Genomic DNA, 57671 nt, shown 5'->3' with positions numbered 1-57671 from the left:
AATGTTTTATTTGTTTACCTGTATTATTTGTTTGAGTCAATTATACTAACAGCATTTTATCTACTCGATAATATCTATCATTTTATTTTGATATAGGTCATAGTTGTATGATGATTTCGAAATACGGGCAGTGCTAGGTAAAACGCGTCTCGTAAATCAATGAAATATGCTTTTAGCAATAGATTTCACTCATCCTGTTCGGAAATCGTTATGACAGAGTTAAAAAAACCTAAAATCTTGAATATTCAAGATGTTGCTCAATCAAAATTATTCAGCATTCAATCAGTTGACCTCGAATTTAGTAATGGTGAAAAACGAGTCTATGAAAGAATGCGGCCCGCAAAACGCGAAGCGGTTCTTATTGTTCCTATCATGGGTGATAACCTCATCCTCATTCGCGAATACGCTGTCGGGATTGAAAGCTATGAATTAGGCTTTCCCAAAGGTGCTATCGACCCCGGTGAAATTGCCATTGAAGCAGCCCAGCGTGAACTCAAAGAAGAAATTGGTTATGGCGCTAATCACATGGTTCAGCTCGCCAAACTGACGATGTCGCCATCATACTTTTCAAGTAAAATGAATATTCTTATCGCTCAAGACTTATACAGGGAAAAACTCAAAGGAGATGAGCCTGAACCTCTACAACAAGAGCTATGGCCAATATCTCGAATGATGGAATTACTGGAACACCCTGATTTCAACGAAGCTCGGAATATTAGCGCACTTTTCTATCTAGAACGTTACCTAAAAAGTGTTAGGTAATAACACTTAACATTACATCTGCTGTATGTTATTTCTATAACTAATCATTAATATAGGTATATAACCTACTGATATATTAAACGTCTCTATAGAAAACACCCCATGTTTTAAACCAACAATGGGGTGCTAATTATAGGTATTTAACCAACAATAATTTTAAAATAGCTCTTGGCTGGCCCCGCCTTCCGTAGAAATTGTCGTACCTACCTCTTGTACCGCATGTTCTTTCGGTTCAGTTCCTTCAATAAAATACTCACGACGGGAGGAACCTAATTTACCTGTTCTGCTATCAATGGAGACCGAAATAACACCTTTAGGCGGTTTCATTGTTTTCACTGGTACCCCTGCCAAAATAGACTTCATAAAGTCGTTCCACATGGGTTGTGCACTTTTAGCCCCGGCTTCACCACGACCTAATGTTCGCCTATTATCATCGAAACCAATCCATGCAGAAGCAACAACATCTGGGCCATAGCCAGAGAACCAAGCATCCTTAGAGCTGTTAGTTGTCCCTGTTTTCCCACCAATATCACGGCGACCACCTAAGTCTCTCGCTGCACGCCAACCTGTACCTGACCAACCAGGCTCGCCATAAATATTGGTCATCATCGCATCCCTAATTAAGAATGCAAGTGGGGTATTAATTACATGAGGTGCATATTGGTCACCAGAGTTCCCGTCTAAGTTAGCTGCCGTCGTTAATTCCATTGTTGGCTCTTTTATGACGGTATTATCGCCTGATTGTGTCACTTCTTCGGTAGACTCATCATCAATACCGTTGCTCACAATAGTGCGTTCCGTATCACCATAAATTACCGGAATATTCGTGCAATCAGGGCATGCTATTTTAGGGTTGGCTTCGAAAATAACCTCATTATTATGATTTTCGATCTTCGAAATGTAGTATGGGTCAATCAAATACCCACCATTGGACATGACAGCATATCCACGAACCATTTGCATTGGTGTAAATGATGGAGCACCTAACGCTAATGCTTCAGTACGGTTAATATTTTCCGCTGGAAAACCAAAGCGAGTCAGATAATCAGCCGCATAATCCACCCCCATGGCTCTCATCGCACGAACCATCACAACGTTTTTTGATTGGCCTAAACCTTGACGTAAACGAATAGGCCCATCATAGCGAGGAGGTGAATTCTTAGGACGCCAATCAGAACCTGCACCTGCATCCCAACGGCTAATTGGTACATCATTAAGTAATGATGATAATGTCAGGCCTTTATCCATTGCCGCTGTATATAGGAAAGGTTTAATATTCGAACCAACTTGGCGTAATGATTGGGTGACTCGGTTAAACTCACTCATATTGAAGTCAAACCCACCAACTAGCGCAATAATCGCCCCATCATTTGGATTTAAAGCAACAAATGCCGCATTCGCATCAGGTACTTGCCCTAACCACCAGTTATCTTTAACTTTTCGAACCCAAATTTGCTCACCCACTTGCATGACTGCATTTACAGCTCTTGGCGCGGCACCTTGTTGAGTATCTGAAATAAATTTACGCGCCCAACGCACACCGGTCATTGTAATAGGAATTTGCGAACCATCAGCTAACATCACTTGCGCTTCTGAAGCTGTTGCAGATGTCACAACTGCAGGCATTAAAGGCCCATAAACCGGCATTTTTTTCAATTTTTCGACTATCTGCTCTGCTGTCCAAGCCGTTTCATTCTGTTTCCATAAAACCTCGGCAGGACCGCGATAACCGTGGCGAGTATCGTAGTCGATCAAATTATTACGGACTGCGGTTGTTGCAGCTTCCTGATCTTTACGGATCACCGTAGTGTAGACTTTATACCCATCGGTATACGCATCTTCACCATATTTATCAAACAAGGTTTGACGCGCCATTTCGGCTAAATACGGCGCAGAAAAATCAATTTTCGGCGCATGATACGAAGCAACTATTTTTTCATTTTTTGCTTGTTCATACTGGTCTTGAGTAATGTATTTCTCCTCAAACATGCGAGAAAGAACCACATTACGACGACTTACCGCACGGTCATAAGAGTACAGAGGGTTAAATGTAGAAGGTGCTTTTGGTAAACCTGCAATCATCGCAATTTCACTAAGCGTCAACTCATCCACTGTCTTACCAAAATAAACGTACGCAGCTGCTCCGACGCCATAAGCACGGTTACCTAAATAAATTTTATTCAGGTACAACTCCATAATTTCATCTTTAGTAAAAAGCTGCTCAATGCGAATAGCCAAAAATGCCTCTTTAGCTTTACGCATGAGGGTTTTTTCAGGGCTTAAATAAAAATTTCTCGCGAGCTGCTGAGTGATTGTACTGGCCCCTTGAGATGCATGGCCAGAAGACGCCATTACGGTAACCGCACGGAAAATACCAATAGGGTCAATCCCATGGTGCTCATAAAAACGGCTATCTTCAGTGGCGATAAACGCTTTGATCATTAAAGGAGGAATTTCTGCCAGAGGTAAAGGAATACGACGCTTTTCCCCATATTGGGCAATCAATTCGTTATCCGCACTGTATACCTGCATTGGAATTTGCAGACGAATGTCTTTCATTGTTGCTACATCAGGTAACTCACCTTCCACATATTTATACATGCCATAAATCGAGGCGGTTCCCAAAAAAATGCAACAGAAAACAAGAATAAAAAAATATTTTACGAACTTCACCGGAAAATTCCCATGCTCGGCTAACAAGAGGGTTTAGATATCACTAACACACAGTATAAAGCTTATACAGCACAATAGAAATCGTAATTTATTTGTTAATGATAAGGAAATTAACTATGTATACATCAAAATGGAACATTGGGATCGACCTCTATCGAGATAGAATACAGCTAGTCGCTGCAAAGCGGCGCAGACAATACTGGCATTTATGTGAATGTTGGCAACAACAATTACCATTCGAGCTAACTGATAATTCTAGCCATGAACAATATCAAATTTTACTGAATATTTTATTACAATGGCGTCAGAAATTACCTAAAAAGTGTTCCGTATCCTTCGCATTACCCGCTGTCCGTACAATAAAACAACAAATTTCATTACCCAGTGAAAGCAAATTGCCACAACCAGAATTAGGGTGGTATTTACAATCTCAAGCTGAAAAACGTTTTTCTATGCACGCCCAAGAGCTGGTTATCGACTATCGCGTCATCAAACAACAGGTTTATTTTAATGGGGCCCGCCAGTCAGATATTACTTTTTGGCAAAATCTATTTACAGAAAGCGGGTTCAATCTGCTTGCTATTGATGTCGCCCCCATAGCTTTACGTTATGTGGCAAGAAACGCGGGTTTACCCGATGAATGCTGGGTTATTCATTATCGACAAGGTGAATGGCTTTGGTCAGGGCCAATTAGCCAACCAGCTAATTATAACCATTTACAAGATACCGATATACCGACACTTTCCCACTTGCTGCCCTTTATTGATCAAGAAAAAGCCTCACCTATTTACCTCATTACAGATCATGAACAGATTTCTCGTACTGATGAGGTAGCTCACCACTGGGAATTACGCCAAGCTTTTCAACAGCATAATATTAAATTACCACAGTTACTGGGGGATTTTGTGATTGCTGCCGGTCTTGCTTTACGTCATGGAGATATTTAATTGATGGAAATATACCAAGTTAACTTTCTCCCTTGGCGCCAACAGCAAATAAAAAAGAAGATACGAGAGTTTTTACTCTTTTGTTCTGTGGTTTGCTGCTCAGTGATTATAGCGTGTGTTTTTTTATTTATTTTTCAACAAATTGAAATGAAAGACCTAAAAAATAGAAAGCACAATAACCAACTACAATATGAACAGATACAACAATTAGTATTGCAAATCGCGACTCAACAAACACAGATTAATAGCTTAATGAGCAAAAAAAGAAAGATAGATAGCATCATAGTAAATAACCAATTTTTACTTAAGTTACTACAAAACCTTCCAACTCTAACTCCACCCAAAAGTTGGCTAACAAATCTACAGTTAATGAATAACAAAATAGAGATCAAAGCTAACAGTTATGATTTTCAAGATATCAATTCGCTTGGCTTACAACTTAAAAATCACCCAGGTTTGAGTGATATTCAATTGAAAAAAATCAGCCGAGTGAATCAATTAAACCGTTTACACCTCACAGCCAAATATCAAGGAGTGCTCGATGAATGAGTCCATACATTCTTTTTGGTATCGCCCATTTTGGCAACAAACCCTACCTGTTTGGTTCTTAATTGTGCTTTGTATCACTGCGGGGTATTTTTTATACTGGAAAAAAAATCAAAATCAGATCATGGAATTAACCATTGAGAACCTGAATTTAATTGAAGCAATTACAAGAGAAAAGAAAGCTCTCTATCACTCACCTTCGTTACAACAACTTGAAAAACAAGCTCAATCACTAAAGCAATCCGTTGATATTAAAGAAGCGCCTCTTGAATTACTGACACAGTTAAATACCTTGCTCTCACATTCATCTGTGACACTTAATCAATTGCAACCAACAGATACCAATACCTATTTTATGGAGTTCCAAGGTCACTTCATTCCTATTTATCACGTTATAGAACAGCTTCTTACCCTTCCTCAAACCCAGAGATGGCATTTTCATGACATAAAAATATATTTAAAACAAGGAATTATCATCACCTCCATCTCATTTTCATTGTTCAACGACACTCTCGCTATCAAGGATGAAAACCGCAATGAATAGCTCACGAACTAACATCCTCATGCTGATTGCTGGGGGACTCTTCTTTTTATCTTCATTTTTAATCTCTGCCGAAGAGGTTAGAGATCCTTTTGCACCACTGATACCTCCCTTAGTAATAGAAAACCAGCCTACTCCGGAAACAGCAGTAGCGCAGGTAACGCCAAGTAAAACATCATTAACCCAAAAAATATTTAAATTAATCTCAACCAATGTCCAAGAGGTTCGTCATCTATTAGAACATCCAGATACTTCGTTATTATCAAAAAATGCCTCTATCCATCACGATATCACGACAAACAGCCTCATTATTAAAGAGGATCCAGATCGATTAGCACTGATTGATGAATGGATAAAACATCAAGATAAGCCAAATAAACAAGTACAGATCACTGCACATATCATTAGTAGCAGCCGAACTGCATTACAGGAGTTGGGCTTAGAATGGGGAATGATGGCAGGTGGAAATCTAAACGCTAATCACTTATATCGCTACAATCGTTACTCTTCAATATCAGGACAATTTGCCTTCAATGTTCTTAGTCTTGGTGATGGTTTACTTGAAATGAAACTGAAAGCATTAGAAAAAGAAAATCTGCTTTCTATTATTGCGAGTCCTCGTTTAGTTGCTTCGCATCAACAACCCGCAAGTATTCAGCAAGGTACAGAGATCCCCTATGTCACCAGTAATGACAAGAAAACACACGTACAATTTAAAGATGCCGTTCTGGGTATGGATGTTACCCCCTCGATTGTGCGTGATGAAAAAATTGAGTTAAACCTTAAAATTAGTCATAACTCACCCGATACTGCACTCACTAGCAGCCAACATCATCACTTAGCCATCAATAAACAAGAAATCGCAACTAACGTAACCATCAAAAATAATGAAACCCTTATCCTTGGGGGAATTTTTCAGCAAAAACAAGAAAAAACAGAGATGGGCTTACCCTTTTTATCTCATATCCCTTTTCTAGGTACATTATTCACAAATACGGCAAAGCATACAGATAAGCGTGTCCTTATTGTTTTTATAACACCAAAACTTATCAATATTTAACATGGAAAAAATAACGCATATACTTCAAATAGTTGAATACACAATAAGTCAAAGATGACAAAAAAAAATATTTTTTATGGCATAAACCTACCGGATAAATTTGACGCTGGCGTCGTTTTAGCATACAAGGTTATCCATTGAGTGTTCTAACTATCCGTAGATTAAAGAACAAGCTGTCAGTCGCTTATAAAACAGCCACAATTAATGTTGCTCTATTCTTAACAGAAATAACTTGCTGATACCAATAGCTAGAAACTGTTAAAAAGCATGATAAACAAGGCATTAGACAACATAGACGGCTCAAGTATCGAAACCTGTAATTTTAAATATGGCACTTTGCTTGCTTAGTGCCATATTTATATAGTTGCAATTCAGGTTGATGTATTGAGATAATTTTCTTATCTGATCTCACATCATCACTTATGAGGTTTCAGTTTAGGTCCCGCCGCTAATCTGATTGGCGGGGCGGGTAATCATTAACGAATAATCGTAGTAATACCAAAAAACATGGCAGAGAAACGCAATATCTTTCTGGTTGGACCAATGGGTGCTGGCAAAAGTACTATTGGCCGTCAGTTGGCTCAACAGCTTAATATGGAGTTTTTCGACTCTGATCACGAGATAGAAAAACGCACTGGCGCAGATGTAGGCTGGGTATTCGACCTTGAAGGTGAAGAAGGCTTTCGCGATCGCGAAGAAAAAATCATCAATGAGCTTACAGAGAAACAAGGCATTGTATTAGCAACAGGTGGTGGCTCTGTTAAGTCTAAAGAGACCCGTAATCGCCTATCCGCTCGCGGTGTCGTTGTTTATCTTGAGACCACCATTGAGAAACAATTATCTCGTACACAACGTGACAAAAAACGTCCACTGCTACAAGTTGACGAACCCGCACGTGAGGTTCTTGAGAAACTGGCTGACGAACGTAATCCTATGTATGAAGAAATTGCTGATATTACCATTCATACTGATGAGCAAAGTGCAAAAGTTGTTGCCAACCAAATCATTGAACTATTAGAAAAAAACTAATTGTTCATGGTGTTATTTTCAAAAATGAACTCAAGGTAAAGCAAGATGGAAAAAGTCACCGTCACTCTAGGCGAACGTAGCTATCCAATCAATATTGCACCCGGCTTATATCAACAAACCGGGGCATTTGAGCCATTAACTGCGGGTCAACGAGCAATGATCGTGACAAATGAAACTCTTGCCCCTATTTATCTCGATAAGATAAAGAATGCCCTTGAAACTTCAGGCGTAAAAGTTGATACCATCATTCTACCGGATGGTGAACAATACAAATCATTATTCATTATGAATGATGTATTTACCGCATTACTTGAAAAACACCATAACCGTGACACCACCCTCATCGCTCTTGGTGGGGGCGTCATTGGTGACCTAACAGGTTTCGCAGCAGCAAGCTATCAGCGTGGAGTACGTTTTATTCAAGTACCTACGACCTTATTATCTCAAGTGGACTCTTCTGTCGGTGGTAAAACCGCCGTCAATCACCCACTAGGGAAAAATATGATCGGCGCATTTTATCAGCCCGCTTCTGTTGTGGTTGATCTCAACTGCTTAAAAACTCTCCCACCAAGAGAACTTGCCTCCGGCTTAGCAGAAGTCATTAAATATGGCATTATCCTCGATAGTGAATTTTTTAGCTGGCTAGAAGAGAATATTGATGCCCTCGTCTCTCTTGATGACCAAGCGATGGCTTACTGTATTCGCCGTTGTTGTGAACTAAAAGCACAAGTGGTTGCTGCGGATGAAAAAGAAACCAGTGGGTTACGTGCATTATTGAACTTAGGCCATACCTTTGGTCATGCTATCGAAGCGCATATGGGCTATGGCGTCTGGTTACATGGTGAAGCTGTCGCGGCTGGCATGGTTATGGCAGCAAAAACAGCAGAATTACTTGGTCAATTTACTCCTGAACAAACTCAGCGGGTGGTCACACTTTTAGAGCGTGCATCACTTCCCGTCAAAGGCCCTTCACAAATGAAGCCCGATGATTATCTCCCACATATGATGCGAGATAAAAAAGTGATGGGTGGAAAACTGCATTTAATTTTGCCTACCACTATCGGCCATTCGGAAATGCGTTCAGATGTTGATACGCAGACTGTCATTGCGGCAATATCATCCTGTATGTCATAAAACGAAGAAAAAGCTGAATTTTTACTGGCGTTTTAAAATGTTACTGGTAGATGTTCACTAAAGTCGTTAAATTATACGGTATGCCTACGCCTATATACGAAACTCTGAAAAAGCGTATTATCAATACCACTTTGGCTAGCGTGGTATTACGAAAGGATATATGCTTTAAATAAGCAGCGATGTCCTGCTTGGTCGTTAGAGGTTGTACTGATAAGAGACATTTTATCTCTACTATAGGCAAATTTTATTCGGGAGAGGAAAATGGACGAATTTAAACCAGATAACCAGTCTCAAGGTCAAAATGATCTTAGGCCTGATACATCAGATAGACCGACAGGGCGCTCACGCCAATCATCATCTGCTGCAAAACCTAAAATTGCACTTTCACGTCAACATATTATGATTGGTGTGGGTGTACTGGTCTTATTGCTGCTCATTATTGCTATCAGCTCAGCGCTGAAAGCCCCTACAGAGCATGAAAAGCAACAAACAACGGGTGCCAATAATTCACAGAATATCGATTTATCGGGTTCCTCATCGTTGACAAATTCACAAGGTCAAACGCTATCAGGGCAACCGCAAGAAATCACTGGTTCACAAATTACGCCAACGCCAACCCAAGGCGAACCTCAAACTCAACCAAATGGTCTGGGTGAGCGAATCGAAATACCTGGCGATGTAGTTGATGCCTTAAACCAAGGCCAAGTTTCTGTGCCAGGCACTAGCCAGCCACAAAATACGACACCGTTAACGCCACCAACCGTTAAACCTGTGGAACAACAACCCGTAGTCAAACCAGTAACGCCAGAAAAAACACCTGTAAAACCCGTTGAGCCAAAACACCCTGTGCAAACTAAACAGCCAGCAAAATCAACGGCAAGTAGCCAAGGTAGCAATATCATGTCTGCACCAGCAGGTAGCTACACATTGCAACTCAGCAGTGCAAGCCGCTCTGATACACTGGAAGCTTTCGCAAAAGAAAACAAATTGGCCAATTACAAAGTTTATAAAACCATACGTAATGGGCAAACTTGGTATGTTCTTATTCACGGAAATTATAATTCAGTGACCGACGCAAAAAATGCAATAGGGACGTTACCTGCTGCAGTACAAGCGAAAAAACCGTGGGTTAGAAATATGAAACAAGTCAAACAGGATCAAAAATAACAACGTTTTTCCCCGGGCGCATTATGTTGTCCTGACAGAGTATAAATGCAGTTACTCTAAACGATTGTAATAATAAGACGGCATGAAAAAAAAACGCGCTTTTTTAAAATGGGCTGGGGGTAAATACCCCCTTGTGGAAGAAATCAAAAAACACCTTCCACAAGGTGATTGCTTAATTGAGCCTTTTGTTGGTGCTGGGTCAGTGTTTTTAAACACCAGTTATGATTCATACATACTGGCAGATATCAACAGTGACCTCATCAACCTCTACAATACGGTTAAAGACCGCGCTGATGCTTTTATCGAAGAAGCCCAGCAAATCTTCACACCTGAATATAATACTTCCGAACAATATTATTTAATGCGTGAAGCTTTTAACCAATCGACCGATACTGAGAAACGCAGTGTCCTTTTTTTATACTTAAACCGCCACTGCTATAATGGGTTATGCCGTTATAATTCTCGTGGTGAATTTAATGTTCCTTTTGGACGCTATAAAAAACCCTATTTTCCTAAAGAAGAATTACTGTGGTTTGCTGAAAAATCACAAAATGCCACGTTTATGACTCAGCATTATGGTGAAACTCTGCTCAATGCAAAAGAGGGGTCTGTTGTCTACTGTGACCCACCATATGCACCTTTATCAGATACAGCGAACTTCACGGCGTATCACACGAATGCATTTAATTCGCTCGAACAACAAAACTTAGCTATTTTGGCTCAAAAGTTATCAACAGAAAGTAAAATTCCTGTCTTGATCTCAAATCATGATACCCCGATGACGAGAGAGTGGTATTATCAAGCTCAATTGCATATTGTAAAAGTACGTCGCACCATTAGTAGAAATATATTAAACCGGACAAAAGTCAATGAGTTACTGGCATTATATCCGGGTATACCTAATAGCCTTTCTCCTAGAAAAACGGATAAGAAAAAAACGCAGCGCCTTGTACCTAGCGATGAATGGCTCTCAGATAACGATTAATAATCGGAGACAATAATGAAAAACTTTCTCATTGCCCCATCTATTTTATCTGCTGACTTTGCACGTTTAGGCGAAGATACCGCCAATGTTCTTGCAGCTGGTGCCGATATCGTGCATTTTGACGTTATGGATAACCACTACGTACCCAACTTAACGTTTGGCGCACCTATATGTAAAGCACTGCGAGACTACGGAATTACTGCACCTATCGATGTTCATTTAATGGTGAAGCCAGTTGACCGCATTATCCCAGATTTTGCTAAGGCCGGTGCAACTCATATTAGTTTCCATCCTGAAGCCAGCGAACATGTTGACCGCTCATTGCAGTTAATTCGCGAACATGGCTGTACCGCGGGGTTAGTATTTAACCCAGCAACGCCACTTAGCTACCTTGATTACGTCATGGATAAAGTCGATATGATCCTGCTCATGTCTGTGAACCCAGGTTTTGGAGGCCAATCCTTTATCCCACAAACGCTCAATAAATTGCGCCAAGTCCGTAAATTAATTGATGAAAGTGGCTATGATATTCGTTTGGAAGTCGACGGCGGTGTCAAAGTGAATAATATCGCAGAGATTGCAGCGGCAGGTGCCGATACCTTCGTTGCGGGTTCTGCTATTTTCGACCAACCGGACTATAAAACCGTCATCGACGCGATGCGTAACGAATTACAAAAGGTATCTCAATGACTGAAGTGGTATTAGAGAATATCAAAGCGATCGCTTTCGATTTAGACGGCACACTCGTAGACAGTGCAGCTGGCTTAGCTGAAGCCATCGACAACATGCTCAAAGAATTTAATTTTGCCCCTGCAGGTAAAGAACGCGTTTCTATTTGGGTAGGCAATGGTGTTGATGTGTTAGTTGAACGCGCACTTTCATGGGCGGGTGCCGAAATCACACATGAGCTACAAAAAAAAGCTCGGGCCAGTTTTGATAAATTCTATGCAACGTCCGTCACAACAGGCAGCCAACTGTTTCCTGAAGTAAAAGATACTTTAGAGCAATTAGCAAAACATGGCCTACCTATGGGAATTGTTACTAATAAAGCGACCCCATTTATTGCGCCATTATTGAAGAAACTAGGTATTGAACACTACTTTTCTCTAGTCTTGGGTAGCGATGACGTCAAAGCTTTAAAACCGCATCCTGCTCCCCTCTACCTAACGATGGGAACATTCGGTTTACGTAAAGAAGAATTGCTTTTTGTCGGCGATTCTCGTAATGATATTATTGCAGCGAAAAGCGCTGAATGCCCGTGTGTCGGTCTGACCTACGGTTATAACTATGGTGAATCTATTGCACTGAGTGAACCGAACTGTGTATTAACACATTTTTCTGATTTATTACCTGCAATCGGGTTATCTGAAATAAAATAAGCAAGGACATAACTAAATGAGCACTCCCACTGAAAAATTAAAGCAACCCCAAAAACCAATCGTATTCAGCGGCGCACAGCCTTCCGGTGAATTAACCATCGGTAACTACATGGGTGCATTACGTCAGTGGGTACAAATGCAAGATGACTACGACTGCATTTACTGTATCGTTGACCAGCACGCCATCACCGTTCGCCAAGACCCTGTTGAACTGCGTAAAAGAACCCTCGATACACTTGCGCTCTATTTAGCATGTGGTATTGACCCGAAAAAAAGCACCATTTTTGTGCAGTCACATGTACCACAACACGCTCAACTGAGCTGGGCGCTTAACTGCTACACCTATTTCGGTGAGTTGAGCCGTATGACTCAGTTTAAAGATAAATCTGCCCGTCACGCAGAAAATATCAATGCGGGACTCTTTGATTACCCAGTACTAATGGCAGCAGATATTTTGATTTATCAAACGAATCAAGTACCTGTTGGTATTGACCAGAAACAACACCTTGAATTGAGCCGTGATATTGCTCAACGCTTCAATGCCATTTATGGTGATATTTTCACTGTACCCGATCCATTCATTCCGACTGGTGGTGGTGCCCGTGTTATGGCTCTGCAAGATCCAACCAAGAAAATGTCTAAGTCCGATGATAACCGTAACAACGTTATCGCCTTATTAGAAGACCCGAAATCTGTCGTGAAAAAAATCAAACGCGCAATGACTGACTCCGAAGAGCCACCGCGTATTCGTTATGATTTAGAAAACAAACCAGGGGTTTCTAACTTATTAGATATCATGTCGGGTGTGACAGGTAAGAAAATCGCAGAACTTGAGACCGAATTTGAAGGGCAAATGTACGGTCATCTTAAAGGAGCTGTGGCAGAAGCCGTTTCCGGTATGTTAACCACACTTCAAACTCGTTATCATGAATTCCGTAATAACGAAGCGCTACTCAACCAAATAATGGATGAAGGCGCAACCAAAGCCGCTGCTCGCGCACAAGAAACTCTAGATAAAGTTTACGAAGCAATTGGTTTTGTTAAACGCCCACAACGCTAGCCAATTAAAAAGCGCTTACTCATCAATGGGTGAGCGCGTCCATTAATACATAATCAATTTTTTTCACAAACTCCTTCTGTTTTTCTATCTGGAGTCCACCCATCTTTATCTATTAAATACCTTATCTATTGATTTTAAATTATTTAACTAATAATAAGGTCACTCTATGTTATTCAAAAGTAAACATGCTATTGTCCAAGGCGGCTCGCGCGGTATTGGTGCTGCTATTGTAAAAAAACTTGCCAAAGAGGGTGCAAATGTTACTTTCACCTATGCCTCATCAGATCAAAATGCAAAATTATTGATCACTGAAACAGCCCAGTATCCTGGTACAGTTATGGCTATAAAAGCCAATAGTGCAAATGAATATGAAATTACAGCAGCAATCAAACAGTCATTTGATAGATTTGGTTCTGTTGATATTTTAATTAACAGTATTGGTATTCTTGAATTTGGCTCAGTAGAAACTCTCCCTCTAGAATCATTTGATCGCTCGTATTCCCTAAATGTACGCAGCTTATTTATTGCTAGCCAATCAGCACTAGCTGTTATGAATGATAATGGACGAATAATTCACATTGGTAGTGTCAACTCAGAACGGGTTCCATTCGAAGGTGGGGCTGCCTATGCGATGAGCAAATCAGCTATCATTGGCTTAACAAAAGGCATGGCTAGAGATGTAGCAGTAAGGGGGATAACGGTCAATAACGTTCAGCCGGGCCCCGTAAATACAGATATGAACCCAGAACAAGGCGAGTTTGCAGAAAGTTTGAAACAAATAATGGCCTTAAAACGCTATGCTAATGCTGATGAAATTGCTGATTTTGTATTGTACTTAGCTAGCCCAGCAGCTGCTTATATAACGGGAGCAAATTTAAATATTGATGGTGGATTTACAGCTTAGATATTGGTTTATTTATGGATAAAAAAACGGGAAATTTTTCCCGTTTTTAATTAACCAATGAGTGTAACTTTAATTATTGAAAATCTTTGTCGGTATACAGCTTCGTCGCTTTAACACCTTCAATATTTTTCGCACCACCTAGCATCATATTGATAGATAGTTCTTTATTCAGCTGTTGAATCACTGAGTTCACCCCTTCTGCCCCACCTAAATTCAACCCGTAGAGAATAGGACGGCCAACAGCTACAACATCCGCACCGCTTGCTAAGGCTTTAAATACATGTGAACCACGGCGTACACCACTGTCAAAGACAATTGGAACACGTTTATTCACAACTTTAGCAATTGACGGTAATACATCAAAAGACGCAGGACCACTGTCTAACTGGCGACCACCGTGATTAGATACCCAAATGGCATCGGCTCCGGCTTTGATCACAACATCAGCATCTTCAGGCGATTGAATACCTTTAACTATTACCGGTAATCCTGATAATTTTTTCACATATTGAATATCTGCAGGTGTAAAGGCTTGTTTTGCTTGTGCATAAATTTCACTGATCCCTGCACCTTTACCTGTTTTCGAACCATCACTATTTTGCTTAGCAAATAGCTCTAAGTTGGCAAAGCCTAGTGGGAATTGAAAGCTATTACGAATATCATCTTCACGATACCCACCAACAGGGGAGTCAACGGTTAAAATAATCGCTTTAGCACCACTTTCTTTAGCTCGCTTTAACGTAAATTCGTTAAAAGCATCATTTTTACTCATATAAAGCTGGAAAAAAAACGGGTTTTCCCCTGAAACTTCAGCCACCTCTTCAATCGTTTTATTCCCATAAGTGCTTAACGAGAAAATAGAACCCGCTTTAGCCATACCTTTTGCTGTCGCAATTTCCCCGTCTTTATGTGCTAATCCTTGAGCCGCCATCGGAGCTTGAATAATAGGGGTTTTTAGTTTAATTCCTAAAAAATCAGTTGAAAGGTCGATATCTGAAATTTCAATTCCCTGCATCACTCTTGGCATAATATATTTATTATCAAAGTGTTGCGTATTTTTCTTCAGGTTTAATTCATCTTCAGCACCACCGCGAATATAACCAAAAGCACCTTTATCCATACTTTTGGCAACCTGGCTTTCTAATTCATCCAAGTTCACAATTTTAATTGGGCCTTCTTTATCGCTCGCTTTATATTCAGCAGCTTGAGCCGTCCCTAATGTTAAAGCAACAGCTAATAGTGTTGATGTCACAACGGTATTTTTTTTGAAATTCAACATGATTAATCCTTTACTTTCTTGTACTTATTACCACAAATTATTGTTTAATGGCTTCTGCCTGGATCTTGATAGTAACATTCTGAGTCATACCATCTTTCACTAAGAAATCGACACCCCACTGTGTACGATCAATAGTTGCTTCAAAATCACCACCACAAACATCCGCTTTAAAAATTGGGCTGAAGTAACAACCAAACTTTGTTGCTTTTAATTGAATAGGGTGTGACTTGCCTTTCATTGTCAGTACACCGTCAATAGAAACAGGCTTGTTATCAACGAAATTCCATTTAGACGACTTAAATTCAATCGTTGGGTACTTGGCAACATCTAACATATCTGCACTTTTGATATGATTATCGAATGCAGGTAAACCAGTATTTAATGTTTCCGCAGGGATGATAACATTCACACTACCTGTTTGTTTTTCCGGAGAATAAGTCATATCCCCAGTGATATTGTGAAAACCACCGCTATTGGTTGAAGTATTAAAATGGTCAATATAGAACACCGCTTTCGTATGCGTTGGGTCTAATTTATAGTCAGCCGCCTGAGCGGTTCCAAAAACAAATAAAGATGCCAATAAAGGTAAAGCTAACTTTTTCATGTACGTTCCTTAAAATTTAAGTGCAAATAAACTGCCCTTATTCGTGATAAAGGCAGCCTTATTTCATTTCGTGAGTTAAATATCGTGAGTATTTCTTTAATTAGCGCTCTGAATCTAATTGTTCATTATTTTTCAGAACATCTTGTGCTTTGCTGTAACTTTCAATTAATAATTGATAGGCAGGGAAAATTTGCGTGTAAGCCATTGCCCACTCCGCCGCATCTTCGCGGTTCCAAGTCCCTTGCAATTCTGAAGCAACAGCAGCAGTATCCATTGGAACGACACCCGCTTGAACGACACGCGCTAAGGTAATTTCTTGTGCCATTTTGCTGTAAGTACCTGAAGCGTCAATCACCACAAATACTTGGTAGCCATCCATCACCGCACTAATTGCAGGAAATGCCATACAAACACTGGTAATAGTTCCGGCAATAATCAGTTGCTTTTTACCTGTTGCTTTCACGGCCGCCACAAACTCTGGGTTATCCCATGCATTAATTTCACCGCGACGTGCAATATATTGTGCATGAGGTGCGTTTTGATGAATTTCTGGGATCAACGGACCATTTGGACCTTGAGGTACAGAAGCCGTTGTTATTACTGGAATTTTAGCTAGTGAAGCCATTTTAGCTAGAACAGCGGCACGAGCACGCAATTCCGTCATTGGCATGTCACCTACGGTTTGGAATAAGCCACTCTGGTGATCGATTAATAACATCACCGCATCTTCTGGGTTAATAGCAGGACGTTGACCATTAAAATTAGCTGGACTACTCATGATGAAACCTCTCAATCGATAAAATATGAAATCTTTTTTGATTTAAAAATAGAACGATATCCGCTCCGTTTTCGTGTTATTTAGATTAATTCATCGGTTTAAAGCTGAGTAGTCCAGTTTTTGATAAACACTGTTCTATAAATAGAATAATTAGACTTTATTTTATTGTTCTATCACTGCAACAATGAAACCTATTTTTGCCACTACTGCCAAATGATTTGCTCCTTTATTATTCAGTCATCAAAACAATTTTAGGAGCAAAACCATGAAAAAAATTATTGGTATCTATCAATCTCCTCGCAGCCATTGGGTAGGAGACGGCTTCCCTGTCCGTTCAATGTTTAGCTATAACGATCATGGAAAATACCTCAACCCATTCCTTTTGCTCGACAGAGCGGGGCCTTTTGATTTCCCAAGCTCAAATTCAGCAAACAGAGGCGTTGGCGAGCATCCACACCGTGGGTTTGAAACAGTCACGATAGTGTATGATGGCGAAGTAGCCCACCATGACTCTACGGGGGAAGGCGGTGTGATAGGCCCAGGTGATGTTCAGTGGATGACTGCAGCATCGGGTATTTTGCATCAAGAGTATCAGTCTGACGCCTTCATGAAACAAGGTGGCACACTTGATATGGTGCAATTGTGGGTTAATTTGCCAGCAAAAGACAAATCAGCGGCTCCCGGCTACCAACTGTTAGAAAGCCAAAGCATGCCAAAAGTCGCATTACCCAATGATGCAGGTACATTGCGAGTGATTGCCGGTGACTATTTGGGCAATAAAGGTGCAGCACAAACTTTTAGTCCATTGGATGTATGGGATTTACAGCTTAACAAAGGTAAAACTGTGGGTATCCCAACTAAAGCGGGACGCCATGTCGGCTTAATCATGCTACGTGGTTCAATATTTGTTGATGGCCGTTCCGCTTTAAACGAAGGGGAGTTGATGATCCTCGACGATACAGACAGCAATATTCTGTTAGAAGCCACAGAAGATGCCTTAGTTCTATTGCTCAGTGGTGATCCCATTAACGAGCCGGTTGTTGGCTACGGCCCCTTTGTGATGAATACTGTGCAAGAAATCAATGAAGCCATAAATGATTTCAACAGTGGGAAATTTGGCCGCATTCCTGAAACACAATAAATGACGAATATTTCCCTGATAGCCTAATGCGCTATCGGGGAAATTTATTTCACTGACGGCGAAATATTATCTGCTAAATGATTCAATAATAATTGGATTGACGGCAACAACCCTTTGCGTGATGGATATACTGCATGAATGATATCTTCAGGAAACTGCCATTGCGGTAATACCTCTATCAAATTCCCTGATTCAATGTCTTTTTCTACCACACCATAAGGTAGCCTTGCGATTCCAGCACCTTTTAGTGCCGCATGGTATAGCGTTAAGGTATCTGTTGTGGCTAACTTAGGGGTAAAATGCTGCGTAAAGCTAAGGTCGTCACTATTTTTGAGGGTTAACGTGTAATTTTGTGAATGCTCCGTATTCGCTAACATAGGGTAATCCACCAGCTTTTCTGGTTCTGTAAGTTCACCCTGTTCTGCGAATAATCGTGGGCTAGCCACTAATATACGCCGTGAATACCCTAGCACTTTCATCATTAAGCCTGAATCATCTAAGGGCAATGAACGTACACGAATAGCTAAATCTAACCCTTCACTAATGACATCAACAGGGCGGTTAACCGCTAAGATTTGGATATCAATATCAGGGTACTTTATCATAAAATCTACAAGTAGTTCATTGAGATATACTTGTAATAGTGCAACTGGACACGATAGTTTGATCGTTCCTTTCGGGTGTGACTGAACGGAACAAATCAATTCGTGAGCAACTTCAGCTTCATCAACTACGTTTTTACACTGCTGATAAAAAACTTGTCCCACTTCCGTGACATGAAACTGGCGAGTAGAACGGTAAATCAATGAAACATTAAGATTTTTTTCTAAGTCTGCAATACGTCGGCTCAATTTAGATTTAGGGATACCCAGAGCCAAACCCGCTTGTGAAAACCCACCATATTCGACAACTTTCACAAAATAGTAGAGATCATTTAAATCATATTGCATCTCATTCCCCCAATATTCCCAATCGTAATATCACATCTTACTAAAAACCCTAAAAAAGCGCTTTAAAAATGAATACTTCCACTTAAGGCCTGCAAACAAAACAAATAGTCTGGCGAGCAAAACAACTAATTCACGATAACAAAACAAAATAAATTAAAGTGATAGATTCGCTATTGGAGGTTTCGCATGTACCGCGCACTCTGGGAATTACTTCGCCCCTATCGTTTCACATTATTATTTGCACTTATTTTACAAGCTATTGCAGGCCTCTGTTCACTCATTCCATTAATAGCAATTAGCCAAGTTGCAGTTACTCCCGTTCATCAATATTATGAGTGGGTTGTTATTGCTTCCATCGGTGGTGTGAGTTGGTTAATTTGCCAAACTCTTGCTCTGTATTTAACACATCAAACAGATAACCATCTCTGCCATCAAGTTAGACTACAACTTCTGGATAAAGTAGAGAAACTTCCATTAAATCACTTTGCCCAACACGGTAGAGACGGCTTTTTGCAAATTGCAGATCGCGATGTGCGAGGATTACATCAATTAACCGCTCATGCCCCTGCTGATATTACAAAATTGATTATCGTCCCCACAGCAGCAACTCTCATTCTATTATGGCAAAATGCCCTACTCACCATTTTTAGCTTAATACCGTTAATTGCCTCTGTTTTTTTATTTAGACAAATGCGTTCTGTGCGCTATCAGGCGCTATACACCGCACGTAACCAAGCAATGGGATCTCTATATCAACAATACGCCGAACTCGCAGATAACCCGCTGCAAGCGAGGCAATATCCCAATCAATCAATTCAAAAGAAAGCATCACAAGCTCTATATCAATTTGAAATCACCTTTAAGCGATGGGTAAGCAAAATAGGTGCCTTGAGCTCACTGACCCAAGTCGGTATCAGCAGCACATTGCTGTCATTATGGGTTATTTTTGGGGTTTCATTGCTGCCAGAGCCCGCGCCTCTCGATCAAGTCATTTTGTTCATTCTATTAATCAGCAGTATCGCAGCGCCGGTTGCTGCAATGGGGCATGGCGCAGACGCCTTAAACCTTGCCGTCAGCGCATCAGAACGTATTCGCCAGTTTCTAACTGAACCAGACATGCACTACGGAGAAAAGAACGTTATCCCATCCCAAGGTGAGCTCAAACTTGTCCAAGTTGACGTTAAAATAGGTGATAATCCAATATTATCAAATATTAATATCACCATAGAGCCTAACGAATTTATCGCTATTGTCGGGGCATCTGGTGCAGGGAAAAGTACTTTATTACAGCTTATGGCGCGCTATTTAGACCCAACTGAAGGAAATGTGCTCTTTAACTCAGCGCCATTACCATCTCTATCATTGACAAGTTTGAACCGTACAGTTTCCATCGTCATGCAAAACTCCCCTCCTTTGCCTTGTTCTATCCGTGAAAATCTACAGCTATTTGCCCCCAACACCACTGAAGATAATATGTACCGTTATCTTAATGAACTCAACTTATCATCGATTGTAAAACAACAGCCTAAAGGGCTAGATGCCGTAATAGAGCAAGATATGGTGTTATCCGGTGGAGAAGCTCAACGCCTCGCAATTGCGCGTGCACTCCTATCGTCAGCGCCTTTATTGCTGCTTGATGAACCAACATCAGCACTTGACCCACAAAATGCACAACGGGTTCTCAATTTATTACACTCCGAGCCGCGAACCTGTGTATTAATTACCCATGACTTAAGCAGTTTGAATCTAGCAGACCGCATATTATTGTTAGACAACGGAAAATTAATCGCACAAGGCTCGCATCAATACCTTTCAATACATTCAGAACCCTATCAGCAACTTTTACGTGCCTTGGAGGATAACTGTGCTTAAACGCTTATTGTACACCGTACGTAATGCTATATTTTGGATGACGCTAAGCGCTGTTTTAGAGGGAATTAGCGGGTTATTTTTATTTGTTGTTATTTTAGATTGGCACCTTGATACCACAATGCCATTAACATTATTCGCTCTTTCTAGTTTAACGACATTAGCCGTAACATTTATAGCCACTCAAAAAGGCTATTTTGCTGGGGGGTTAGTGATGCGCTATCTTGCTACAGCACTTATTCGCCATCTGCCTCTTTCATTACAACCCATATCAAACAGCAGCCAACTAATTTCAGGGCCGGTATCACAGGTTATGTCTGTACCTGCACATTTGTTGCATTCTATTATTAGTGGGTTAATAACACCTTGTACTATCGTGATCGGGGTTTTAATCTATCAAAGTACATTTGGCGCTATTTTACTGTTTATACTCTTTTTGTTATTAATTTCTTTACGCTTGTCTGCCAGCAAAATTGCTTTTTTCGAACGAGCAGCTCATGAGTCAGAACAACAAGCAATGAGTGCACTCAACCAATATGCTCTCCACCAGCCATTGATTCGTCGTTCAAGTACTCACTATGAGCACCTGCATCCTAAACTTGCCTTAGCATCCCAATATCAAACTCAGAGACAACTACAACGAAGAAGCTTGCCATTTCACTTATTATTTTCATTAATGGTACAAACCGCGTTTATTACGCTCTTTGGATTCGGAATTTATTTAGTTGATCATGCAAAGATGCCACTAAACATGTGGCTAGCCGGGTTAGTTTTATTAGCTCGTTTAATTGAGCCTATGTGGTTACTTTCTCATTTAGACCAATCAATTAGGCAAATGAAAAAAGCAATTCAACAAATCGAAAAAGCCTTGAAGGCCCCCGTGTTGAACTTTCCTTATCGTTCATTAACACCCACTATCGATAGCGTTAGCTGTGAACAGTTATCATTTTACAGTGATAATAAAAAACGCATTTTACAAAATATAAACCTTAACTTTAAAGAACATACAATTACCGTCATTGTAGGTCCATCAGGAGCAGGAAAAAGTACATTATTAGGCTTACTCGCCCGCTTACAAGACCCAACACATGGCAGTGTGAACTACGGTAATAAAAATATTAAAAACCTATCACAAGAGGTGTTGTGTGCTCGCCGGGGAGTCTTACTGCAAGATAGCCGTTTATTTAGCGGTAGCGTACGCCAAAATTTGGTACTTGATGATGATAATATTGATGACCGGGCAATCAGTGCATTACTGATACAACTTAATTTCACTGCCAATCATACGTTCTTAGAAAAAGAGGTAGGTGCCGGTGGTATGTTACTTTCTGGAGGACAAAGACAACGGCTGTGTATTGCAAGGCTGATTCTACAGCATCCTAATATCATTTTAATGGATGAACCAACGGCAAGCCTTGATAATATCAATACAGCCTCCGTGATTGACCTTATTACTCAAGCAAAACAACAAACACGTATCATCGTCACCCACCAGCCTAATCTCGCTCGCCAAGCAGACCATGTTGTTTATATGGAGAAAGGAAAAATTATTGCTCAGGGAACACATCTCGAATTAATGGCGAATATACCGCGGTACCAACAGTTTATACAACAAATGCCTAAGACTTAGGCGTTATATTGCTAGCAAGTGCTTATGGCCAAATACTCTCTTTGCCATAAGCACATCGCTTTATATTAACGCTTACCAAACAACCGGTGCTTAAACTCTTCAATCCGGTGGTTATCTAAACGGTTCTGCATGGTTAAGCTCCAACTTGCGGATAGCCCTGCAGCACTTAAAAGCCGCTGATACAGCTCTTCATCATAAGGGGCGTGAAATGCAATCATAATGGCTTCTTGTACTGAAATATCACTATTGCGGCTTAATAAGGTTAATGGCGTATTTTCACTAACATTGCCTGTTTTAATGACACGGTACAACCAACCACAGCGCCCATTGTCTTGCATCATTTGTGCAAAATTTTCAATTCCCGTTAACCCATTGAGCTTATAACAAGGGGAACGAGGCTGAGTGACCTGAATACGCGCATCACCCCATGCAAAAATATCCCCAATAAATACGTTTTCTTCACTCATACCCAATGTTGATATATTTTCCCCAAATGCAGAGGCAACAAATAAATCGGCTAAATCAGGATACGCATTTACCCAGAAATCATAATGTTCACGAGGATAATGGCAAAGTGCTCTATCAGGCCCGCCATGGAAGCGTTTTTCAGCTTGTTCATCGCCATCAAGTCCCAATTGCCCTAACATCAATAACCCGTCGGCAGCTTGCTTGTGAATAGCGCTGTGCCCACAAAACTGGGTTGCTTGGACTTTACCGATAAAAACTTGGGGAGATACTTTCATGCAAGATCACACCTTAATACTCACATAGGATGAAATAACTGTTACTGTGTTCAAGTTACCATAACCCATGGTTAATAACCTCACTAATTTTTAGCAGGGCTCCTATCAATGTCAGCTCTAAAATAATATATATCAATAGCCCCCAAGTGAGCGTAATCCACCAAGAATTAAACCACTTTAAAAATATCCATGGAAACCCAAGAATACGCGATACGGTTATCCCTGGTAACCTCAATTTTGGTATCCCTTTTGTCTTTGGTACTATTTGCCAGATGATCATTAACAAGAACATACCGCTAAACATGATAGTTCCCACCTGATTATCACCACCTTTAATTGTAATATTCACTACGTCAGCAATGACAGACATAATGAATACATATATCCCTGTTAGCACCATTATCGAAAATAGAAAATCTACCAATAAAAATATAGCGCCAAAAGTGTCTTTATTTTTATTTAAAAAGAAAAATAATAACGCATCGCTAAGATATAAATAGAAAATAAAAATCATCGCAACTGCGATAATAACCCGGTTATCGATATCCGGAGACGGCGCCGCAATACAAAATATACTTCCCCAAAACATAAGAAGAAATAAATGAGAAAGAGAAAAACATACTCTAGGTTGACTGAAAAAAGCGGCCACTGCTGGATTAACTCGATCTGCAAGCTCTGGGTAATTTTGTATCAACTGCTGATATTGCTTCATCAACAAATCCAGCACCCCAGGTACTAACCGCATCCACCCAGTCACTTCTGCCTGCTTTCCAATTAAAAATTGCATTGTAAATGCTGAGATCGAGTACTTATGTGATGCTTCAATTTCGCAATCTCGCCATGCACGTTCAACAGCAGTTTTACGTAATTGATTTTGAATACCTTCTTGAATAAACATTGGAACCACACTGTCTGAATTATAATCATTTAACTGCCAATTCAATAATTCAGAAGCACAATCTACGGTCGATTCCATTAAGCCCTGCTGTTGTGATAATGCTTTGGCAAAATCCTTATGAAACTGAGCAAAAATGTGTAAATTGCCTTTTTCCATCACATGAGCCCAAAGAAAAGATAGCGCGGCCTTCCCTTTGCTTTCATTCTCCACAATCAGGCTCGCGACAGTATCAATTTCATCTTGAGTATAAACAGCTTCAGCCACAGTGATAGCTGGTAAAGGTTCATCCACTACAAATGTGTTTGATAGCCAATCAGAAAAATAAATATCTTGATACCTGGTGTGTTCATTTAATAATACGGCTTCACCATAACTTTCGTCTTCAGAAGCAACTTCAGGCTGAGAACTCACTTGATAAGAGGATACGTTTTTTGCATTTTCAAATGCTTCTCTTAGCTGCTGATACTCTTTTGGATGAGTATCGGGTCGATATTTTTTGAGTTGCTTTGCATAAGCCCTACGGATTTCTTTTTCATCATGAGTGAACGGAATTCCCAATATTTGCCACATATCCATTAATGCAAATCCCTTTCATATCGTTTCAAAAATTGAACAACTTGCTGGCGAAATGTTGCGATCAAGCGTAAATCTTGGCTATTTAACGCTATCTCAAACTCAGTTGTTATCTTATCGACCCAAAGTCTGTCATCACCGAGCAAGAATTCATATAATTGAGAACAACGGGCTAACAATTCTCTATTTTCAGGCATATTCCTTGGATGCTGCTTTAACCCTGCAATTTTTGCCAAGCTGGCTGAAATTTGAGCCTCACTCATTTGACCCGGTACCTTTTCAATCAATAACCGATAAACCTTAGGGCTACCTTGATAATGACACTCAACTTCAAGTAAACCATCAACCGTGTAAGTAAACCTAACTTCAATCGTCACTTCCCCGGCTGGTCGTGGAGGAATATCTATCTTTAATTCCCCAAGGAAAACATTATCTTTGACTAGGCGAGCTTCACCTTGATATACCTTGAGTAAAATATGCTCTTGGTTATCTACAATTGTACTTAGCTCCTGCATCTTACTGATAGGCAAGAAATTATTGCGTTCAATAATAGGAAGATAGTAACCAAATTCAAAACGCTCACCATGCTGTTTCGTGGTATCAACCCCCAATGAAAATGGCATGACATCGGTTAAAACGATATCATCCAAAGCGCAATCTGCCATTACCATACCTGCTTGGACACCAGCCCCTAAAGCAACTGCCTCATCAGGATTTAAATCATGCCGTGGAAATCGCCCGAAAAGACGAGCTACGGTTTGTCTAACGAGAGGCATACGTGTCGCCCCTCCCACTAGCAATATATCGTCAAGATCATTAAGCGAAAAACGGGAGTCATGCAATGCCTGTAAAATAGGTTGTTGAAGACGAGCTAATAAAGGCTGACAACAAGTAGCTAGCTCTTGTTCTGTCATTTTCCATTCAAAATCTGACTCATTCCAATGCATAGAAACATAGCATTCTGGTGCTTGACTCAAGACTAACTTGAGATGTTCCGCCAATTTCAATAATTCAGGCCGTATCAGAAACTTATCTTTGTGTAATTCGGGGTACTTTTTCAACATCCATTGATAAATCACTTCACGAAAATCATCACCGCCTAAGCGTACATCACCACTACTAGCACAAACTTCGATAACGCCTTCAAACATATCGATGATCGATACGTCAAACGTGCCCCCTCCTAGGTCAAATGTGAGGTATTTATGTTCTTTATTTTCGAGTAACCCAAAAGCAAGTGAAGCGGCTGTTGGCTCATTTAATAACCTTACAACATTCAATCCAGCAAGCTGCCCCGCTGTTTTAACTGCGCGGCGCTGGACGTCATTAAAATAAGCAGGAACTGTAATTATGGCGTCTTTGACGGCATAACCTAACCATGCTTCAACATCATCTTTAAGTTGACGTAACAACAAAGCGGAGACTTCTTCAGCACGAAATACAAGCTTACCTAGTGTTATAGTGGCATCGGTTCCCATATAACGTTTGAAACTCGCTTTAGTTATATTAGGATGACTTTGTAAACGTTCATGAGCAGCTTGTCCTACGATAATCTGGCCTTCATCATCTAAACCAACCACAGAAGGTGTTAGAACGTTTCCTTGTAGATTAGGAATTAGGACTGATTTGCCATCTAACCACAAACTTACCGCACTGTTACTTGTCCCAAGGTCAATCCCCATGACTAAGTGTGTTGCTAAACGATCCATTTTTATTTATTCCTTATTTATCAACAAACTAAATCCATATCATTATTGAAATAAATTAATAACCAATATTTTAAATGATAATGAGTTTTATTTAACAATAAAAAGTAAAGTTTTGGAATCGATATCAAATTGTAGGCATAAAAAAAGCGCAGCATTAACGCTGCGCTTATAGCAAATTACGTTATCTTATAAGATTATTTAGCTTTCGCTGCAAAACGTGCCGCTGCTTCATCCCAGTTCACAACTGACCAGAATGCTTTAATATAATCAGGACGGCGGTTTTGGAATTTCAGATAATAAGCGTGTTCCCATACGTCTAAACCGATGATTGGGTAACCAGATGCGCCTGAAATAGCCTCACCCATTAATGGGTTGTCTTGGTTTGCTGTTGAAACTACAGCTAATTTACCGTCATCTTTCAGAACCAGCCACGCCCAACCAGAACCGAAACGGGTTGCAGCTGCTTTTTCAAACAGTTCTTTGAATGCATCAACGCTACCGAAATCACGCTCAATCGCAGCTTTTAATTCGCCTTTTAATTCAGTACCTAATTTCAAACCTTTCCAGAACAGACTATGGTTTGAGTGGCCACCTGCGTTGTTACGAACAAACGTACGTTGATCAGCAGGAATTTGGTCTAATTTTTGAATCAGAACATCGATATCTAAACCTGCTAATTCAGGTAGTTTTTCTAACGCTGTATTGGTGTTAGTCACATAGGTTTGATGGTGCTTAGTATGGTGGATTTCCATGGTTTGCTTGTCAAAATGTGGTTCCAACGCATCATAAGCATAAGGTAAAGCAGGTAATGTATAACTCATATTATTGTCTCCAGTGACGTAAATACCACTATGTTTCTCATTTTTACCACAAGGCTCATAGGGTAAACACTTGCGTAACTTCGCACCTTGTGAATAACTATCTATTATAGTTATTTTACTGTTAATGAAAATCATTATCAAACCCATGAGAAATGTATGGATATTTATATTCGCTATGAGAACTTGTTTATTCAGTAACTAATACCAACAACCCCGCCATTTATTTTTCTTTAAACCCACCTTTTATTATATTTTTAGATTTATATGTCAATTTGACATTTAGCATCAAATGATAATCCTGCAAATCTCATTACAATTAATACGTGATCTTCCGCGCAAAAGAAAAACAAATTTAAAAACCGTGCTTTAGTTAACCATTTTTTGACATAGTATTAACATCTGCAAGGAGATAATAATATGACTCAAATAACTAAACATCCCGTTCCTGCTGAAATTGCAAAAAATGCCCTGATAAACGAACAACAGTATAACGATGAGTACCAACGCTCGATTCAAGACCCTGAAGGATTTTGGGGCGAAAAAGGAAAAATCGTTGATTGGATTAAACCGTACACTCGTGTTAAAAACACCTCTTTTGACCCCGGGCACATCTATATCCGCTGGTTTGAAGACGGTACATTAAATTTAAGTGCTAACTGTTTGGATCGCCATCTGGCTGAAAAAGGCGACCAAACTGCGATTATTTGGGAAGGCGATGACCCTTCATCGTCAAAAAATGTCACTTACCGCGAACTGCACCATGATGTTTGTCAGTTTGCGAATGTCCTAAAACAACAAGGGATCCGTAAAGGTGATGTCGTCGCCATTTACATGCCGATGGTTGTCGAAGCTGCTGTCGCGATGCTAGCTTGTGCTCGTATTGGTGCTATACATACGGTCATTTTTGCTGGTTTCTCCCCTGAGGCGGTCTCTGGTCGCGTTATCGACTGTAAAGCGAAGCTTATCATCACTGCGGATGAAGGCTTACGTGCTGGCCGTGCAATTCCATTAAAGAAAAATGTAGATGACGCACTCGCCAACCCACAAGTCACAACGGTTTCTAATGTGATTGTTTACCAACGCACAGGCAACGCGCCGAGCTGGATAGAAGGCCGTGATCTCTGGTGGCACGACGTCATCAAAGGCGTCAGTGCAGATTGCCCTCCAGAAGAAATCAACGCAGAAGACCCGCTGTTCATCCTATATACCTCAGGCTCTACAGGTAAACCGAAAGGCGTTCTGCATACCACTGGCGGTTATTTAGTCTATGCCACACTGACATTTAAATACACCTTCGACTACCATCCAGGTGAAGTCTATTGGTGTACTGCAGATGTAGGCTGGGTAACAGGCCATAGCTATTTGTTATATGGGCCATTATCCAATGGCGCTAAAACATTAATGTTCGAAGGGGTACCTAATTACCCAGCAGTTAACCGAATGAGCCAAGTGGTTGATAAACACCAAGTCAATATCCTTTATACTGCCCCAACAGCTATCCGCGCATTAATGGCCGAAGGTGATAAAGCCATTGAAGGTACAGATCGCAGCTCATTACGGATTCTCGGCTCCGTGGGGGAACCCATTAACCCTGAAGCTTGGGAATGGTTCTATAAAAAAATTGGTAACAGCCGCTGCCCTGTTGTCGATACATGGTGGCAAACCGAAACAGGTGGTTTCATGATCACACCACTTCCGGGGGCAACCATGTTAAAGCCAGGGTCTGCAACATTGCCATTCTTTGGTGTTCGCCCTGCATTAGTCGATAACCTTGGTGAACCTATCGAAGGCGCCACAGAAGGTAACTTAGTGATTGTTGATTCATGGCCGGGCCAAGCCCGTACCTTATTCGGCGATCACGAACGCTTCGAGCAAACCTATTTCTCAACCTTTAAAGGCATGTACTTTAGTGGTGATGGTGCTCGTCGTGATGAAGATGGTTATTACTGGATCACTGGCCGTGTTGACGATGTACTGAATATTTCGGGCCACCGTTTAGGTACCGCAGAAATAGAATCAGCGCTCGTTGCACATCCGAAAGTGGCAGAAGCTGCCGTGGTCGGTATTCCTCATAATATTAAAGGCCAAGCAATCTATGCTTATGTCACATTAATATCTGGGGTTGAGCCATCACCAGAGCTATACACCGAAGTTCGCAACTGGGTTCGTAAGGAAATCGGCCCTATTGCCACCCCGGATGTACTCCACTGGACGGATTCACTGCCCAAAACCCGTTCCGGTAAAATCATGCGTCGCATCCTACGAAAAATTGCATCAGGAGACACCAGTAATTTCGGAGATACCTCCACTCTGGCTGATCCAGGTGTTGTCGAAAAACTACTCGAAGAAAAACAGTCTATGAGTATGTCATAACGCCAAAAGGCCAACTCATAGAGGCGGCCTTACATACATCCCAACAAGATGGTTTACTCTAAATAATTCGAGGTGCAGCTAGGCGACAAGCGAACGAAACACGAGGAGCATACATAAGTATGTGACTCGTGTGAGTGAGTGCAGTCAACAAAGCTGCAACTTGAAGTATGACGAGTATAACAGAGGAGAACTCTGATGAATGCTACTGCTTACGAAAAGGTAGAGGATAACCCTCGCTTTCAAGAACTGGTTAGGAAACGTAGTCGCTTTTCATGGTTGTTATCTGCAATAACGCTCGTGCTGTATGTGGGTTTTATTTTTCTTATCGCTTTTGACCCAAGCTGGCTTGGAACACCAATATCCGAAGGTTCATACATAACAAGAGGGATCCCTGTTGGTGTAGGGCTAATCGTCATTTCGTTTGTACTCACTGGGCTTTACGTCATCCGAGCCAACGGTGAATATGACCGCTTAACGGCAGAAATTTTAAAAGAGGTAGAAAAATGAAAATATTGCTCTCACTCATTCTCTTTTTTACCTCATCAATGGCGTTTTCTGATGCATTGACAGGGGATGTTGAACGCCAGCCTGTAAATATTCAGGCGATTGTGATGTTCTTACTGTTTGTCGGCTTCACTTTGTATATTACTTACTGGGCGTCAAAAAGAACGCGTTCTCGCTCTGATTACTACACTGCGGGCGGGAAAATTACCGGTTTCCAAAACGGGATGGCTATCGCGGGTGACTTTATGTCTGCTGCCTCCTTCTTAGGGATCTCTGCTCTGGTTTATACCTCTGGCTATGATGGCTTAATCTACTCGATTGGCTTCTTAATTGGCTGGCCGATCATTCTATTCTTAATTGCCGAGCGCTTACGTAATTTAGGTCGCTATACCTTCGCTGATGTTGCTTCTTATCGATTAAAACAAAGACCAATTCGTATTCTATCTGCGGTTGGCTCTCTGGTTGTTGTTGCACTGTATCTTATTGCTCAAATGGTTGGTGCGGGTAAATTAATTGAATTGTTATTTGGTCTCAATTACCACGTCGCTGTTGTCATTGTGGGTATATTGATGGTGCTATATGTCTTATTTGGTGGAATGTTAGCCACAACTTGGGTGCAAATTATTAAAGCCATCTTGTTATTAGCGGGTGCAACATTCATGGCCGTTATGGTTATGAAGCATGTTGGCTTTAACTTTAATACCTTATTTAAAGAAGCCGTTGAAGTTCATAAAAATGGTATTGCTATTATGAGCCCAGGAGGACTGGTTTCCGACCCAATATCCGCCTTATCCCTTGGTCTTGCATTGATGTTTGGTACCGCTGGCCTCCCTCACATTATTATGCGATTCTTCACCGTTAGTGACGCTAAAGAAGCTCGTAAAAGTGTGTTCTATGCCACTGGATTTATCGGTTACTTTTACATCTTAACCTTTATTATTGGTTTTGGTGCCATCGTTCTAGTCAGTTCCAATCCTGCATTTAAAGATGCTACTGGAGCACTTATCGGTGGAACAAACATGGCTGCTGTTCACCTTGCAGATGCCGTCGGTGGCAATTTCTTCTTAGGCTTTATTTCTGCGGTTGCATTCGCCACTATCCTTGCTGTTGTTGCTGGTTTAACCTTAGCAGGCGCCTCCGCGGTTTCTCATGACCTATATGCGATGGCAATGAAAAATGGTAAAGCGGATGAAAAAGATGAATTACGTGTCTCTAAAATTACCGTTGTTATCTTAGGTTTTGTTGCAATTGGCCTCGGTATTTTGTTTGAAAAACAAAACATTGCCTTCATGGTCGGCTTAGCATTCTCTATTGCGGCTAGTTGTAACTTCCCAATCATTTTACTGTCGATGTACTGGCGTAAGCTGACAACTCGCGGTGCATTGGCTGGCGGTTGGTTAGGGCTAATTACTGCTGTTGTTTTAATGATTTTAGGACCAACCATCTGGGTCAGTATTCTTCACCATGAAAAACCAATCTATCCATATGAGTACCCAGCCTTCTTCTCCATGATTGTTGCATTTGTTGCTTCATGGCTATTCTCTGTAACAGATAATTCACAACAAGGAAAAATGGAGAGGGAACGTTTCAAAGAACAGTTTATTCGTTCACAAATTGGGCTTGGTATTGAGCAGGGTAAATCACATTAACGTCTATCTCTCATAATTATATAGAATAAAAAACGGCTATTTATGCCGTTTTTTATTCTATTAATAATTTAAATGTCAAATAACAATAATCACATCTATTTATAATAAATTCAATTATCATCACTAAAATATAAATATTAAAATCATTACGATGGAAAATTAACTTAAAATAAATAACCATCTATATCATGCAAATACTAAAAATTGGTAGGTTTATATTTTATTTATCCTTGACCTTACTAGAATTTATATCTATTAATTAAAAAGCTAATAATCCTTTTTCTATCTAAACAAGGAAAATTTATGTTTTACAATCCCGATATAAAAAACTCGAGAAGATAAAAAATTTAAAAATAAGCACATCTACAATTATTGACATTCTAGATGGATTAACATCAGGTAGTGTTTTATCTCATGAACTACATCCTCTTAATATGAACGATTTTTATATCGTCGGACATGCATATACCGTTCAATGGAAATTAATTAAAAAAGGAAAATGTATCATAGAGAAACAATCATCAACATGGGAACAAGTCCAACAGTTTCTCGTACCTGAATTACATAACGCAAGTGGACTTATTTATGTTGCTGGCTATGGTGATTTAATGAAACATGCTGCTCTAGCCGGAGGAATGAGTTGCACCTATTTTCAGCAACTCGGCTTCAACGGTATTATTTTAGGTGGCGCCGTTAGGGACATTCAAGAATTACGAGATCTGAATATCCCTGTCATCGCGAGTAATATAATTCCATCAGACACTCAAGGTGCTTACTATGTCAGTGAGACAGGCACTTCATGCAGAATTGAAGACAATATCATCCAGACTGGCGATCTCATCATTTCAGACGCAAACGGGAGTGTCGTTGTTCCATTAGATATGATTGATAAAGTCTTTGAAGAAGCTGTAAAAATTAATAACACTGAAAATACAATGCTAGCTCAAATTAAATCAGGGAGAAGACTCCCTGATTTAATAAACGAAACAGGAAGAATATAATCTATATGAGGTATTGCCATGTTTACTATCCATACATTAGGCCCTAAAGGAACAAATTGCGAGAAAGCTGCACATTATTATTTAGAAAAAAATGACTTAGATGGAAATGTTATATTACACGAAACACTTGAAATCGCTGTAGAAAAAATAAAAAAGGATAATAACTGCATATTACTCGGTTGTATTGTTTATCCTTATTTACACAACATAGTCTTTCAAAACTTAACTTTTTTAAAGTTGACTGATTGTTTTGTATTGGATACTCATAACATGTTATTTGCAAGTCGCTATACTGACCTGAATAAAATAAAAAAAATAGGTTCACATCCTGCACCTAAAGATTTATTTTCAGAGGTTAATGGCTTAAATAAACCAATTGAGTCTTTATTGTTTAATTCCAATAGTGAAGCGGCTTTACAATGCGCCAATGGAACTGTTGATGCATGTATCACTACGCTAAAAGCAGCTAAAAACCATAACCTCAATATATTACATGACTTTGGTCCCGTTCCTATGGGGTTCTCAATCCACTCAAAGATTAATTAATCATTTAATAAATACTCTATTTAATATTCCCCTATTTTTATATAAGGTAACAATATGAGCCTCTTTTTATCTAAAGAAATGATCTCCTATGATATGGACCTAAACCGTAATGAAGGAGAGGAAAGCAAAATACAAGCAAAATTCATTCATGGTACCGGTTTTACTATTGCCTTTTGGACATTCAAGCCAAAAGCGATTATCCCAGAACATGTCCATGAACATGAAACTGCAACAACAATATTAAAAGGTTCGTTAAGATTAACTGTTGATGGTCGAACCGTTTTCTTACACGCAGGTGACTCTTTTATCATCCCTTCTTGGGCTGTTCATGATGCGGAAGCACTTGAGCCTTCAGAAGTTATCGATGTATATACACCTGTGCGTGAAGACTATCTTGCAAGACAAAATGGTACTCTCACAACGTACCTCAACACATCTCAGTCAAAATAATCTTTCCTCATCCTTACTTTTTACTCTCATGGCCTAGGAGTTGATATGTTACTTTCTTATGATTATGACGTCATTATAGGGAAACATAATGATATTTCTCATCATAAAAAGGGATCTTATAACCAGTCAACATTGTGGAGGCCTTCCTCATGGAAGGACTTTCCCATAGAACAAAATCCGCATTATCCAGATAAATGTGCATTAGAGTATTTTCAAAATAACATACATAACCACCCCCCCTTAGTATTAGCGTCTGAAATTCGTAGCTTTAAAAACATACTGAGTTCAGTAACTGAAGGAAAGGCGTTTATTTTACAGGGAGGGGACTGTGCAGAATCTTTTAATAATTGCCAGTCAACAGTTATCCGTGACTTTATGTTCACTTTTAACCAAATGGCAGGATTGATAAGTCAAGCAACTCACCTTCCAGTGATCAAAATTGGCCGCATAGCCGGTCAATACGCTAAACCTCGAAGTAACTCTTTTGAGACACAAAATGGTATTGAGCTACCAAGCTTTAGAGGTGAGATTATTAACGGTGCAGACTTTTCAGAAAAAAGCCGAACACCGGACCCCCAAAGAATGCTTAGTGCTTATCATTACTCATCTGCTACGCTCAATTTAATTCGGGCTATCAACACATCTGATCCTACTGAATATCAATCTAGATTGAATATCAAAGTTTATCCGGGTTCGACCGAGCAAACACACTACATGTCATTTCTAGAGGATTTATACAAAACTGCAAATTATCTTTCGCAGAAAGAAAATGCTATAAAACCGATGTATATCAGTCATGAAGCGCTCTTACTTCCTTATGAAGAAGCCATGACACGAAAAGACTCTAAAGATAACAAGTGGTATAACTGCTCTGCACATATGGTATGGGTCGGAGAAAGAACTAGAGATCTAAAAAAAGCACATATCGAATATTTAAGAGGGATAGAAAACCCTATTGGTATCAAATGCGGGCCAAATATCACATCAGATACGTTACTGAAATTAATAAAGAAATTGAATCCTAGTCAAGAGAAAGGAAAAATAGTTATCATCATTAGAATGGGAACGGGGGTTATTAAACAAAAGCTTCCAGCTCTCATTAAATCAATTCAGTCCAGTAGAGAGTTTGTCATTTGGATGATTGACCCTATGCATGGTAATACTAAAAATGCCAAAGAAGGATATAAAACACGCTATTTTACGGATATTACTGATGAAATGATTCAGTTCATTCATATATTAAAGGAAGCAGGAGTACATCCAGGAGGTGTCCACTTAGAAATGACAGGACTAGATGTTACTGAGTGCACAGGAGGTATTCCTGAAATCAGCGAAGAAGATATTAGTTATAGGTATCAATCATTATGTGACCCTAGACTCAACAGAATGCAATCTCTCGAAATTGCATATCTTCTAGGTAAAAACTGGAATTAGTTATTTTTACTAACCTAGCCCTCAATGTAGGGCTAGCCATTGCAATAGATAAAAAAATCCCCCGACTAAAAATAGCCGAGGGATATGCAAACATTTATTAGATTATTAGTGTATGCAAATTTGCATAGTGCAGCCTTTCTCTATTAGCCCAATCTTCAACAAGTAAATAAGTACTTGATGGGTTTGCCTTTCTCTCTTCTTGAAGGCTCTTAAACTCTGCTTTATTTTTTGGCGTATAACGCATCAATAATTGGTCTAACACAATATGCTTCTCAGCAAATTCAGAATCCATTTTTAAACGCTTATACAGTGTGTATGTGATGATGGCACTAACTGCCAACATGGAGATCACTGCGACAAAACTGTAATCTATCCCAAAAAAAATTCTTGCTGCATTTAATAGTAAAAATGGTACAAAAAACATCACAAGTATAGAAAGAATAATTGCACCATCTTGCCCATTATTAAATTCGTTTTCTTTCTGCTTATTTACAGAAAGAATTTGATCAAAAATCTTATGATTAGCGCTTTTTGCCTTTTTCATGCGATCCACCTTTGGCACATAAACAATATTTACATGAAATACAGTCAGTTAATGATTACCGCTTATGCTATTAACGACACATTGGGCTGTGTTCTTTCCATTGAAAATTCTATTTATAAATATATTTTATATCTTATGTAATATCTTAAGTTTATTGATTCATTATAAGCACAATAAAATAAAACATCAATTTAACAATTTTTATATATAAAAATAACCATCCAGATAAAATTCAGACAAAATTTAAAAGCGTGATGAACTACTTTTTTAGCAGAAAAAATAACTTACAACATATTATTCATTGATATTATTAATATTTAAATTATAAACACATACTGTTTTTACATATCAATTAACACTATAAAAGCCATAAAATATAAAAAGCCCAAAAAAGTAAAGTAGAATAAATCGATGAACTAATTCCCCTGATTTATTACTTATTTTAATATTTTAGGATTCATCTATCAGTAGGGTATATAAATGAATTCATTTCATACCTATTTAAGAGATGAAGGTTCCAGCTTACTTTCACTGCTCCATTTTCCTTTTTAAGTGGACTGTTACTTATTTCCCAAGTAATTCCATTCAGTACGGTGATGGAAAACCACCTATCAATCATATCCATTAGGTTTCATTAAAATTTTGCTACATATACCAAACAACTTGTGAGCTGTTACTCACTACTTTTCATCGTGAGCTTCCATTGACGATAGGTATATTCATGACTAATGGCCCTGAGAACAGGAATAAAATCAAATAAATCGAGTCGTTAAAATAAAAAAGTCGTTGGGTCATTGGGTTATTGGGTTATTGGGTTATTGGGTTATTGGGTTATTGGGTTATTGGGTTATTGGGTTATTGGGTTATTGGGTTATTGGGTTATTGGGTTATTGAGACATTAAAGCGTTTCAACTCTAACATCAACAATTAGTTAGTTTCCCCAAACGCAAAAAAGCCACCCAACGGGTGGCTTTCTCACTAATTTAATGTCTGGCAGTTCCCTACTCTCACATGGGGAGACCCCACACTACCATCGGCGCTACGGCGTTTCACTGCTGAGTTCGGCATGGGGTCAGGTGGGACCACCGCGCTATTGCCGCCAGACAAATTTTGTTTTGTTCCCGTTTAGTTTTTTCTTCACTAAACCAGAACCTCAATCTCAAACAAGCTGCGTGTCCTTCACCTTTCGGCTTCTCACTTCTCGAAAACAACTCTATCTCTCTAAAACACCTTCGGTGTTGTCAGGTTAAGCCTCACGGTTCATTAGTATTGGTTAGCTCAACGTATCGCTACGCTTACACACCCAACCTATCAACGTCTTAGTCTTAAACGTTCCTTTAGGACTCTTAAAGAGTCAGGGAAGACTCATCTCAAGGCAAGTTTCCCGCTTAGATGCTTTCAGCGGTTATCTCTTCCGCACTTAGCTACCGGGCAATGCCATTGGCATGACAACCCGAACACCAGTGGTGCGTCCACTCCGGTCCTCTCGTACTAGGAGCAGCCCCTTTCAATCTTCCAACGCCCACGGCAGATAGGGACCGAACTGTCTCACGACGTTCTAAACCCAGCTCGCGTACCACTTTAAACGGCGAACAGCCGTACCCTTGGGACCTACTTCAGCCCCAGGATGTGATGAGCCGACATCGAGGTGCCAAACACCGCCGTCGATATGAACTCTTGGGCGGTATCAGCCTGTTATCCCCGGAGTACCTTTTATCCGTTGAGCGATGGCCCTTCCATTCAGAACCACCGGATCACTAAGACCTACTTTCGTACCTGCTCGAGCCGTCACTCTCGCAGTCAAGCTGGCTTATGCCTTTGCACTAACCGCATGATGTCCGACCATGCTTAGCCAACCTTCGTGCTCCTCCGTTACTCTTTGGGAGGAGACCGCCCCAGTCAAACTACCCACCAGACACTGTCCGCACCCCAGATAATGGGGCAACGTTAGAACATCAAACATTAAAGGGTGGTATTTCAAGGTTGGCTCCACGCAGACTGGCGTCCACGCTTCAAAGCCTCCCACCTATCCTACACATCAAGGCTCAATGTTCAGTGTCAAGCTATAGTAAAGGTTCACGGGGTCTTTCCGTCTTGCCGCGGGTACACTGCATCTTCACAGCGAGTTCAATTTCACTGAGTCTCGGGTGGAGACAGCCTGGCCATCATTACGCCATTCGTGCAGGTCGGAACTTACCCGACAAGGAATTTCGCTACCTTAGGACCGTTATAGTTACGGCCGCCGTTTACTGGGGCTTCGATCAAGAGCTTCTCCTTACGGATAACCCCATCAATTAACCTTCCAGCACCGGGCAGGCGTCACACCGTATACGTCCACTTTCGTGTTTGCACAGTGCTGTGTTTTTAATAAACAGTTGCAGCCAGCTGGTATCTGCGACTGGCTTCAGCTCCATGAGTAAATCACTTCACCTAATGCCAGCGTGCCTTCTCCCGAAGTTACGGCACCATTTTGCCTAGTTCCTTCACCCGAGTTCTCTCAAGCGCCTGAGTATTCTCTACCTGACCACCTGTGTCGGTTTGGGGTACGATTAATGATAATCTAGAGCTTAGAGGCTTTTCCTGGAAGCGGGGCATGAGCTACTTCATCACCGTAGTGACTCGTCGTCAGACCTCAGCATGTAGTGAACCGGATTTGCCTAATTCACCTGCCTACATCCTTAAACCGGGACAACCGTCGCCCGGATAGCCTAGCCTTCTCCGTCCCCCCATCGCAATTATCACCAGTACGGGAATATTAACCCGTTTCCCATCGACTACGCATTTCTGCCTCGCCTTAGGGGTCGACTCACCCTGCCCCGATTAACGTTGGACAGGAACCCTTGGTCTTCCGGCGTGCGGGTTTTTCACCCGCATTATCGTTACTTATGTCAGCATTCGCACTTCTGATACCTCCAGCATGCCTCACAGCACACCTTCACAGGCTTACAGAACGCTCCCCTACCCAACAATATTTACATATCGCTGCCGCAGCTTCGGTGCATAGTTTAGCCCCGTTACATCTTCCGCGCAGGCCGACTCGACCAGTGAGCTATTACGCTTTCTTTAAATGATGGCTGCTTCTAAGCCAACATCCTGGCTGTCTGAGCCTTCCCACTTCGTTTCCCACTTAACTATGACTTTGGGACCTTAGCTGGCGGTCTGGGTTGTTTCCCTCTTCACGACGAACGTTAGCACCCGCCGTGTGTCTCCCGTGATAACATTCTTCGGTATTCGTAGTTTGCATCGAGTTGGTAAGTCGGGATGACCCCCTAGTCGAAACAGTGCTCTACCCCCGAAGATGAGTTCACGAGGCGCTACCTAAATAGCTTTCGGGGAGAACCAGCTATCTCCCGGTTTGATTGGCCTTTCACCCCCAGCCACAAGTCATCCGCTAATTTTTCAACATTAGTCGGTTCGGTCCTCCAGTTAGTGTTACCCAACCTTCAACCTGCCCATGGCTAGATCACCGGGTTTCGGGTCTATACCCTGCAACTTATTCGCCCAGTTAAGACTCGGTTTCCCTACGGCTCCCCTATTCGGTTAACCTTGCTACAGAATATAAGTCGCTGACCCATTATACAAAAGGTACGCAGTCACCCCACCCCAAAGCACATTCACTGCTTGTTTTGTGTGTTGGGCGTCGCAAAAAGCGCTCCGCCAACGCGTGTTGAATGCAACTTCAAGGTTGTCCTCAACACCAGAAAATGCTTTGGTGGTGGGGCTCCCACTGCTTGTACGTACACGGTTTCAGGTTCTATTTCACTCCCCTCGCCGGGGTTCTTTTCGCCTTTCCCTCACGGTACTGGTTCACTATCGGTCAATCAGGAGTATTTAGCCTTGGAGGATGGTCCCCCCATATTCAGACAGGATAACACGTGTCCCGCCCTACTCGTCGAGTTCACAACACTAACACCTTCGGATACGGGGCTATCACCCTTTACTGCCGGACTTTCCAGACCGTTCTCCTGATGCTAATGCTGATTAAGACTCTGGGCTGCTCCCCGTTCGCTCGCCGCTACTAGGGGAATCTCGGTTGATTTCTTTTCCTCGGGGTACTGAGATGTTTCAGTTCCCCCGGTTCGCTTCGTTTGACTATGTATTCATCAAACGATAGTGCAACGAATTGCACTGGGTTTCCCCATTCGGAAATCGTCGGTTGTAACGGTTCATATCACCTTACCGACGCTTATCGCAGATTAGCACGTCCTTCATCGCCTCTGATTGCCTAGGCATCCACCGTGTACGCTTAGTCGCTTAACCTCACAACCCGAAATTGTTTCAACGTTCACCTTACTGTCATGGCTGTGCGTGGTGAACTTCTTCGTTGGGCAGTGCTCGCAATGCTCACGTACCTAAGTACGCTGCGCTTGCTGTGCGCTGTCCGCCTTGAATTTCACACTGCTCGCGCATGCCGCTCGAGTTTGTGACCGAAAATTTCAGGTCTGAAATTTTGAGAGACTCTCACATTGTTTAAGCGATAAACAATGTGCGTTGTTTTCAATTTTCAGCTTGTTCCAGATTGTTAAAGAGCATAATTATTCGCAATAGACTATTACTAATCTATTCTGAATAATCAGAAAAATTATGGTGGAGCTAAGCGGGATCGAACCGCTGACCTCCTGCGTGCAAGGCAGGCGCTCTCCCAGCTGAGCTATAGCCCCATAAAGGTATTTTCGGTATCAATTAATCTCTTTATAAGATTTTCTTATTCGGAGGTCTTTTTTCTTAGGCAAGGCGTGGATTAGCGAAGTTTACTTTTGGGTAAACGAGCTGAGCCATAACGCAGCATAAGAGAAAAGTGGTAGGCCTGAGTGGACTTGAACCACCGACCTCACCCTTATCAGGGGTGCGCTCTAACCACCTGAGCTACAAGCCTATCGATACCGCTACTCTATTTCATCAGACAATCTGTGTGAGCACTTCACAAAAACACTTCAATGGTAAGGAGGTGATCCAACCGCAGGTTCCCCTACGGTTACCTTGTTACGACTTCACCCCAGTCATGAATCACAAAGTGGTAAGCGCCCTCCCGAAGGTTAAGCTACCTACTTCTTTTGCAACCCACTCCCATGGTGTGACGGGCGGTGTGTACAAGGCCCGGGAACGTATTCACCGTAGCATTCTGATCTACGATTACTAGCGATTCCGACTTCATGGAGTCGAGTTGCAGACTCCAATCCGGACTACGACGTACTTTATGAGTTCCGCTTGCTCTCGCGAGGTCGCTTCTCTTTGTATACGCCATTGTAGCACGTGTGTAGCCCTACTCGTAAGGGCCATGATGACTTGACGTCATCCCCACCTTCCTCCGGTTTATCACCGGCAGTCTCCTTTGAGTTCCCGACCGAATCGCTGGCAACAAAGGATAAGGGTTGCGCTCGTTGCGGGACTTAACCCAACATTTCACAACACGAGCTGACGACAGCCATGCAGCACCTGTCTCAGAGTTCCCGAAGGCACTAAAGCATCTCTGCTAAATTCTCTGGATGTCAAGAGTAGGTAAGGTTCTTCGCGTTGCATCGAATTAAACCACATGCTCCACCGCTTGTGCGGGCCCCCGTCAATTCATTTGAGTTTTAACCTTGCGGCCGTACTCCCCAGGCGGTCGATTTAACGCGTTAGCTCCGAAAGCCACTCCTCTAGGGAACAACCTTCAAATCGACATCGTTTACAGCGTGGACTACCAGGGTATCTAATCCTGTTTGCTCCCCACGCTTTCGCACCTGAGCGTCAGTCTTTGTCCAGGGGGCCGCCTTCGCCACCGGTATTCCTCCACATCTCTACGCATTTCACCGCTACACATGGAATTCTACCCCCCTCTACAAGACTCTAGCTGACCAGTCTTAGATGCCATTCCCAGGTTAAGCCCGGGGATTTCACATCTAACTTAATCAACCGCCTGCGTGCGCTTTACGCCCAGTAATTCCGATTAACGCTTGCACCCTCCGTATTACCGCGGCTGCTGGCACGGAGTTAGCCGGTGCTTCTTCTGTCGGTAACGTCAATCGTTGATGATATTAGCATCAACGCCTTCCTCCCGACTGAAAGTACTTTACAACCCTAGGGCCTTCTTCATACACGCGGCATGGCTGCATCAGGCTTGCGCCCATTGTGCAATATTCCCCACTGCTGCCTCCCGTAGGAGTCTGGGCCGTGTCTCAGTCCCAGTGTGGCTGATCATCCTCTCAGACCAGCTAGGGATCGTCGCCTAGGTGAGCCATTACCTCACCTACTAGCTAATCCCATATGGGTTCATCCGATAGCGCAAGGACCGAAGTTCCCCTGCTTTGCTCCTGAGAGATTATGCGGTATTAGCTACCGTTTCCAGTAGTTATCCCCCTCTATCGGGCAGATCCCCATACATTACTCACCCGTCCGCCGCTCGTCAGCGAGAAGCAAGCTCCCCCTGTTACCGCTCGACTTGCATGTGTTAGGCCTGCCGCCAGCGTTCAATCTGAGCCATGATCAAACTCTTCAATTAAAAGTAGCTTGATGCTCAAAGAATGTTTACTGTCGTTTGATTTCCGAAGAAATCAAATTACCTATTAGTTCATATATATGAATTAACGTGTTAGTCACTCTTCAAGACTTAAAATCAAATATTTTTTTGATAGTGTCTTGTGAGTGCCCACACAGATTGTCTGATAAATTGTTAAAGAGCGTTGCGACTGAATCTTTCGATTTTTGAACCGGATTTTGTGAATCAGGTCATTGTCGCGAGGTGTCGTATAATACGTTTTTTATTTAGAAAGTCAAGCGTTTATTTTCAACTTTTTTCTTTCTCACCTCTGTTATCACTGGGTTATGAAGTTTTCTTCTAACCGGTTTGTCGTGACAACGGATGCGCATTATAGGGAGTCGAAAAATTCTCGCAAGTGTTTTTTTGAGTTTTTATCTTGTTCGTGTTTTTTTTAGCCAAAAACATATTTATAAGTTAAATTAGGTCTATATGTTGACTATTTAAGCAGCAATCACACATCTACTCACGTAATATATGCATCTAAGAATTATGCTTTGAGATGAATTATGGAATTAAGTAAGCAACAAACAGCCTCACAAAAAAATCGCTCTTATATTATTGCAGAAAATCTTGGCCAGTTGATTTTAACCAGCGCCTATTTACCTGATTCCATTTTACCCAGCGAATTAGAATTATCAGAACAATTCCAAGCGAGTCGAACAGCAATAAGAGAAGCAATAAAAATATTAGCGGCAAAAGGAATGGTATTAGCACGCCCCAAAATAGGTACCCGTGTTATGCCTCCCTCAAATTGGAATTTTTTAGACCAAGATCTCTTAACATGGTGGTCCAATAGTGAAGAGCAATCGGTCGTGATGGAACACTTTAAAATGGTTCGACTCGCAATAGAACCTCAAGCTTGTTATCTTGCGGCTATACATGCGACAAAAGAACAAAAACAATCATTACAATTATTAGCAAGTGAAATGCAGTTACTCGCCAAAGAATTTGACAGAGCGCATTGGGTGAAAGTTGATTATCATTTCCATTTAACTATTTACAAAGCTTGTGCCAATCCTTTCTTAATTTCTTTTGCTAATTTATTCCGTTCTATTTATCTGCGTTACTTTGATGTCATTACTAATAATGAGGTTATAGAGGTCGAAATTCATCAACAACTTGCCAATGCAATTATTCATGGTAAAAGTACAGTAGCACTCGACCTTTGCTATAACTTACTAACGATTACCCAAAAGCAAGACTAACAAAACAATATTCCATTAAAGCTTTCATTTATTTGTATAGGTAACTGATGTTCAAAACAGCGAAAAATATGTCTGGCCTTCCATGGATTGCGGCAATGGCCTTTTTCATGCAAGCGCTTGATGCCACAATTTTGAATACGGCTTTACCTGATATTGCAAGAAGCCTTGATCACTCGCCGCTTGCGATGCAATCAGCCGTAGTCAGTTATACGCTTACTGTTGCTCTATTGATTCCTGTTAGCGGCTGGTTTGCAGATAGATTTGGTACAAGACGTATATTTATTTTAGCGGTTTCTTTATTTTCTCTTGGTTCATTACTTTGTGCCCTTTCGCCTTCCTTAAATTTCTTAGTGACCTCTAGGGTTATTCAAGGAATTGGTGGGGCAATGATGATGCCAGTCGCCCGCTTAGCCTTAATAAGGGCTTACCCTCGAAGTGAGTTATTACCTATCTTAAATTTCGTCACCATCCCTGGTTTAGTTGGGCCAATATTGGGGCCTCTATTAGGTGGTATCTTAGTAACCTATGCAACTTGGCATTGGATATTTATTATTAATATTCCTATTGGTGTTTTAGGTATTTTTTATGCCTTAAAACATATGCCTGACTTTAAAATGCCAAAACGTAAATTTGATACTTTAGGGTTCTTATTGTTTGGTTCCGGCTTAGTCATGCTATCTGTCAGCTTAGACTTATTCAGTGATAAATCTCTTTCAACATCGATTCCAGTCACTATTGTCTTAGTCGGCTTTCTCTTCTTATTTGTTTATATTTTCCATGCAAGACACACTAAGCACGCAATAATCCCATTGAATTTATTTAAAACGCGTACATTTTCTATTGGGATCAGCGGTAATATCGCGACACGCTTAGGAACAGGCAGTATTCCATTTTTAATGCCATTAATGTTGCAGGTGGGTTTTGGTTACGAAGCCGTTGTGGCAGGAATGATGATGGCACCACTAGCAATAGGGTCAATCACTGCTAAATCGGGAGTTACTCGGGTCCTAACTAAGTATGGCTACCGTAATACATTATTTGTTATCACCATTATTATTGGATTAATGATTGCACAGTTTTCCTTACAATCACCAAGTATGTCGATTTACCTGTTAATCGTACCTTTATTCATTTTAGGAATGGTGATGTCAGTGCAGTTCACCGCAATGAATACTATTTGTTTGGCTGATTTAACAGACAATAATGCGAGTGCGGGAAATAGTATGTTAGCGGTGACTCAGCAACTATCGATAAGCTTCGGTATTGCAGTCAGTGCTGCAATCTTAAACTTCTATGGTGGACAACCTAATAGCAATACGGTCGATAATTTTCACTACACTTTTATTACCGTTGGTGTCATTACGCTTATCTCAGCTTTTGTCTTCTTATTATTAAGTAAGACAGACGGTGACAATTTAATAAAAAACAAAACCAAAAAAGCGAAGAATTAATATTTTTTAACCGATTGGCGCTCAATTAGCTCAGGGGTAAGAACCAAAACGCTCGCCTTTGCTTCTGGGTTATCCATACGATAAATAAGTTGGTCAACAGCCTGTTGGCCTAACTTATCTTTTGGCTGATGAATTGTTGTTAGTGGTGGGATCATATAAGGTGAAAGATCGATATCATCATAACCAATAATTGAAATATCATCAGGTACTTTCAAGCCCTTTTGGTATATCGCTTGATAAGCTCCCACCGCCATCGCATCATTACCGGCAAAAATAGCCTCGGGAGGGACAGGTAAGCTAAGCAGTTTATTCATAGACTCAAACCCACCAGCAAATTCAAAATCACTGAAAATGATATAATCATCATAAATATTAATGCCGCCATCTGTCATGGCTTGAATAAAACCTTGATGGCGTGCCCTTGCTGGTGATTTGTCTTGTGGTCCTGCAATACATGCAATACGGGTAAAACCAGATTCAATAAGGTAACGAGTGGCTATTTCCCCACCCAGAAAAGAGTTATCTTGAATGATATCGCCATCTGATTCGAATGGTGACCAGTCCATCATAACCGTTGGCACAGCGGGGTAACGAGCCAAAACATTCTTTGATGGCCCTTGAACTTCTGTGCACATAATCAATAGCCCATCAACACGCTTTTGTAGCAACGTTTCTAAACTATGATTCATTCGTTGGAGGTCACCTTCAGTGTTGCACAAAATCAAACTATAGCCGCGTTCGTAACAACTCCGCTCTACCCCCCGCACTACTTCTGCGTAGAATGGGTTATTACTTGTTGTCAGTAACATCCCAATCGTATTAGTACGATTCATTTTTAAACTACGCGCTAACGCAGAAGGGGCATAGTTTAACTCTTCAATCGCATTTTTAACGCGAGTGGTAATGCTCTCGCTGACATAGCGATTTTGATTAATAACGTGAGAGACGGTGGATGTTGACACCCCCGCAAGGCGTGCCACATCTTTCATTGTTGCCACAAGTTAATCCTGTTGAGTCAAAAACTGGTCAATTTCTTTACGCCATGGAACAGAGGGTTGAGCTCCAGGGCGAGTCACAGCTATCGCCGCCGCCGCATGGGCAAAAATAATCGCTTCTTCGTCAGCCTTACCTTCAAGCAGTGCAGTAACGTAAGCCCCATTGAATGTATCACCTGCGGCAATAGTATCCACTGCTTTTACGCGAAATGCAGAAATTATTTTACCTTCTTCACCTTTTTCACTATACCAAACACCTCGAGAACCAAGTGTTATCATCACTTTACTAATACCTTTTTGATGTAAGGCTTCAGCTGCATCCTGAGCACCTTGATTATCATTAACGGCAATACCTGTTAAGTGTTCAGCTTCTGTTTCATTTGGTGTGATGATATCAACTAATGATAATAATGAATCAGGTAATGATTGAGCAGGTGCAGGGTTCAAAATGACTTTTGTATTGTTTTTTTTCGCTATTTCAGCGGCCATTTGTACTGTTTCAATAGGAGATTCCAGTTGCATCAATACCGCATCCGCTTCCACAATTTTTTGCTGATAATGAGCTAACCTTGCCTTGGTTAGTTGCGCATTTGCACCTGCATTGATGCCAATTGTATTTTCCCCTTGTTGATTCACATAAATGAGGGCGACACCTGTCGTTTCACCTTCAATTGCATCAATACATTCAGTTTTAATATTATCGAGAGATAACTGTTTTTTTATACTCACACCAATATCGTCATCACCAACACAAGCAATAAACGTTATGTCAGCACCACTTCGACCTGCTGCAACAGCTTGGTTGGCGCCTTTCCCACCAAATGCAACTTGGTAATGATCGCCTCTAACGGTTTCACCCGGCTGAGGGAAATGCTTAACATTTAATATATGATCCGCATTGATACTACCGAGAACCACCAGTTTTGCTGTACCCATAACGTTTATTTCCTTTTTTGATGACCAATTAATTGCAAACTAAAATAAACCGCCGCAGTATGCCGCGGCGGTTTTTATCTTATTGTTTTACCACTAATTCCAATTCAACCGGAACCGTTGAATCCACTTTTTCGCCTTTTAAGACTTTATCTGCAATCTGAACACCAACAATCCCAATTTGGTCTGGGCGCTGTGCAATAGTTGCACCTAATTTTCCACCTTCAACGGCTTTGATACCATCATTTGTTCCATCAAAACCGACAACCAGAACATCAGTACGGCCTGCGGTTTGTAAAGCTCTTAATGCCCCTAATGCCATTTCATCATTTTGAGCAAATACCGCTTGAACAGCGGGATGTGCCGTTAACAAGTTTTGCATTACGTTCAAGCCTTTTGTTCTATCGAAATCAGCAGGTTGGCTCGCCAGTAAATTGAATTTGTGCTCTTTTGCTCCAGTACTAAAACCTTCACCGCGCTCACGCGCTGCTGATGTACCTGAAATACCTTCTAATTGAATCACTTTCGCTTCATTGCCTGTTTTTTGTGCAATATAGTCGGCAGCCATTTTCCCGCCCATGCGGTTATCTGATGCCACATGGCTGACAACTTCACCTTTGTTAGCTGCTCTATCCAAAGTGATGACAGGTATATTTGCTTTATTAGCCATTAATATTGAGTTACCCACCGCATCTGAATCCGTTGGGTTAATTAACATTAATTTTGTACCACGAACGGTTAAATCTTGAACGTTGGCTAATTCTTTAGCTGGATTGTCTTGGGAATCTAAAACAATCAGCTCATAACCCAATTTATCCGCTTCTTTTTGTGCGCTATCTTTCATCGTCACAAAGAACGGGTTATTCAATGTAGAAATTACGAGTGCAATGCTATCTTTCGCCATCGCATTGACACTAACGGTTGCACTCAGTGCAACTGCAGATAATAACGTTGCTAGTTTGTTCAGTTTCATAATAATTTTCCTGTAGGGTTACTTTTTATTATCAACAAGTACAGCGAGTAAGATGACGACAGCTTTAACAATCATCTGGTAGTTTGACGAAATACCTAATAAGTTTAATCCATTGTTTAAGAAACCAAGGATAAGCGCACCAATCAATGTTCCAACTATGCGCCCTTTACCACCAGCAAGACTGGTACCACCCAGTACAACCGCAGCAATAGCATCAAGTTCATACCCATTACCTGCCATTGGCTGAGCCGATGATAAACGTGCAACTTCAATGACACTCGCCAATGCCGCTAGCAGTCCACATAAGGCATAAACCACTATTTTAATGCGATCGACATTAATACCAGAAAGACGGGTAGCCGCTTCATTCCCACCAAGTGCGTAGATGTAACGACCAAGGCGAGTATGGTGCAACATATACCATGCCGCAGCAAAAACGATGATCATTAACCAGACTGGGGTAGGAATACCAAATGGGCGGCCAATACCAAACCAACCAAATAAGTCTGCGTTATCACTAAATCCTGTATTGATAGGGCTGCCGTCTGTGTAAACTCGTGTCACACCACGCAGTAGTAGCATCATGACTAAAGTCGCAATGAAAGCTTGGACTTTTCCTTTTGCGACAATCACCCCGGTGCATGCACCGATAGCAGCACCGAGTGCTAATGCCCCCGCAACAGCCACTAATGCGTTAACTTCCGCCCCGACCATAGAGGCTGCAACCGCTCCCGTTAAGGCCAATAAGGACCCAACAGAAAGGTCGATTCCTGACGTTAAGATAACTAATGTCATCCCAACCGCCATAATGGCGTTGACGGAGGTTTGTTGTAAGATATTGAATAGGTTATTAACCGTAAAAAAATTCGGGCTTAATGTTGATACGATTGCAATCAAAACTAATAGTGCGATTAATGATTTTTGCTCCATCAGCCATGCTTTGCTGAACCAGCGTTTTGATGATGCGGTAGTTGAACTCATACTGATAACTCCTGAACTGAGCCATAATTTTTACCCACTGCGGCAGCCATTAAGGCTTCCTGAGTCGCGTCTTTGGCTGAAAATTCGCCGCTGATATGACCTTCGTGCATCACCAAAATGCGGTCACTCATTCCTATTACTTCAGGCATTTCTGAAGAAACTAAAATGATACTCAGCCCTTCTTTTTTAAACTGGTTAATTAGTTGATAGATTTCTTTTTTAGCACCAACGTCTACACCACGAGTTGGCTCATCGAGGATCAGTACTTTTGGTCTTGTCATCAAACCGCGCGCAATGGCCACTTTTTGCTGGTTTCCACCAGAAAGATTGCCAATTATTTGGTCCATAGACGGGGTTTTAATATTGAATAATCGTATGAAATCGCTAACGGTTTGCTGCTCTTCACCATGCTTGAGGCTTCCCCCTGCACGACTGAAATAACGTAATGCCGTCAATGACATATTTTCTTTCACTGACATGCCTAATACTAATCCATCACGTTTACGGTCTTCTGAAATATAAACAATGCCACTGTTTAAGCCATCTTGTGGTGTTTTCAGTGTTACGGGTTTGCCTTCCAGTTTTATCGTACCTGATTTTTTTGTCGCCGCGCCGTAGATGATTTTCATCAACTCTGTACGCCCCGCGCCCATCAAACCAGATACACCTAAAATTTCCCCACTCTTTAGGGTGAAATTGGCATTTGTTACACCTGGTCCAGATACATCTTCAAGCTGCAGCCTAATTTTTCCAGTTTCTACCTCAACCCTTGGATATTGGTCTTCAAGTTTACGACCAACCATCATTTCAATGAGTTTTTCTTCTTCTAATTCACTCACGGGTTTCTCACCAATAAACTGGCCATCGCGAAACACCGTTACATCGTCGCAAATTTCAAAAATTTCTTTTAAACGATGAGAAATATAAACAATGCCACAGCCTTGAGCTTTTAAGTCTTCGATAACTCTAAATAAGGATTCTGTTTCCGTATCCGTTAGCGCATCAGTGGGTTCATCCATGATAATCACTTGTGATTGGAAGCTAAGGACTTTGGCGATTTCGACCATTTGTTGTTCGCCGATAGAAAGCTCTGCAATAGTTTGATGGCTATCATAATCAAGGTTAAGCCGTTTAAGCAGTTTGTCAGACTCACTGAACATTTTTTTCCAGTTAATTTTGCCAAATGCATTAACATACTCTCGACCTAGAAAAATATTTTCAGCTATGGTTAATTCAGGGATCAGGTTGAGTTCTTGGTGGATAATCCCAATACCCGCCTCTTGGGAACTTTTGGGCCCATTAAACGCCACTTCTTTGCCTAAATAGCGGATTTGCCCGGCATCTTTTTTATAAATACCTGTCAGCACTTTCATCATGGTTGATTTGCCAGCCCCATTTTCCCCCACCAGCGCCATGACTTTCCCTGGATAGACATTCAATGTCGCACCACTGAGGGCTTTTACCCCTGGAAATGATTTATCAATCCCGATAAGTTCTAATAAAGGTTGCATAGTCACCTCAGAAAGTCACACCAGAACAAAGAATAACGTTAGCGAACGGTGAACATTCCCCTGTTCGGATCACTGCTTTACTGTCATGAGTGAGTTGTTTAAAACGTTCATGACTGCAATAAATAATTTCAATCGTATTGTTTTGAGTGACTTCTAACTGTTGTAAATGAGCCAAAATAGCGGCTTCCATTTGTGGGTTAATGGTGCTGATTTCCTCTGCTAGAATGGCTTTTTCAACTTGCATCTCTTGGGTGATGACACTTAAAACTGACATGAAATCTGGTAAGCCTTGCGTAATGGCTAAATCAATACGTTCCGTTCCTTGATAAATGGGTAAACCTGCATCAGCAAGCGTTATTTGGTCTGTATGACCTAATCTTGCGATTACAGAGGTAACGTTGGCATTAAGTAAAACACCCTTTTTCATTTTTCACCGCCATTCCAGTAAGCGAAACGTTTCGCTCATGTAATAATAGTAAAGATAAGTCACAACTCAATATTGATGATTAATATTTGTGATCAATATCGAAACGTTTCGTTCGTGTTGAGAAAGTTTAAAAACAATAACTTATTGAATCACTTATAGCTGAATCGTTTTTTCTAATTTCTTGGGGCATATCAAAGAAAAATGGAAAAATAGGTCGCAGTATGTAATAAAAGAAATTGATAGTTTTAATATCAACGCTTCTACAATAAAAGGAATGAATATGCAGCTTGCTGAACGAATAGCCCAATTAAGCAATTACCTTGAAAGCGGTTTATATGAACGCCAGCAAGCTATTCGTTTGTGCTTATTAGCCACATTAAGCGGTGAAAGCGTATTTCTATTAGGCCCTCCAGGTATTGCCAAAAGCTTAATTGCACGAAGAATGAAATATGCTTTTCGTCACGCAAACGCTTTTGAATACTTAATGACGCGATTTTCAACACCGGAAGAAATCTTTGGTCCTCTTTCAATACAGGCGCTAAAAGATGAAGGACGATATGAACGTTTAACCAAAGGTTATTTACCAGACGCTGAAGTCGTATTTCTTGATGAAATATGGAAAGCGGGCCCAGCCATTTTAAATACCTTATTAACGGCGGTTAATGAGCGCAAGTTCCGTAATGGTGATGAAGAAAAATCCATCCCTATGCGATTATTAGTAACTGCATCAAATGAATTACCCGATGCTGATAATAGCCTCGAGGCGCTATTCGACAGAATGTTAGTGCGAATTTGGTTGGATAAAGTGCAAGAAAAACAAAATTTCCGAGCACTTTTAATCGGTAAATCCTCTTTGGATGAAACCCAAGTCCCTGATCATTTAAAAATCGGCGATGAAGAGTACCAACAGTGGCAACAAGAAATTCCTAAAATTACGCTACCCGATCACTGTTTTGAACTTATTTACCAATTACGCCAGCAGTTAGATGCTACAGATAAACAACTTTATGTTTCCGATAGGCGCTGGAAAAAAGCAGTTTACCTATTACAAGCAAGTGCTTTCTTTAATGGTCGCAACAGCGTATCTCCTCTAGATCTTGTGTTATTAAAAGATTGTCTCTGGCATGACATGCAATCGATGAATACTTTACCGCAACTATTGCAGTCATTATTACAAGAAGATGGCTGGCAACAGAGAAAGTTAACTCGCGAAATAGAGCAAATTTATCAGCAATGGATGTCATCGACCCAAGACCAAAACAACCAAGATGCATTTAAAGTCAATAAAAACAATGCGATGTTTGCTCGTAAAGCGTCTTACATATTGCCCGAAAATATCAGTGACGGTCGAATTACCCTGTTTTTACATCGTCCACTTCAACTGCATAATATGAAAGTTACCTTTGTAACAACTGATAAAAAGTCACTAATAACCTTCTTAAATAAAGGAACGACACTGTCCGCTCATCTAAATGGGATTGGTTTTGCGCAAGACATTGCTGCTGAGATAAATAATTTAAACCAGATACAGTTATTAGATGTAAGTCATCAATCATCTACTTTATATATTCAAGATAAAACCTCGTCACTTGCGCCAAATACAAATAATCAAGAGTGGCTAGACAAGCTGGATAAAATTCAAGAAGAGATTCAAACCGCGCGTTATCAGTTTGAAAAACAGCAGCCCAACTTATTTATTGAACCACACTGGCTTGCGGATATTGAACAAAGTTTTATAAAGCTCACTGAAAAGCTAAACCAATTACGTAACCAAATCATGGGTAAAGTGGCCGAATAGCGATGATGAGTTTAGCCACATTAGAAATGCTGCTTTCAGTTAATGAAGGCCAATTAATTGAAGAGATAATTATATCTTTGCTAGCAACTCCTCAATTGGCGGTATTTTTTGAAAAACATCCTCGATTAAAAAAAGCTTTACTCAAAGATTTATCGGGTTGGAAAAAGGATCTCAAACAGCGTATGCAAGATGCGCTTGTTCCCGCACAACTTTCAGAAGAATTTGAACTTTATCGTCAGTCCCTTGGGATTTCGACAGATGCCTTTTTTATCCAATTACCTAATGTCATCGCAAAACTTCACCAACTGGATTCCCCTTTTTACCGTGACGCATATCAGCTACAGAGTGGGAAAATAGAAAACCGCAGTGCAAGGCAATCACTGTTTGTTCAAAGATGGCGTATTAGCTTAATTTTACAAGTTACAACACTACATAAAGAGCTACTAGAACAGGAAAAAGAACAATTATTGGCAGAATTACAACGCCGACTGGCTCTAAGTGGTAATTTAGAAGATATTCTTGGCGAAAATGAACGTGCTGCTGGCCGGCTGTGGGATTTAACCAAAGGTGTGAACATGACTTCCACTTATAATGACCAATTATTAAGTCGATACAGTGAATTTTTACGTCAGCAGCCTGAATTAGAAAAAATAGCCCAATTATTAGGCCGTAGCCAATCCGCTCAATCCATTCCTGATGATAGTGTTTTTCTTGAACCAATGACTATCATGGAAAAAGTGCCAGAAACGGTTCCTGAGCAAGTTAATGGCTTAAATCAGAGTGATGATATTTTACGGTTATTACCTGCAGAACTCGCTATGTTAGGCCTTGAAGATATTGAATTTGAGTTCTATCGAAAATTACTCGAAAAACAGCTTCTAACTTATCGGTTACAAGGAGATAGCTGGCAAGAAAGAAAAGTTCTGCGCCCTATTACCCACCACCATAATGAAGAACAGCCAAGAGGACCATTTGTTGTATGTATTGATACATCGGGTTCGATGGGCGGTTTAAATGAACGCTGCGCCAAAGCATTTTGCCTCGCGCTAATGAAAATTGCGCTGGCGGATAATCGCTCATGCCATGTGATGTTATTTTCCACAGAAATTGTGCATTACGATTTACTTTCTATTGATGGCTTAGAGCAATGTATTCGTTTTTTACATCAAACATTTAAAGGTGGGACTGACCTTGCGGCTTGTTTGCAAGAAACCGCAATAAAATTGGAATCAAAACAGTGGATTGATGCAGATGCCGTGGTGATTTCTGATTTTGTTGCTCAGCGTTTACCGGATGAGTTAATTCAGAAAATAAAGATTATGCAGAAGAAAGGTAAATACCGCTTCCATGCGGTATCTGTATCAAATTATGGGAAACCCAGTATCATGAAGATCTTTGACCATATTTGGCGTTTTGATACTGGGTTAAAAAGCAGGCTGTTACGCAGCTTTAGCCGCTAATTACAGCATACCTTCAACGGATTCTTGCATTTCAGCACCCCATACACCACATTGCACTTGGCCAATGTGTTGACGTTGAAGAAGTAGCATAACTAAGCGAGACTGGCCAATACCACCACCGATAGTTTGTGGCATTTCACCTTTCACTAACGCTTGGTGCCACTCTAATTCCATACGTTTTTCATCGCCAGTTAAACTTAATTGACGAGTTAAACACTCAGGACTTACGCGAATTCCCATTGAAGAAAGCTCAAATGCGTCCTGTAAAACAGGGTTCCACACAATGATGTCGCCGTTCAAACCACAAAAACCGTCTTCATTTTTTGTTGTCCAGTCATCGTAGTCTGGCGCACGAACATCATGTGATTCACCGCTAGATAGCTTACCACCGATACCAATTAAGAATACTGCACCTAATTCTTTTGCGATTGCGCGTTCACGCCCTTTCGCATCTAAATCAGGGTAGCGCTGTAACAACTCTTCACTGTGAATAAAGTGGATTTGGTCAGGCAGGAACGGTGCCAACCCAAATTCTTTACTTACGGCAGCTTCTGTTTCTTTTATTGCCTTATAGATTTTACCCACTGTCTGCTTCAGATAAGGAAGTGTACGTTCCTCATCTGCCATCACTTTTTCCCAATCCCACTGATCAACATAGACGGAGTGGATTGGGGTTAAGCGATCCTCGTCCGGACGCAACGCTTTCATATGAGTGTATAGACCTTGGCCTTTACTAAAACCGAAACGCCCTAATGTTTTACGTTTCCATTTAGCCAAAGAATGAACCACTTCAAAGGTTGCACCTGGAATTGATTTCACTTTCACTTGAACGGCTTTTTCGCTGCCAGATAAGTTGTCTTGAGTACCATCCCCTAAGCGGCTTAGGATTGGCCCTTGAACTTCAATTAACCCTAATTCTTTTTCAAGTAAACGTGAGAAATATGATTTCACAAAACTAATTTGTTGCTGATGTTCGATAAATGACTTGTCCATAATTTATTCCCATAATTTGTTAGCTGTATTAGCTGATGTATAGATTAAGCAACAAAATGAGGTATAAATTCAATATCCATCATTAAAAAAAGCCTTTACTGTTTATTTTGAATAAAAAAACAGGTATAAAAATGAATAATCGTTAAAATAGAGGTGAAATAATGCCGGAAAATTATCAAATCGATAATCTCGATCGTGACATACTTCACGAATTAATGGCAAATGCACGCATACCGTATGCTGAATTAGCCAAAAAATTCGTTGTTAGTCCCGGGACAATTCATGTCCGTGTCGAAAAAATGAAACAAGCAGGAATTATTAAAGGCACACGTATTGATATAAACCCAAAACAATTAGGGTTCGATGTTTGCTGCTTTATTGGCATTATTTTAAAAAGTGCAAAAGATTACCCAACCGCACTAAAAAAATTAGATGCCTTAGAAGAAGTTGTCGAGGTGTACTATACAACAGGGCAATACAGCATTTTTATTAAAGTAATGTGCCGTTCTATCGATTCTTTACAAGACGTACTTATCAACAAAATTCAGACCATTGATGAGATACAATCCACAGAAACACTGATCTCCTTACAAAACCCGATCTTACGAACAATCAATCCGTAGAAAAAAAATGATATAACCACATTATCCACAGGTAGATCCCAGCTCATTCACAGCGTACAATAGCGCCCTATTATTGTGAAAGAGAATCACCATGACAAAAGTAACCTTAATAAGTGGCAGTACAATGGGCAGTGCGGAGTATGTTGCCGAGCACATGGCTGAGATTTTAGAAGAACTCGGTCATGAAACCGAAATTCAGCATGGCCCAGAGCTTGATGACTTAACACTTGAAGGCATATGGCTGGTGGTGAGCTCAACACATGGTGCAGGTGATCTCCCTGAAAATATTCAACCTCTTTTTGATTCAATAGAAGAAAGTGCTCCTGATCTAAGCCAAGTTCAATTTGGCTCGGTAGGGATCGGTAGCTCTGAATATGACACTTTTTGTGGTGCGATCCATAAAATAGATGACTTGTTAACCAAGCAAGGGGCTAAAAGGATCGGTGAATGTTTGGAAATTGATGTCCAACAACACGAAATACCCGAAGATCCCGCAGGGGAATGGGTTAAAATTTGGGCAAACGAACTCTAATTTGATTAAAATAACAGCAATCAACTGTGGATAACTCAGGGAAGATCCCGGTATTAACCCGTAGTTATCCAGAGTATAAGTTTTAGGTTCCCCATGCCCTGTGCATAAGTACCCTTTTTGATCCCAGCTTATACGCAAATGGATCACGGATCATTCACAGTATATGATCCTTTACACTTTTATGATCTTTAAAGTGAAAATCCACTTATCCACAGAAACGAGTGATCCTAATAAAAGATCTAATAAAGAGATCTTTAAATAAAAAGATCTTTATATTATATAGGGGAGAAACCTAAAGCTTGGTCTCTTCCTCAAACTTGAGTAGAATTCTCTCCTCAAATGCACAATCCGCATTTTCTAACGTTTAAGGTCCACACATGTTTTATCCAGAGCAATTTGACGTCATCGTAATTGGTGGTGGTCATGCCGGTACTGAAGCAGCAATGGCAGCTGCACGTATGGGGCGTCAAACCCTATTACTGACTCACAATATTGATACATTGGGCCAGATGTCTTGCAACCCAGCCATCGGTGGGATCGGTAAGGGGCATCTGGTTAGAGAAATTGATGCCCTTGGTGGTCTAATGGCCACAGCAACAGACAAAGCAGGTATTCAATTTAGAACATTAAATGCCAGCAAAGGGCCTGCAGTTCGTGCAACCCGAGCACAAGCTGACCGTGTTCTTTATCGCCAAGCTGTTAGAATGGCTTTAGAAAATCAGCCAAATTTGATGATTTTTCAACAACCTGTAGAAGACTTAATTGTTGAAAACAATCGAGTTACAGGGGCTATTACTCGCATGGGCTTAAAATTTAAAGCCAAAGCTGTAGTATTAACCGTTGGTACTTTCCTTGATGGCAAAATTCATATAGGTTTAGAAAATTACAGTGGTGGTCGTGCAGGTGATCCCCCTTCAATTTCACTTTCTCAACGTTTGAGAGAATTGCCTTTACGTGTTAATCGTTTAAAAACAGGAACGCCACCACGTATTGATGCAAGAACTATTGATTTCAGTCAGTTAGCTCAACAGCTAGGTGATGATCCAATGCCGGTATTTTCATTTTTAGGTTCACAAGATCAACATCCACAGCAGATGCCTTGTCATATCACCTATACCAATGAAAAAACCCATGAAGTGATCAGAAATAACTTGGATCGTAGCCCTATGTATACAGGGGTTATTGAAGGGATCGGCCCACGTTATTGCCCTTCGATCGAAGATAAAGTTATGCGTTTTGCCGATAAAGACTCACATCAGATCTTCTTAGAGCCAGAAGGCTTAACAAGCAATGAAATTTACCCTAACGGGATATCCACCAGCTTACCATTTGATGTTCAAATGCAAATTGTTCATTCCATGAAAGGAATGGAAAATGCAAGGATCATTCGTCCTGGTTATGCTATTGAATATGATTTCTTTGACCCTAGAGATCTAAAACAAACGCTTGAAAGTAAATTTATTGATGGCTTATTTTTTGCTGGCCAAATTAACGGTACAACAGGTTATGAAGAAGCAGGGGCCCAAGGGCTACTAGCTGGGCTTAATGCTGCACAACATGCCTTTGGTTTAGAAGGTTGGTTCCCT

Annotated in this window: 47 protein-coding genes, 2 tRNA genes and 3 rRNA genes (1 of these 52 only partly in view); 30 read left to right on the top strand and 22 right to left on the bottom strand. The window is 40.8% G+C overall.

The genetic code is table 11. From position 1 onward, the window contains the following. Positions 1-210: 210 nt before the first annotated feature. The gene (gene nudE / locus M1F25_RS00475) at positions 211-762 is read left to right on the top strand and encodes an ADP compounds hydrolase NudE (RefSeq protein ID WP_094962884.1); all 552 of its coding nucleotides are present in this window, start codon (positions 211-213) and stop codon (positions 760-762) included. Between the two features lie 156 nt (positions 763-918). Here the strand turns inward: nudE and mrcA are convergent, their stop codons facing one another. After that, complete coding sequence (gene mrcA, locus M1F25_RS00470) at positions 919-3435, bottom strand: peptidoglycan glycosyltransferase/peptidoglycan DD-transpeptidase MrcA (protein ID WP_112308027.1); 2517 nt, start codon at positions 3433-3435, stop codon at positions 919-921. A gap of 116 nt (positions 3436-3551) precedes the next feature. Here mrcA and M1F25_RS00465 point away from each other — a divergent pair, with 116 nt between their 5' ends. From M1F25_RS00465 to M1F25_RS00410, 12 genes are all read left to right on the top strand, one after another. Next, positions 3552-4382: a pilus assembly protein HofM gene (locus tag M1F25_RS00465; RefSeq protein WP_181488977.1), complete on the top strand. Its 831-nt coding sequence runs from the start codon at positions 3552-3554 to the stop codon at positions 4380-4382. 3 nt (positions 4383-4385) lie between these two features. Then, positions 4386-4931 carry a PilN domain-containing protein gene (locus M1F25_RS00460; protein WP_004263186.1) on the top strand — a complete coding sequence of 182 codons (546 nt, stop codon included), beginning with the start codon at positions 4386-4388 and terminating at the stop codon, positions 4929-4931. Continuing rightward, entirely contained in the window at positions 4924-5472 is a 549-nt protein-coding gene (locus M1F25_RS00455; RefSeq protein ID WP_110592746.1) for a hypothetical protein, read from the top strand. Before M1F25_RS00460 ends, M1F25_RS00455 begins: the two co-directional genes overlap by 8 nt. Next, the gene (locus tag M1F25_RS00450) at positions 5465-6529 is read left to right on the top strand and encodes a transporter (protein ID WP_405127808.1); all 1065 of its coding nucleotides are present in this window, start codon (positions 5465-5467) and stop codon (positions 6527-6529) included. Before M1F25_RS00455 ends, M1F25_RS00450 begins: the two co-directional genes overlap by 8 nt. Before the next feature lie 507 nt (positions 6530-7036). Then, the gene (aroK, locus tag M1F25_RS00445) at positions 7037-7558 is read left to right on the top strand and encodes a shikimate kinase AroK (RefSeq protein WP_004263200.1); all 522 of its coding nucleotides are present in this window, start codon (positions 7037-7039) and stop codon (positions 7556-7558) included. A gap of 45 nt (positions 7559-7603) precedes the next feature. Next, positions 7604-8692: a 3-dehydroquinate synthase gene (aroB, locus tag M1F25_RS00440; protein ID WP_004263201.1), complete on the top strand. Its 1089-nt coding sequence runs from the start codon at positions 7604-7606 to the stop codon at positions 8690-8692. Between the two features lie 261 nt (positions 8693-8953). Next, positions 8954-9859 carry an SPOR domain-containing protein gene (locus M1F25_RS00435; RefSeq protein WP_181488976.1) on the top strand — a complete coding sequence of 302 codons (906 nt, stop codon included), beginning with the start codon at positions 8954-8956 and terminating at the stop codon, positions 9857-9859. Positions 9860-9941: 82 nt separating this feature from the next. Beyond that, a complete protein-coding gene (gene dam, locus M1F25_RS00430; protein ID WP_004263205.1) occupies positions 9942-10844 on the top strand; it encodes an adenine-specific DNA-methyltransferase in 903 nt (300 codons plus the stop codon). Between the two features lie 15 nt (positions 10845-10859). Beyond that, a complete protein-coding gene (gene rpe, locus M1F25_RS00425; RefSeq protein WP_004263207.1) occupies positions 10860-11534 on the top strand; it encodes a ribulose-phosphate 3-epimerase in 675 nt (224 codons plus the stop codon). Then, on the top strand, positions 11531-12223 hold the full coding sequence (locus M1F25_RS00420; protein WP_112308029.1) for a phosphoglycolate phosphatase: 693 nt from the start codon (positions 11531-11533) through the stop codon (positions 12221-12223). Before rpe ends, M1F25_RS00420 begins: the two co-directional genes overlap by 4 nt. A 16-nt stretch (positions 12224-12239) precedes the next feature. After that, complete coding sequence (gene trpS, locus M1F25_RS00415; protein WP_164454798.1) at positions 12240-13283, top strand: tryptophan--tRNA ligase; 1044 nt, start codon at positions 12240-12242, stop codon at positions 13281-13283. Positions 13284-13449: 166 nt separating this feature from the next. Continuing rightward, complete coding sequence (locus M1F25_RS00410) at positions 13450-14187, top strand: 3-oxoacyl-ACP reductase family protein (RefSeq protein ID WP_112308031.1); 738 nt, start codon at positions 13450-13452, stop codon at positions 14185-14187. A gap of 73 nt (positions 14188-14260) precedes the next feature. On the opposite strand, the gene M1F25_RS00405 is transcribed toward M1F25_RS00410, so the two are convergent. The 3 genes from M1F25_RS00405 to M1F25_RS00395 form a co-directional block, all read right to left on the bottom strand. Then, on the bottom strand, positions 14261-15466 hold the full coding sequence (locus M1F25_RS00405) for a lactate oxidase (RefSeq protein ID WP_164454796.1): 1206 nt from the start codon (positions 15464-15466) through the stop codon (positions 14261-14263). Between the two features lie 37 nt (positions 15467-15503). Beyond that, positions 15504-16070 (bottom strand): YceI family protein, encoded by a 567-nt coding sequence (locus M1F25_RS00400; protein WP_112308032.1) that lies wholly within the window; start codon positions 16068-16070, stop codon positions 15504-15506. 100 nt (positions 16071-16170) lie between these two features. Beyond that, positions 16171-16848 carry a hydrolase gene (locus M1F25_RS00395; RefSeq protein ID WP_004906617.1) on the bottom strand — a complete coding sequence of 226 codons (678 nt, stop codon included), beginning with the start codon at positions 16846-16848 and terminating at the stop codon, positions 16171-16173. Between the two features lie 265 nt (positions 16849-17113). On the opposite strand from M1F25_RS00395, the gene M1F25_RS00390 reads away from it, so the two are divergent. After that, positions 17114-17989 (top strand): pirin family protein, encoded by an 876-nt coding sequence (locus M1F25_RS00390; RefSeq protein WP_112308033.1) that lies wholly within the window; start codon positions 17114-17116, stop codon positions 17987-17989. A gap of 44 nt (positions 17990-18033) precedes the next feature. Here M1F25_RS00390 and M1F25_RS00385 read toward each other — a convergent pair whose 3' ends face one another. Next, complete coding sequence (locus tag M1F25_RS00385) at positions 18034-18939, bottom strand: LysR substrate-binding domain-containing protein (protein WP_112308034.1); 906 nt, start codon at positions 18937-18939, stop codon at positions 18034-18036. A 186-nt stretch (positions 18940-19125) separates the two neighbouring features. On the opposite strand from M1F25_RS00385, the gene M1F25_RS00380 reads away from it, so the two are divergent. Then, positions 19126-20811 (top strand): ABC transporter ATP-binding protein, encoded by a 1686-nt coding sequence (locus M1F25_RS00380; protein ID WP_181488974.1) that lies wholly within the window; start codon positions 19126-19128, stop codon positions 20809-20811. Next, positions 20804-22438, top strand: a complete 1635-nt coding sequence (locus M1F25_RS00375) for an ABC transporter ATP-binding protein (protein ID WP_181488972.1) — start codon at positions 20804-20806, stop codon at positions 22436-22438. Before M1F25_RS00380 ends, M1F25_RS00375 begins: the two co-directional genes overlap by 8 nt. Positions 22439-22503: 65 nt before the next feature. Here M1F25_RS00375 and yiiM read toward each other — a convergent pair whose 3' ends face one another. The 4 genes from yiiM to sodA form a co-directional block, all read right to left on the bottom strand. Beyond that, positions 22504-23181 carry a 6-hydroxyaminopurine reductase gene (yiiM, locus tag M1F25_RS00370; RefSeq protein WP_110592749.1) on the bottom strand — a complete coding sequence of 226 codons (678 nt, stop codon included), beginning with the start codon at positions 23179-23181 and terminating at the stop codon, positions 22504-22506. A 55-nt stretch (positions 23182-23236) separates the two neighbouring features. Further along, positions 23237-24655 (bottom strand): J domain-containing protein, encoded by a 1419-nt coding sequence (locus tag M1F25_RS00365; RefSeq protein WP_180312270.1) that lies wholly within the window; start codon positions 24653-24655, stop codon positions 23237-23239. After that, on the bottom strand, positions 24655-26361 hold the full coding sequence (locus tag M1F25_RS00360) for an Hsp70 family protein (protein WP_232368705.1): 1707 nt from the start codon (positions 26359-26361) through the stop codon (positions 24655-24657). Before M1F25_RS00360 ends, M1F25_RS00365 begins: the two co-directional genes overlap by 1 nt. Before the next feature lie 194 nt (positions 26362-26555). Further along, positions 26556-27182 (bottom strand): superoxide dismutase [Mn], encoded by a 627-nt coding sequence (gene sodA / locus M1F25_RS00355; protein WP_180312640.1) that lies wholly within the window; start codon positions 27180-27182, stop codon positions 26556-26558. A gap of 417 nt (positions 27183-27599) precedes the next feature. Here sodA and acs point away from each other — a divergent pair, with 417 nt between their 5' ends. From acs to M1F25_RS00320, 7 genes are all read left to right on the top strand, one after another. Next, positions 27600-29555 carry an acetate--CoA ligase gene (gene acs, locus M1F25_RS00350; protein ID WP_181488970.1) on the top strand — a complete coding sequence of 652 codons (1956 nt, stop codon included), beginning with the start codon at positions 27600-27602 and terminating at the stop codon, positions 29553-29555. 195 nt (positions 29556-29750) lie between these two features. Continuing rightward, entirely contained in the window at positions 29751-30062 is a 312-nt protein-coding gene (locus M1F25_RS00345; protein WP_004263244.1) for a DUF485 domain-containing protein, read from the top strand. Next, on the top strand, positions 30059-31708 hold the full coding sequence (actP, locus tag M1F25_RS00340) for a cation/acetate symporter ActP (RefSeq protein WP_094962897.1): 1650 nt from the start codon (positions 30059-30061) through the stop codon (positions 31706-31708). The genes M1F25_RS00345 and actP overlap by 4 nt, the downstream gene beginning before the upstream one ends. A 299-nt stretch (positions 31709-32007) precedes the next feature. Further along, on the top strand, positions 32008-32709 hold the full coding sequence (locus M1F25_RS00335; RefSeq protein WP_181489666.1) for an RraA family protein: 702 nt from the start codon (positions 32008-32010) through the stop codon (positions 32707-32709). Between the two features lie 18 nt (positions 32710-32727). After that, positions 32728-33255, top strand: a complete 528-nt coding sequence (locus M1F25_RS00330) for a prephenate dehydratase domain-containing protein (RefSeq protein WP_112308039.1) — start codon at positions 32728-32730, stop codon at positions 33253-33255. Positions 33256-33348: 93 nt separating this feature from the next. Further along, a complete protein-coding gene (locus tag M1F25_RS00325) occupies positions 33349-33705 on the top strand; it encodes a cupin domain-containing protein (protein WP_242439631.1) in 357 nt (118 codons plus the stop codon). A gap of 45 nt (positions 33706-33750) precedes the next feature. Further along, positions 33751-35139, top strand: coding sequence for a 3-deoxy-7-phosphoheptulonate synthase class II (locus M1F25_RS00320; protein WP_112308040.1), 1389 nt, complete (start codon positions 33751-33753; stop codon positions 35137-35139). Between the two features lie 97 nt (positions 35140-35236). Here M1F25_RS00320 and M1F25_RS00315 read toward each other — a convergent pair whose 3' ends face one another. From M1F25_RS00315 to M1F25_RS00290, 6 genes are all read right to left on the bottom strand, one after another. Further along, the gene (locus tag M1F25_RS00315) at positions 35237-35683 is read right to left on the bottom strand and encodes a hypothetical protein (RefSeq protein ID WP_094962901.1); all 447 of its coding nucleotides are present in this window, start codon (positions 35681-35683) and stop codon (positions 35237-35239) included. Between the two features lie 988 nt (positions 35684-36671). Then, a 5S ribosomal RNA gene (gene rrf / locus M1F25_RS00310) occupies positions 36672-36787 on the bottom strand. A 138-nt stretch (positions 36788-36925) separates the two neighbouring features. Further along, positions 36926-39943: ribosomal RNA gene (locus tag M1F25_RS00305) — 23S ribosomal RNA — on the bottom strand. 325 nt (positions 39944-40268) lie between these two features. Then, a tRNA-Ala gene (locus M1F25_RS00300) sits at positions 40269-40344 on the bottom strand. 138 nt (positions 40345-40482) lie between these two features. Beyond that, a tRNA-Ile gene (locus M1F25_RS00295) sits at positions 40483-40559 on the bottom strand. 65 nt (positions 40560-40624) lie between these two features. Continuing rightward, positions 40625-42164 (bottom strand): 16S ribosomal RNA (locus M1F25_RS00290). Together the 16S, 23S and 5S rRNA genes with 2 tRNA genes alongside form the textbook arrangement of a ribosomal RNA operon. Before the next feature lie 545 nt (positions 42165-42709). Between M1F25_RS00290 and M1F25_RS00285 the strand changes: the two genes are divergently transcribed. Both M1F25_RS00285 and mdtD read left to right on the top strand, forming a co-directional pair. Further along, positions 42710-43408 (top strand): FadR/GntR family transcriptional regulator, encoded by a 699-nt coding sequence (locus M1F25_RS00285; protein WP_004906351.1) that lies wholly within the window; start codon positions 42710-42712, stop codon positions 43406-43408. Between the two features lie 47 nt (positions 43409-43455). Continuing rightward, positions 43456-44859, top strand: coding sequence for a multidrug transporter subunit MdtD (gene mdtD, locus M1F25_RS00280; RefSeq protein ID WP_180312269.1), 1404 nt, complete (start codon positions 43456-43458; stop codon positions 44857-44859). Here mdtD and rbsR read toward each other — a convergent pair. From rbsR to rbsD, 6 genes are all read right to left on the bottom strand, one after another. Beyond that, positions 44856-45857, bottom strand: a complete 1002-nt coding sequence (rbsR, locus tag M1F25_RS00275; protein WP_164564183.1) for a ribose operon transcriptional repressor RbsR — start codon at positions 45855-45857, stop codon at positions 44856-44858. The genes mdtD and rbsR overlap by 4 nt on opposite strands. A gap of 3 nt (positions 45858-45860) precedes the next feature. Then, positions 45861-46790 (bottom strand): ribokinase, encoded by a 930-nt coding sequence (rbsK, locus tag M1F25_RS00270; RefSeq protein WP_181488967.1) that lies wholly within the window; start codon positions 46788-46790, stop codon positions 45861-45863. A 79-nt stretch (positions 46791-46869) separates the two neighbouring features. Next, positions 46870-47760, bottom strand: a complete 891-nt coding sequence (gene rbsB / locus M1F25_RS00265; protein WP_004906343.1) for a ribose ABC transporter substrate-binding protein RbsB — start codon at positions 47758-47760, stop codon at positions 46870-46872. 18 nt (positions 47761-47778) lie between these two features. Beyond that, the gene (gene rbsC / locus M1F25_RS00260) at positions 47779-48741 is read right to left on the bottom strand and encodes a ribose ABC transporter permease (protein ID WP_004906340.1); all 963 of its coding nucleotides are present in this window, start codon (positions 48739-48741) and stop codon (positions 47779-47781) included. Further along, positions 48738-50252 carry a ribose ABC transporter ATP-binding protein RbsA gene (gene rbsA, locus M1F25_RS00255; RefSeq protein WP_096863684.1) on the bottom strand — a complete coding sequence of 505 codons (1515 nt, stop codon included), beginning with the start codon at positions 50250-50252 and terminating at the stop codon, positions 48738-48740. The genes rbsC and rbsA overlap by 4 nt, the downstream gene beginning before the upstream one ends. A 7-nt stretch (positions 50253-50259) precedes the next feature. Then, positions 50260-50679 (bottom strand): D-ribose pyranase, encoded by a 420-nt coding sequence (gene rbsD / locus M1F25_RS00250; RefSeq protein WP_094962013.1) that lies wholly within the window; start codon positions 50677-50679, stop codon positions 50260-50262. Positions 50680-50959: 280 nt separating this feature from the next. On the opposite strand from rbsD, the gene ravA reads away from it, so the two are divergent. Next, positions 50960-52477, top strand: a complete 1518-nt coding sequence (ravA, locus tag M1F25_RS00245; RefSeq protein ID WP_181488965.1) for an ATPase RavA — start codon at positions 50960-50962, stop codon at positions 52475-52477. A gap of 2 nt (positions 52478-52479) precedes the next feature. Further along, complete coding sequence (gene viaA, locus M1F25_RS00240; protein ID WP_181488963.1) at positions 52480-53937, top strand: ATPase RavA stimulator ViaA; 1458 nt, start codon at positions 52480-52482, stop codon at positions 53935-53937. Here the strand turns inward: viaA and asnA are convergent, their stop codons facing one another. Next, positions 53938-54930, bottom strand: coding sequence for an aspartate--ammonia ligase (asnA, locus tag M1F25_RS00235; RefSeq protein WP_004906329.1), 993 nt, complete (start codon positions 54928-54930; stop codon positions 53938-53940). It lies immediately after the preceding gene. Positions 54931-55091: 161 nt separating this feature from the next. Between asnA and asnC the strand changes: the two genes are divergently transcribed. The 3 genes from asnC to mnmG all read left to right on the top strand — a co-directional run. After that, positions 55092-55553, top strand: a complete 462-nt coding sequence (gene asnC, locus M1F25_RS00230) for a transcriptional regulator AsnC (protein WP_094962010.1) — start codon at positions 55092-55094, stop codon at positions 55551-55553. Between the two features lie 91 nt (positions 55554-55644). Then, a complete protein-coding gene (gene mioC / locus M1F25_RS00225) occupies positions 55645-56085 on the top strand; it encodes an FMN-binding protein MioC (RefSeq protein ID WP_094962009.1) in 441 nt (146 codons plus the stop codon). 377 nt (positions 56086-56462) lie between these two features. Continuing rightward, on the top strand, positions 56463-57671 hold the 5' portion of the coding sequence (gene mnmG / locus M1F25_RS00220) for a tRNA uridine-5-carboxymethylaminomethyl(34) synthesis enzyme MnmG (protein ID WP_181488961.1). The gene runs 681 nt beyond the window's last position; only the first 1209 of its 1890 coding nucleotides appear in the window; it begins with the start codon at positions 56463-56465; its stop codon lies beyond the right edge, outside the window.

The sequence above is a fragment of the Providencia sp. PROV109 genome, assembly GCF_033681625.1.
In the GTDB taxonomy this organism is placed as follows: domain Bacteria; phylum Pseudomonadota; class Gammaproteobacteria; order Enterobacterales; family Enterobacteriaceae; genus Providencia; species Providencia hangzhouensis.
This window is presented reverse-complemented; position numbering and strand designations above follow the sequence as displayed.

Excerpts from the sequence above, each read along its gene's own strand:
- M1F25_RS00450 (WP_405127808.1), top strand. The coding sequence starts at position 5,465 with ATGAATAGCTCACGAACTAACATCCTCATGCTGATTGCTGGGGGACTC.
- M1F25_RS00385 (WP_112308034.1), bottom strand. The coding sequence starts at position 18,939 with ATGCAATATGATTTAAATGATCTCTACTATTTTGTGAAAGTTGTCGAA.
- acs (WP_181488970.1), top strand. The coding sequence starts at position 27,600 with ATGACTCAAATAACTAAACATCCCGTTCCTGCTGAAATTGCAAAAAAT.
- dam (WP_004263205.1), top strand. The coding sequence starts at position 9,942 with ATGAAAAAAAAACGCGCTTTTTTAAAATGGGCTGGGGGTAAATACCCC.
- rpe (WP_004263207.1), top strand. The coding sequence starts at position 10,860 with ATGAAAAACTTTCTCATTGCCCCATCTATTTTATCTGCTGACTTTGCA.
- aroB (WP_004263201.1), top strand. The coding sequence starts at position 7,604 with ATGGAAAAAGTCACCGTCACTCTAGGCGAACGTAGCTATCCAATCAAT.
- ravA (WP_181488965.1), top strand. The coding sequence starts at position 50,960 with ATGCAGCTTGCTGAACGAATAGCCCAATTAAGCAATTACCTTGAAAGC.
- rbsC (WP_004906340.1), bottom strand. The coding sequence starts at position 48,741 with ATGAGTTCAACTACCGCATCATCAAAACGCTGGTTCAGCAAAGCATGG.
- nudE (WP_094962884.1), top strand. The coding sequence starts at position 211 with ATGACAGAGTTAAAAAAACCTAAAATCTTGAATATTCAAGATGTTGCT.
- viaA (WP_181488963.1), top strand. The coding sequence starts at position 52,480 with ATGATGAGTTTAGCCACATTAGAAATGCTGCTTTCAGTTAATGAAGGC.
- M1F25_RS00420 (WP_112308029.1), top strand. The coding sequence starts at position 11,531 with ATGACTGAAGTGGTATTAGAGAATATCAAAGCGATCGCTTTCGATTTA.
- M1F25_RS00455 (WP_110592746.1), top strand. The coding sequence starts at position 4,924 with ATGAATGAGTCCATACATTCTTTTTGGTATCGCCCATTTTGGCAACAA.
- M1F25_RS00345 (WP_004263244.1), top strand. The coding sequence starts at position 29,751 with ATGAATGCTACTGCTTACGAAAAGGTAGAGGATAACCCTCGCTTTCAA.
- M1F25_RS00330 (WP_112308039.1), top strand. The coding sequence starts at position 32,728 with ATGTTTACTATCCATACATTAGGCCCTAAAGGAACAAATTGCGAGAAA.
- M1F25_RS00285 (WP_004906351.1), top strand. The coding sequence starts at position 42,710 with ATGGAATTAAGTAAGCAACAAACAGCCTCACAAAAAAATCGCTCTTAT.
- M1F25_RS00365 (WP_180312270.1), bottom strand. The coding sequence starts at position 24,655 with ATGGATATGTGGCAAATATTGGGAATTCCGTTCACTCATGATGAAAAA.
- rbsB (WP_004906343.1), bottom strand. The coding sequence starts at position 47,760 with ATGAAACTGAACAAACTAGCAACGTTATTATCTGCAGTTGCACTGAGT.
- M1F25_RS00395 (WP_004906617.1), bottom strand. The coding sequence starts at position 16,848 with ATGAGTAGTCCAGCTAATTTTAATGGTCAACGTCCTGCTATTAACCCA.
- M1F25_RS00465 (WP_181488977.1), top strand. The coding sequence starts at position 3,552 with ATGTATACATCAAAATGGAACATTGGGATCGACCTCTATCGAGATAGA.
- M1F25_RS00360 (WP_232368705.1), bottom strand. The coding sequence starts at position 26,361 with ATGGATCGTTTAGCAACACACTTAGTCATGGGGATTGACCTTGGGACA.
- trpS (WP_164454798.1), top strand. The coding sequence starts at position 12,240 with ATGAGCACTCCCACTGAAAAATTAAAGCAACCCCAAAAACCAATCGTA.
- M1F25_RS00405 (WP_164454796.1), bottom strand. The coding sequence starts at position 15,466 with ATGTTGAATTTCAAAAAAAATACCGTTGTGACATCAACACTATTAGCT.
- M1F25_RS00325 (WP_242439631.1), top strand. The coding sequence starts at position 33,349 with ATGGACCTAAACCGTAATGAAGGAGAGGAAAGCAAAATACAAGCAAAA.
- M1F25_RS00390 (WP_112308033.1), top strand. The coding sequence starts at position 17,114 with ATGAAAAAAATTATTGGTATCTATCAATCTCCTCGCAGCCATTGGGTA.
- M1F25_RS00400 (WP_112308032.1), bottom strand. The coding sequence starts at position 16,070 with ATGAAAAAGTTAGCTTTACCTTTATTGGCATCTTTATTTGTTTTTGGA.
- M1F25_RS00435 (WP_181488976.1), top strand. The coding sequence starts at position 8,954 with ATGGACGAATTTAAACCAGATAACCAGTCTCAAGGTCAAAATGATCTT.
- mioC (WP_094962009.1), top strand. The coding sequence starts at position 55,645 with ATGACAAAAGTAACCTTAATAAGTGGCAGTACAATGGGCAGTGCGGAG.
- rbsD (WP_094962013.1), bottom strand. The coding sequence starts at position 50,679 with ATGAAAAAGGGTGTTTTACTTAATGCCAACGTTACCTCTGTAATCGCA.
- asnA (WP_004906329.1), bottom strand. The coding sequence starts at position 54,930 with ATGGACAAGTCATTTATCGAACATCAGCAACAAATTAGTTTTGTGAAA.
- M1F25_RS00460 (WP_004263186.1), top strand. The coding sequence starts at position 4,386 with ATGGAAATATACCAAGTTAACTTTCTCCCTTGGCGCCAACAGCAAATA.
- M1F25_RS00320 (WP_112308040.1), top strand. The coding sequence starts at position 33,751 with ATGTTACTTTCTTATGATTATGACGTCATTATAGGGAAACATAATGAT.
- M1F25_RS00410 (WP_112308031.1), top strand. The coding sequence starts at position 13,450 with ATGTTATTCAAAAGTAAACATGCTATTGTCCAAGGCGGCTCGCGCGGT.
- aroK (WP_004263200.1), top strand. The coding sequence starts at position 7,037 with ATGGCAGAGAAACGCAATATCTTTCTGGTTGGACCAATGGGTGCTGGC.
- asnC (WP_094962010.1), top strand. The coding sequence starts at position 55,092 with ATGCCGGAAAATTATCAAATCGATAATCTCGATCGTGACATACTTCAC.
- rbsK (WP_181488967.1), bottom strand. The coding sequence starts at position 46,790 with ATGGGTACAGCAAAACTGGTGGTTCTCGGTAGTATCAATGCGGATCAT.
- mdtD (WP_180312269.1), top strand. The coding sequence starts at position 43,456 with ATGTTCAAAACAGCGAAAAATATGTCTGGCCTTCCATGGATTGCGGCA.
- M1F25_RS00315 (WP_094962901.1), bottom strand. The coding sequence starts at position 35,683 with ATGAAAAAGGCAAAAAGCGCTAATCATAAGATTTTTGATCAAATTCTT.
- yiiM (WP_110592749.1), bottom strand. The coding sequence starts at position 23,181 with ATGAAAGTATCTCCCCAAGTTTTTATCGGTAAAGTCCAAGCAACCCAG.
- actP (WP_094962897.1), top strand. The coding sequence starts at position 30,059 with ATGAAAATATTGCTCTCACTCATTCTCTTTTTTACCTCATCAATGGCG.
- rbsA (WP_096863684.1), bottom strand. The coding sequence starts at position 50,252 with ATGCAACCTTTATTAGAACTTATCGGGATTGATAAATCATTTCCAGGG.
- M1F25_RS00380 (WP_181488974.1), top strand. The coding sequence starts at position 19,126 with ATGTACCGCGCACTCTGGGAATTACTTCGCCCCTATCGTTTCACATTA.
- sodA (WP_180312640.1), bottom strand. The coding sequence starts at position 27,182 with ATGAGTTATACATTACCTGCTTTACCTTATGCTTATGATGCGTTGGAA.